Annotated in this window: 57 protein-coding genes, 1 tRNA gene, 1 pseudogene, 1 riboswitch and 1 other annotated feature (2 of these 61 only partly in view); of the genes and pseudogenes, 46 read left to right on the top strand and 13 right to left on the bottom strand. The window is 38.0% G+C overall.

Going from position 1 to position 57,671, the window contains the following annotated elements:
* The 3 genes in view from MY533_RS16345 to MY533_RS16335 are tightly spaced (at most 2 nt apart) and all read left to right on the top strand, a layout consistent with a single transcriptional unit that may run on beyond the window.
* Positions 1 to 184, top strand: partial view of a YolD-like family protein gene (locus MY533_RS16345; RefSeq protein ID WP_248716788.1) — the 3' portion only. It extends 155 nt beyond the left edge of the window; only the last 184 of its 339 coding nucleotides appear in the window; its start codon lies beyond the left edge, outside the window; it ends in the stop codon at positions 182 to 184.
* The gene (locus tag MY533_RS16340) at positions 177 to 521 is read left to right on the top strand and encodes a YhjD family protein (protein ID WP_248716787.1); all 345 of its coding nucleotides are present in this window, start codon (positions 177 to 179) and stop codon (positions 519 to 521) included. Before MY533_RS16345 ends, MY533_RS16340 begins: the two co-directional genes overlap by 8 nt.
* A 2-nt stretch (positions 522 to 523) precedes the next feature.
* Positions 524 to 847 carry a hypothetical protein gene (locus MY533_RS16335; RefSeq protein ID WP_248716786.1) on the top strand — a complete coding sequence of 108 codons (324 nt, stop codon included), beginning with the start codon at positions 524 to 526 and terminating at the stop codon, positions 845 to 847.
* 49 nt (positions 848 to 896) lie between these two features.
* Here MY533_RS16335 and MY533_RS16330 read toward each other — a convergent pair whose 3' ends face one another.
* Positions 897 to 1,577 (bottom strand): LptM family lipoprotein, encoded by a 681-nt coding sequence (locus tag MY533_RS16330; RefSeq protein ID WP_248716785.1) that lies wholly within the window; start codon positions 1,575 to 1,577, stop codon positions 897 to 899.
* A gap of 652 nt (positions 1,578 to 2,229) precedes the next feature.
* Between MY533_RS16330 and MY533_RS16325 the strand changes: the two genes are divergently transcribed.
* The gene (locus MY533_RS16325; protein WP_248716784.1) at positions 2,230 to 2,445 is read left to right on the top strand and encodes a hypothetical protein; all 216 of its coding nucleotides are present in this window, start codon (positions 2,230 to 2,232) and stop codon (positions 2,443 to 2,445) included.
* Positions 2,446 to 2,524: 79 nt separating this feature from the next.
* The gene (locus tag MY533_RS16320; protein ID WP_248716783.1) at positions 2,525 to 3,547 is read left to right on the top strand and encodes a DUF4236 domain-containing protein; all 1,023 of its coding nucleotides are present in this window, start codon (positions 2,525 to 2,527) and stop codon (positions 3,545 to 3,547) included.
* A gap of 202 nt (positions 3,548 to 3,749) precedes the next feature.
* Here MY533_RS16320 and MY533_RS16315 read toward each other — a convergent pair whose 3' ends face one another.
* Both MY533_RS16315 and sspI read right to left on the bottom strand, forming a co-directional pair.
* Positions 3,750 to 5,129 carry an FAD-binding oxidoreductase gene (locus MY533_RS16315; protein ID WP_248716782.1) on the bottom strand — a complete coding sequence of 460 codons (1,380 nt, stop codon included), beginning with the start codon at positions 5,127 to 5,129 and terminating at the stop codon, positions 3,750 to 3,752.
* Positions 5,130 to 5,207: 78 nt separating this feature from the next.
* Positions 5,208 to 5,417: a small acid-soluble spore protein SspI gene (sspI, locus tag MY533_RS16310; RefSeq protein ID WP_132357157.1), complete on the bottom strand. Its 210-nt coding sequence runs from the start codon at positions 5,415 to 5,417 to the stop codon at positions 5,208 to 5,210.
* A gap of 641 nt (positions 5,418 to 6,058) precedes the next feature.
* On the opposite strand from sspI, the gene MY533_RS16305 reads away from it, so the two are divergent.
* Entirely contained in the window at positions 6,059 to 6,574 is a 516-nt protein-coding gene (locus MY533_RS16305; protein ID WP_248716781.1) for a sigma-70 family RNA polymerase sigma factor, read from the top strand.
* Between the two features lie 241 nt (positions 6,575 to 6,815).
* Entirely contained in the window at positions 6,816 to 8,924 is a 2,109-nt protein-coding gene (locus MY533_RS16300) for a bifunctional diguanylate cyclase/phosphodiesterase (RefSeq protein WP_371873363.1), read from the top strand.
* Between the two features lie 83 nt (positions 8,925 to 9,007).
* On the opposite strand, the gene MY533_RS16295 is transcribed toward MY533_RS16300, so the two are convergent.
* The 4 genes from MY533_RS16295 to MY533_RS16280 all read right to left on the bottom strand — a co-directional run bounded on the left by MY533_RS16295 (position 9,008) and on the right by MY533_RS16280 (position 11,422).
* Complete coding sequence (locus MY533_RS16295) at positions 9,008 to 9,256, bottom strand: hypothetical protein (protein ID WP_248716779.1); 249 nt, start codon at positions 9,254 to 9,256, stop codon at positions 9,008 to 9,010.
* Positions 9,257 to 9,421: 165 nt separating this feature from the next.
* Positions 9,422 to 9,613, bottom strand: a complete 192-nt coding sequence (locus MY533_RS16290; protein ID WP_132357154.1) for an H-type small acid-soluble spore protein — start codon at positions 9,611 to 9,613, stop codon at positions 9,422 to 9,424.
* Between the two features lie 12 nt (positions 9,614 to 9,625).
* Positions 9,626 to 9,787: a YfhD family protein gene (locus MY533_RS16285; protein WP_248716778.1), complete on the bottom strand. Its 162-nt coding sequence runs from the start codon at positions 9,785 to 9,787 to the stop codon at positions 9,626 to 9,628.
* A gap of 219 nt (positions 9,788 to 10,006) precedes the next feature.
* Positions 10,007 to 11,422: a LysM peptidoglycan-binding domain-containing protein gene (locus tag MY533_RS16280; protein ID WP_248716777.1), complete on the bottom strand. Its 1,416-nt coding sequence runs from the start codon at positions 11,420 to 11,422 to the stop codon at positions 10,007 to 10,009.
* 168 nt (positions 11,423 to 11,590) lie between these two features.
* Here MY533_RS16280 and MY533_RS16275 point away from each other — a divergent pair, with 168 nt between their 5' ends.
* Complete coding sequence (locus MY533_RS16275; RefSeq protein ID WP_248719227.1) at positions 11,591 to 12,940, top strand: FAD-binding oxidoreductase; 1,350 nt, start codon at positions 11,591 to 11,593, stop codon at positions 12,938 to 12,940.
* Between the two features lie 96 nt (positions 12,941 to 13,036).
* On the opposite strand, the gene MY533_RS16270 is transcribed toward MY533_RS16275, so the two are convergent.
* Entirely contained in the window at positions 13,037 to 13,432 is a 396-nt protein-coding gene (locus tag MY533_RS16270) for a (deoxy)nucleoside triphosphate pyrophosphohydrolase (protein ID WP_248716776.1), read from the bottom strand.
* Between the two features lie 316 nt (positions 13,433 to 13,748).
* Here MY533_RS16270 and MY533_RS16265 point away from each other — a divergent pair, with 316 nt between their 5' ends.
* The 4 genes from MY533_RS16265 to MY533_RS16250 all read left to right on the top strand — a co-directional run bounded on the left by MY533_RS16265 (position 13,749) and on the right by MY533_RS16250 (position 21,035).
* Positions 13,749 to 14,513: a TrmH family RNA methyltransferase gene (locus MY533_RS16265; RefSeq protein WP_248716775.1), complete on the top strand. Its 765-nt coding sequence runs from the start codon at positions 13,749 to 13,751 to the stop codon at positions 14,511 to 14,513.
* 791 nt (positions 14,514 to 15,304) lie between these two features.
* The gene (gene pheS, locus MY533_RS16260; RefSeq protein ID WP_132357149.1) at positions 15,305 to 16,342 is read left to right on the top strand and encodes a phenylalanine--tRNA ligase subunit alpha; all 1,038 of its coding nucleotides are present in this window, start codon (positions 15,305 to 15,307) and stop codon (positions 16,340 to 16,342) included.
* 12 nt (positions 16,343 to 16,354) lie between these two features.
* The gene (gene pheT, locus MY533_RS16255) at positions 16,355 to 18,772 is read left to right on the top strand and encodes a phenylalanine--tRNA ligase subunit beta (protein ID WP_248716774.1); all 2,418 of its coding nucleotides are present in this window, start codon (positions 16,355 to 16,357) and stop codon (positions 18,770 to 18,772) included.
* A 295-nt stretch (positions 18,773 to 19,067) separates the two neighbouring features.
* Positions 19,068 to 21,035: a methyl-accepting chemotaxis protein gene (locus tag MY533_RS16250; protein ID WP_248716773.1), complete on the top strand. Its 1,968-nt coding sequence runs from the start codon at positions 19,068 to 19,070 to the stop codon at positions 21,033 to 21,035.
* 129 nt (positions 21,036 to 21,164) lie between these two features.
* Here the strand turns inward: MY533_RS16250 and rnhC are convergent, their stop codons facing one another.
* Positions 21,165 to 22,091: a ribonuclease HIII gene (rnhC, locus tag MY533_RS16245; RefSeq protein ID WP_248716772.1), complete on the bottom strand. Its 927-nt coding sequence runs from the start codon at positions 22,089 to 22,091 to the stop codon at positions 21,165 to 21,167.
* 134 nt (positions 22,092 to 22,225) lie between these two features.
* Here rnhC and zapA point away from each other — a divergent pair, with 134 nt between their 5' ends.
* The 17 genes and pseudogenes from zapA to MY533_RS22245 all read left to right on the top strand — a co-directional run bounded on the left by zapA (position 22,226) and on the right by MY533_RS22245 (position 42,536).
* Positions 22,226 to 22,486 (top strand): cell division protein ZapA, encoded by a 261-nt coding sequence (gene zapA, locus MY533_RS16240; protein WP_132357145.1) that lies wholly within the window; start codon positions 22,226 to 22,228, stop codon positions 22,484 to 22,486.
* A 5-nt stretch (positions 22,487 to 22,491) separates the two neighbouring features.
* Positions 22,492 to 23,031 (top strand): CvpA family protein, encoded by a 540-nt coding sequence (locus MY533_RS16235; RefSeq protein ID WP_132357144.1) that lies wholly within the window; start codon positions 22,492 to 22,494, stop codon positions 23,029 to 23,031.
* A gap of 59 nt (positions 23,032 to 23,090) precedes the next feature.
* Positions 23,091 to 24,800, top strand: a complete 1,710-nt coding sequence (polX, locus tag MY533_RS16230; protein WP_248716771.1) for a DNA polymerase/3'-5' exonuclease PolX — start codon at positions 23,091 to 23,093, stop codon at positions 24,798 to 24,800.
* 18 nt (positions 24,801 to 24,818) lie between these two features.
* The gene (locus MY533_RS16225) at positions 24,819 to 27,185 is read left to right on the top strand and encodes an endonuclease MutS2 (protein WP_248716770.1); all 2,367 of its coding nucleotides are present in this window, start codon (positions 24,819 to 24,821) and stop codon (positions 27,183 to 27,185) included.
* A gap of 22 nt (positions 27,186 to 27,207) precedes the next feature.
* Positions 27,208 to 27,621 carry a DUF350 domain-containing protein gene (locus MY533_RS16220; RefSeq protein WP_132357141.1) on the top strand — a complete coding sequence of 138 codons (414 nt, stop codon included), beginning with the start codon at positions 27,208 to 27,210 and terminating at the stop codon, positions 27,619 to 27,621.
* A 731-nt stretch (positions 27,622 to 28,352) separates the two neighbouring features.
* Entirely contained in the window at positions 28,353 to 30,044 is a 1,692-nt protein-coding gene (locus MY533_RS16215; protein WP_248716769.1) for an AMP-binding protein, read from the top strand.
* 210 nt (positions 30,045 to 30,254) lie between these two features.
* Positions 30,255 to 30,836 carry a fatty acid metabolism transcriptional regulator FadR gene (locus tag MY533_RS16210; RefSeq protein ID WP_248716768.1) on the top strand — a complete coding sequence of 194 codons (582 nt, stop codon included), beginning with the start codon at positions 30,255 to 30,257 and terminating at the stop codon, positions 30,834 to 30,836.
* Between the two features lie 14 nt (positions 30,837 to 30,850).
* Entirely contained in the window at positions 30,851 to 31,624 is a 774-nt protein-coding gene (locus MY533_RS16205) for an enoyl-CoA hydratase (protein ID WP_132357139.1), read from the top strand.
* Between the two features lie 117 nt (positions 31,625 to 31,741).
* Positions 31,742 to 32,515: an electron transfer flavoprotein subunit beta/FixA family protein gene (locus MY533_RS16200; RefSeq protein ID WP_248716767.1), complete on the top strand. Its 774-nt coding sequence runs from the start codon at positions 31,742 to 31,744 to the stop codon at positions 32,513 to 32,515.
* 51 nt (positions 32,516 to 32,566) lie between these two features.
* Entirely contained in the window at positions 32,567 to 33,544 is a 978-nt protein-coding gene (locus MY533_RS16195) for an electron transfer flavoprotein subunit alpha/FixB family protein (protein WP_248716766.1), read from the top strand.
* Positions 33,545 to 33,769: 225 nt separating this feature from the next.
* Positions 33,770 to 34,003: a binding site (T-box leader), on the top strand.
* A gap of 58 nt (positions 34,004 to 34,061) precedes the next feature.
* Positions 34,062 to 35,411 (top strand): amino acid permease, encoded by a 1,350-nt coding sequence (locus MY533_RS16190; protein WP_248716765.1) that lies wholly within the window; start codon positions 34,062 to 34,064, stop codon positions 35,409 to 35,411.
* Between the two features lie 133 nt (positions 35,412 to 35,544).
* On the top strand, positions 35,545 to 35,856 hold the full coding sequence (gene trxA, locus MY533_RS16185; RefSeq protein WP_004226420.1) for a thioredoxin: 312 nt from the start codon (positions 35,545 to 35,547) through the stop codon (positions 35,854 to 35,856).
* Positions 35,857 to 36,228: 372 nt separating this feature from the next.
* On the top strand, positions 36,229 to 38,019 hold the full coding sequence (uvrC, locus tag MY533_RS16180) for an excinuclease ABC subunit UvrC (RefSeq protein ID WP_248716764.1): 1,791 nt from the start codon (positions 36,229 to 36,231) through the stop codon (positions 38,017 to 38,019).
* Positions 38,020 to 38,358: 339 nt separating this feature from the next.
* Positions 38,359 to 38,537, top strand: a riboswitch (Lysine riboswitch).
* Positions 38,538 to 38,726: 189 nt separating this feature from the next.
* Complete coding sequence (locus MY533_RS16175) at positions 38,727 to 39,965, top strand: aspartate kinase (protein ID WP_248716763.1); 1,239 nt, start codon at positions 38,727 to 38,729, stop codon at positions 39,963 to 39,965.
* Positions 39,966 to 40,378: 413 nt separating this feature from the next.
* Positions 40,379 to 40,591: a transposase gene (locus tag MY533_RS22380; RefSeq protein WP_248718817.1), complete on the top strand. Its 213-nt coding sequence runs from the start codon at positions 40,379 to 40,381 to the stop codon at positions 40,589 to 40,591.
* A gap of 15 nt (positions 40,592 to 40,606) precedes the next feature.
* Positions 40,607 to 41,057: pseudogene (locus MY533_RS16170) on the top strand (transposase); the annotation flags it as partial.
* A gap of 219 nt (positions 41,058 to 41,276) precedes the next feature.
* Positions 41,277 to 42,536, top strand: coding sequence for a methyl-accepting chemotaxis protein (locus MY533_RS22245; RefSeq protein ID WP_305883954.1), 1,260 nt, complete (start codon positions 41,277 to 41,279; stop codon positions 42,534 to 42,536).
* A 188-nt stretch (positions 42,537 to 42,724) separates the two neighbouring features.
* Here the strand turns inward: MY533_RS22245 and MY533_RS16155 are convergent, their stop codons facing one another.
* A complete protein-coding gene (locus MY533_RS16155; protein WP_132357132.1) occupies positions 42,725 to 43,159 on the bottom strand; it encodes a YslB family protein in 435 nt (144 codons plus the stop codon).
* 272 nt (positions 43,160 to 43,431) lie between these two features.
* Here MY533_RS16155 and MY533_RS16150 point away from each other — a divergent pair, with 272 nt between their 5' ends.
* The 13 genes from MY533_RS16150 (at position 43,432) to MY533_RS16090 (ending at position 54,611) form a co-directional block, all read left to right on the top strand.
* Positions 43,432 to 44,040, top strand: coding sequence for a succinate dehydrogenase cytochrome b558 subunit (locus MY533_RS16150; protein ID WP_132357131.1), 609 nt, complete (start codon positions 43,432 to 43,434; stop codon positions 44,038 to 44,040).
* 67 nt (positions 44,041 to 44,107) lie between these two features.
* Positions 44,108 to 45,862, top strand: coding sequence for a succinate dehydrogenase flavoprotein subunit (gene sdhA, locus MY533_RS16145; RefSeq protein ID WP_248716762.1), 1,755 nt, complete (start codon positions 44,108 to 44,110; stop codon positions 45,860 to 45,862).
* A gap of 5 nt (positions 45,863 to 45,867) precedes the next feature.
* Positions 45,868 to 46,647 carry a succinate dehydrogenase iron-sulfur subunit gene (sdhB, locus tag MY533_RS16140; RefSeq protein ID WP_248716761.1) on the top strand — a complete coding sequence of 260 codons (780 nt, stop codon included), beginning with the start codon at positions 45,868 to 45,870 and terminating at the stop codon, positions 46,645 to 46,647.
* A 390-nt stretch (positions 46,648 to 47,037) separates the two neighbouring features.
* A complete protein-coding gene (locus MY533_RS16135; protein ID WP_248716760.1) occupies positions 47,038 to 47,496 on the top strand; it encodes an acyl-CoA thioesterase in 459 nt (152 codons plus the stop codon).
* A 440-nt stretch (positions 47,497 to 47,936) separates the two neighbouring features.
* A complete protein-coding gene (locus tag MY533_RS16130; protein ID WP_004226437.1) occupies positions 47,937 to 48,158 on the top strand; it encodes a helix-turn-helix domain-containing protein in 222 nt (73 codons plus the stop codon).
* Positions 48,159 to 48,233: 75 nt separating this feature from the next.
* Positions 48,234 to 48,686, top strand: a complete 453-nt coding sequence (locus MY533_RS16125) for a MarR family winged helix-turn-helix transcriptional regulator (RefSeq protein ID WP_248716759.1) — start codon at positions 48,234 to 48,236, stop codon at positions 48,684 to 48,686.
* 10 nt (positions 48,687 to 48,696) lie between these two features.
* On the top strand, positions 48,697 to 49,494 hold the full coding sequence (gene racE / locus MY533_RS16120) for a glutamate racemase (protein WP_248716758.1): 798 nt from the start codon (positions 48,697 to 48,699) through the stop codon (positions 49,492 to 49,494).
* Between the two features lie 132 nt (positions 49,495 to 49,626).
* A complete protein-coding gene (gene rph / locus MY533_RS16115) occupies positions 49,627 to 50,376 on the top strand; it encodes a ribonuclease PH (RefSeq protein WP_248716757.1) in 750 nt (249 codons plus the stop codon).
* Position 50,377: 1 nt separating this feature from the next.
* Positions 50,378 to 50,971, top strand: coding sequence for an XTP/dITP diphosphatase (locus MY533_RS16110; RefSeq protein ID WP_132357124.1), 594 nt, complete (start codon positions 50,378 to 50,380; stop codon positions 50,969 to 50,971).
* Positions 50,972 to 50,983: 12 nt separating this feature from the next.
* Positions 50,984 to 51,487, top strand: a complete 504-nt coding sequence (locus MY533_RS16105; protein WP_248716756.1) for a metallophosphoesterase — start codon at positions 50,984 to 50,986, stop codon at positions 51,485 to 51,487.
* Positions 51,488 to 51,889: 402 nt separating this feature from the next.
* Positions 51,890 to 53,350: a protein adenylyltransferase SelO gene (locus tag MY533_RS16100; RefSeq protein WP_248716755.1), complete on the top strand. Its 1,461-nt coding sequence runs from the start codon at positions 51,890 to 51,892 to the stop codon at positions 53,348 to 53,350.
* Positions 53,351 to 53,671: 321 nt separating this feature from the next.
* The gene (locus MY533_RS16095; RefSeq protein WP_256469439.1) at positions 53,672 to 53,845 is read left to right on the top strand and encodes a DUF2639 domain-containing protein; all 174 of its coding nucleotides are present in this window, start codon (positions 53,672 to 53,674) and stop codon (positions 53,843 to 53,845) included.
* A gap of 61 nt (positions 53,846 to 53,906) precedes the next feature.
* On the top strand, positions 53,907 to 54,611 hold the full coding sequence (locus tag MY533_RS16090; RefSeq protein ID WP_248716753.1) for a YqjF family protein: 705 nt from the start codon (positions 53,907 to 53,909) through the stop codon (positions 54,609 to 54,611).
* On the opposite strand, the gene MY533_RS16085 is transcribed toward MY533_RS16090, so the two are convergent.
* Both MY533_RS16085 and MY533_RS22375 read right to left on the bottom strand, forming a co-directional pair.
* Positions 54,608 to 54,775 (bottom strand): hypothetical protein, encoded by a 168-nt coding sequence (locus MY533_RS16085; protein ID WP_248716752.1) that lies wholly within the window; start codon positions 54,773 to 54,775, stop codon positions 54,608 to 54,610. The two genes, MY533_RS16090 and MY533_RS16085, sit on opposite strands and share 4 nt — an antisense overlap.
* Before the next feature lie 68 nt (positions 54,776 to 54,843).
* Positions 54,844 to 55,128 carry an SDR family NAD(P)-dependent oxidoreductase gene (locus MY533_RS22375; protein ID WP_371873362.1) on the bottom strand — a complete coding sequence of 95 codons (285 nt, stop codon included), beginning with the start codon at positions 55,126 to 55,128 and terminating at the stop codon, positions 54,844 to 54,846.
* A 272-nt stretch (positions 55,129 to 55,400) separates the two neighbouring features.
* Between MY533_RS22375 and MY533_RS16080 the strand changes: the two genes are divergently transcribed.
* The 4 genes from MY533_RS16080 (at position 55,401) to MY533_RS16065 (ending at position 57,315) form a co-directional block, all read left to right on the top strand.
* Positions 55,401 to 55,474 (top strand) — tRNA-Arg (locus MY533_RS16080).
* A gap of 357 nt (positions 55,475 to 55,831) precedes the next feature.
* Positions 55,832 to 56,044: a hypothetical protein gene (locus tag MY533_RS16075; protein WP_248716751.1), complete on the top strand. Its 213-nt coding sequence runs from the start codon at positions 55,832 to 55,834 to the stop codon at positions 56,042 to 56,044.
* Between the two features lie 73 nt (positions 56,045 to 56,117).
* Positions 56,118 to 56,510 carry a phage holin family protein gene (locus MY533_RS16070; protein ID WP_248716750.1) on the top strand — a complete coding sequence of 131 codons (393 nt, stop codon included), beginning with the start codon at positions 56,118 to 56,120 and terminating at the stop codon, positions 56,508 to 56,510.
* Positions 56,511 to 56,571: 61 nt separating this feature from the next.
* Positions 56,572 to 57,315 (top strand): N-acetylmuramoyl-L-alanine amidase, encoded by a 744-nt coding sequence (locus MY533_RS16065; RefSeq protein WP_248716749.1) that lies wholly within the window; start codon positions 56,572 to 56,574, stop codon positions 57,313 to 57,315.
* 117 nt (positions 57,316 to 57,432) lie between these two features.
* Here MY533_RS16065 and MY533_RS16060 read toward each other — a convergent pair whose 3' ends face one another.
* Positions 57,433 to 57,671: the 3' portion of a hypothetical protein gene (locus tag MY533_RS16060; protein WP_248716748.1), read on the bottom strand. 202 nt of this gene lie beyond the right edge of the window; only the last 239 of its 441 coding nucleotides appear in the window; the start codon falls outside the window, past its right edge; it ends in the stop codon at positions 57,433 to 57,435.

Genomic DNA, 57,671 nt, shown 5'->3' with positions numbered 1-57,671 from the left:
CTTTAAATCAAAAAAACTAATTACTCTTACGCTGTGGAGCAATAATCATTTACATGACAAAATTGGTTTAGTAACAGGAATGGATCCGTACAAAAAGGAATTGCTACTGGATACAGATATATCAGTAAAACGTATATCATTTAATGATATACAAGACGCAAAACTGGTAGACATTGATGATTAAACCTGAGGAACGCAGCATATTACACCAATATATAATTTTAGATATGGCTATCAGGTCGTTGCAACAGGACTATTCATCGCTCGAAAAATTAAAAATGTCTAAGATATATATTGCGATAGTAGATGATTTATTAAAAACTATTCGAAATGATTTTTACAATAAGAAAAGATGGTTGGCGCAAAAAGGCATCAGTGTCGTGAAATGGGTTAAAACAGATGATTTTTTTAGTGAAGTAACAATCAAAACAACAGGTGAAGATGTAGTACTTCAATATGCCAATCAAGCAATCAAAACACAAGTTGAAAAATTGATATTTAAACATATAGGGAGTGATTGAGAGTGGCAGTTAAATCAGGATTTTTAAATAAAACTTTTCGAAATACTACAAAAGAAAGACCAGATATAGTTAAAGTTGTGGCTAGTTCAGAACCAAAAGATATAGTCGTGACAGTCTATGAACGAAAAAACACCTTGGTTATACATAGCAAAAACGATTCAACGAATCATGCTAGTATTTCTAAAAGTAAAGGTGATGTTGAAAACTGGGAATTAGCATATATAGTAGAACACATTTTAAAAGTTGTTCAAGATGATGTATTTATGTATACAAGAGGAACAGGAGTCATTCATATACGAACTAAAGAAGAAGTTTTAATGAATTAAAGAAAGTCACTCATTTGAAAAATAATGAGTGGCTTTCTTCTATTGTATATTAAAACGAAATTTCGATTTTTTGACTTTCACTTAGTTTATTTGGCTTGTCATTTTCCCATACATCACCTGTAATGATATTTACTATGTTGATGTCGTCTAAATCACCATTGAAATACGGCAAAATAGCAAGACCTTCAACTTCAACTTTTCCCATGTAAGTTCCGTTGTCAGTGTTTTGACCAATATTATTTATACCTTTAATTTGAGCTTTCGTGTCCGTTGTCAAAGTATCTACAGTATGGAACATAACATTTGTATCAATAGTATTTTCTACTTTATATTTAATTTGAATAGCATTCAGTTCACCATTAATATCTTTACCAAATGTATTTTTAATTGTTTCTGAAACTTCATTCGAAACATTTGAATGTTTTAATAACTTAACAGAATCAATAGTTAATTTTACAGGTCCAATATCGTAAGTCTGCTTAGGGTCAGTAATTTTAACTAGAGTGACCTTAGATTCTCCATCCATTGTCCATTGCCCTGGTTTTGTTAGAGGACCATTTTTCACTTCGTTATCGTCAACCTTCTTTTCTTCTTTCTGTGCATTTTCTTTCTCAGCAACAGGTTGTTGTGTTACTTCTTTTTTCGGCTCTTCTTTCGCCTTATCTTCTCCGCATCCAGCTAGCCCAAGTGATAGTACTAATGCTGCACTGAAAATCAATTTTTTCTTCATTTGTAAAGTAGTCTCCTTTATTTGTATATGTTCACATTAAATTGTATCAATATTGGCAAGTATTTGTCAGTATGTAATTGGAATAGGTAGATATAAATACAGAAATACTAAAGTATGGACATCGAGACATTACACAATATAGCTATCTACTACTTCGAACGGATCCGATCTAATTGTGAGTTTTTAAAAATTTATTCTTTTGCAGAAGAAGATGAAAATTATGCCTTTTATGGATTATTTAAATGTAAACGTAGAGTTATGGTAAAAAAAGTTATTCTCGCTCCTGATGGAGATGTTATCGACATAATTTCGCTCTAATGATGGAGAGTTTTGTCGAATGTTGTAATAACCTTGCATTTATTTTTGAATTGGGCTTGAAACCCATTTAAAAATAATGTTGACAGTGCTACCATTAAAATAACAAGTGTTAAAGAACGCTTGTTCCTGATTTCTATGCAAAGGCGGTGTTTAGTAAATCGCTAGTTTTTATAAATTGACAATAAAAAACCACATCTCAAGTTGCACCTTGAAATGTGGTATTAATCCGAGTGACATTCACCCAATTAAACTAACTTTCATTATAAATCAAAACAATTATAATTAAAAGTGACAATTGTTATTAAGTGAATGTTCTCGTCTTAAGGGGGAGCATATGAACGAAATACATCAAGAAACACATCTAACATCTTACGTATCAATGTTTGAAGAAATTAAAAATAACTATGGTATTGATATTTTAAAATGCGATTCGTTTGAAAAGTTTATGTTTGAATTCTTTTCATCACTTCTAACTGCAGAAGAATTAGAAGCTGTTCCTAGTGAGTTAGTAATTTTGAATAAAGTAATAGAAAAAGTGAAAATAGCTTAAAAGAATATATTAAACGATCTCAAATAACTTGTTCAAAAGAGTATATTGATAGAATATTATTGTAGTAGGAGTGATAAAAATGGGATTTCGAATAAGGAAAAGTATCAATTTAGGTGGTGGATTTCGCATTAATGTCAGTAAAACAGGAATTGGATATAGTTGGGGTGTTCCAGGGTATCGCGTGACAAGAACCGCAAAAGGCACGACTAGGAAAACGTATTCACTTCCTGGTACAGGAATTTCCTATGTAGATGAAACTAAGAGACATAATCGAACGCCAGTGAGTTTGGAGAATAGACCAGTAGATCAACCAAGCCTAGAAGAAATCGAAAGTGCTTCAATCCAACAGTTTCAAAACGTTGAAGCTCAACAAATGACAAGGGCAATCGAAAGATCTTTAGCGATAAATCGACTCGCAAACATGTTTCTGTGGGCAATTATTTTCACTATTTTTTCGCCGTTGTTTCTTGGCCTTTTTTTCATAGGTGTTTTGTTGAAAATTTATGTGGGGACATTCGGTAAGGTCAAGCTTTTCTATGAATGTGATGAGAAGTATATGCAAGCGCATCAACGAAGAATAAACGCGTGGAAAACATTGCAAGCTTCTAAAATGATTTGGCAAGTAACGCAAAAAGGTAAAACGCTTCAGGTAAAAACCAATGCAGGTGCACAAACTATTGTCAATAGAATTGCCTGTCGAATTAATCAAAAACCACCTTTGTATATGCGATCCAATGTGGAGATTATTCGTGTTCCATTGCAAAAAGAAGAACTGATTTTTTTGCCAGATCAAGTATTAATCCGCAGAAATAATAAACTAGGTTCGATAGATTATGATCAATTGCAAATCACTGTTTCATCAGTGCAATTTGTTGAAGATCAAACAGTTCCAGGTGATGCTACAATAATCGGATATACATGGAAATATGTTAATAAGAACAATACTCCAGACAAACGTTTCAAAGATAACAGGCAGTTACCTATCTGCTTGTATGAACAAATTCATCTAACTTCGCCGAGTGGGTTAAACGTGGTATTACAATGTTCTAATCAAAACAATGCAACGGGTTTTGAGATCGATATGACAAAAGAAATACATTAAAAAAGACACTCTCGTTAGAGAGTGTCTTTGGGTTTGAGGATAATAAAAATCACGCCCCCAAATTTGCCCCCTATACTAAATCTAAATAAATGTAATAATACATTTAAAATAAATTGTTGGATTGTTTTTTCTACACAAATGCAATAAAAAACACATACAATTTTCGCCCTATAAAATTGGACTTCAACGGGTTTTATATGTTTTACATGTTGAAAATTTTCCCTGGATTCATAATATTATGAGGATCAAGTGTTGCCTTGATGCTTTTCATCACTAATAGAGATGTTCCGTGCTCTGTAGATTGATATTTCATTTTTCCAATACCAACCCCATGTTCACCGGTACATGTGCCATCACGCAGTAAAGCAAATTGGACAATATGTTCATTGAAGCGGTCTGCTTTTGCCTGCTCCTCAGCATCGTTTGGATCTAACATTAACAAGGCATGGAAGTTACCGTCTCCAACATGACCTACAATTCCACCTGCAAGACCAACTTCCTCAAGCTGTTCACGAGCATATAAAACGGATTCAGCAAGCATAGATATTGGCACACATACATCAGTCGACATAAGCTTTTTCCCTGGATATGCATGGATATATGCATAGGCCAATGAATGGCGCGCCTCCCAGAGCTTATTCCGTGCTGAATTGTCTTGTTCGAATTCAACAGAAAGACAACCAAAGTCCTCAAAAATTTCACTAGCAAAATCTATATCGGCATGCATACCTTCTTTATTTCCGTGAAATTCTAGAAATAGTGTCGGTTTTTCTTCATAGGATGTTTCATTATAAATATTTGCTTGTTTGATAGAGGCTTCATCGACCAGTTCAACACGGCCAATTGAAATGCCCGCTTGCAACAATGCGGTTACTGCACTGACAGCATCGCCAACTGTCATAAAAACTGCACGTCCCGCCGTTACAAATTCGGGTATTCCATAGACTTGTAAAGTTAATTCTGTAAAGCAACCTAGCGTACCCTCAGAGCCTATAAAAAGGCCATTCAAGTGATAACCGGAAGAGGATTTTGCTGCTAAGCTACCGGTATGAATGACTGAACCGTCTGCGAGTACAACCTCTAAATCTCGTACTTGATCGCGCATAACACCATACCGCACTGCTGTTGTCCCGCTGGCATTCGTTGCTGCCATTCCACCAAGTGTAGCATCAGCACCAGGGTCAACTGTGAAGTGAAGTCCATGTTTTTTTAATTCTTTATTCAATTGAGCACGTGTTACACCCGGTTGTACTTTCACAAGCAGGTCATCTGGTCGAATTTCTAAAATAGCATTCATTTCAGAGAAATCGATAGAAATGCCATTTGCAATGGGAATTGCATTACCTTCCAAGCTTGAGCCAACACCAAAAGGTACGACTGGTACACGTTCCGCATGCGCAATTTTTAAGATGGCACTAACATCGGCCGTGGAACGAGGAAAGACAACGATATCTGGTAAACTAATTGCATGATGAGATTCGTCCCTTCCATGTAGCTGTCGCACCGTTTCGTTTGTTGACACCTGTTCTTCAGATAAAATCTTTTTTAGTTGATTTACTATTAATTCTACAGCAACAGTCATTCCAATTCCCCCTAATTTTCTGATAAGTTAAACTTTATCATGCATTTATTGGAAATGGAATGAACTGTCTATAAAAAGTTAGTGAGCAAAGGCTTTTTCAAGTTTTTGAACAAATGCATCCTGCTCAGTGGGACTAGATTGCTGCCACCATTTTTCAAAAAACACACCAAGCCCTGGAAGTAAATGCTCTTCACCACGGCTAATTGCATCTTCGACAATATCCTTAAATTCGGCCGCTGATTGACCATGTACATTTGTCGTAATCGCATCTCTTATTTGAAAATTCATCTATTTCGCCTCCTTAGTAGTAATTTTGTCCAACCTTTTAAGAAATATGTATAGTGTGACAAATCAATTATGCCTCGGCATAATTCCGCTGTCGCTACAGAAAACATTTGTAGCTATCACTATGCTTTCGTGTAGATAAACAATACGTCCGGAATCAGCTTTGTCCTTGCACCGCAGATTTCCTTTCCGATGCTGTGTCATCCGCCGGAGCTGTAGGCCAACAGATGTTTTATTGCGCGAAAGCGTAGTGCTAACGCATGATGATGAGCACTCAGTTGTTGTTGTTGTTGCTGACGCTCCGCTTTCGCCCAGATAAAACCGTGTTGCTGACGCTCCGCTTTCGCACAGATAAATTGTCACAGTATGTGGTGCTTTTAGACTGAGTTCCTCTCTCGGATGTCAGTAAGGAACTTAAACCAGCATTCATTTCACCACTTATAGAGGTAGGAGATGAATGCTGAAAGAAGTTAAAACATATGATTTTTAAAATTTCATACGTTTATTATGTATAAATATTAAAAAGGACTTATAAAAACTCTGTGGTCATATTAACAAAGGAGCTGTTCGACACCTCCTTGTATAGTAACTAAGATGAAGGTACCTAGGAATAATGGACTGTGCACAGTCGACAGGATAATAGGATGACAACACAGCATAATAAACAAAAGTTATCACCTGAACAATCATTTGAGGAAGTATTAGAGTTAGTCCAACCAATGATAACGTCGATTTTGTTAAGGTGCCGTATTTATAAGGATTTTGAGTATTATCGTCATATAGCATCCATAGCCGTGTGGGATGCTTGGCGTAAAGCGGATCAATCAAAAGGGCTGTTTTCTGCTTATATTTATACAACCGTAAAAGGAGAAATTTTAAAAGAGCTTTCAAAGGAAAAGCGTTTTGAAAATATTCATACACCTATGGATAATGACACGATAAATTATATTCGAGATCATGAAATGAATGAAAGCAGTCCAGTTTTTATAGAAAGCATTATGTCTCATTTAAAATTTGATGAAAGAAAAATATTACTACTTTTTTATGTAGAAGGTTTTAGTTACTTTGAAATAGGAAAAGAACTAGGTATATCTGTGGACGCTGTTAAAAAACGACGTACAAGAATAATGATTAAGCTTCGTGAGTTATTAAAGGAATAGTACTTTAAGCATCAAAGGTATGCTAATATCATAACTGAATATTGGCATACTTTTTATATTTGCATACAAATTCTAATAAAAATGCTATGATTTGTAAGAAGTCAAAGAAAAATACAATTTTTAATTTTATATTTCTTTCGGGTAGATCATATTGCCTATCTAATTTAATTATTGGTATGGAGGGTTTCTGTTGGAGAATTGGTTGAAACAATTAGAGATAGAAAAGAAAGAGATTTGGTATATAGTATTGCCACTATTAATAGTGTTGCCACTACTAGGTTTAAGTAATCAAATATTTGGCTTTAAGGAAGAACATTATATTTGTTTGAATTTGATTATACAAATACTAATTATTGTTTTTACAATGGCAATCGCTATTCAATCTTGGCTTGTTTTTTCACATTTATTATCGAGTCAAACATTATACATAGGTAATTTATTTTTTATCATCGCCTTGTTTGAATTAGTAAGCGTGGTTATCGCTCAATATCCAATGGCTGATACACTATATTTTGAAATATGGTTGGATTTAATCATGCGTTTATGCTTATCAATCGGTTTTGTTTTTATTATTTTAAAGCCAAAAAAACGCTTAACGATGAATGATCGTAATTATACATATGGCAGTTCCTTATTATTTGTACTACTGAGCCTTTTTCTAGTGTATCTCTCTTCAAAATATTTTTTACTTGAAGAACAATTGTTGCTGAAAGCAAGCGCTATTGCTCATTTAATGTCTGCTATCTTACAAGGTGTAACGATAGTAATTTTGAGTAAATATATAAAAAAGTTGCCAAAACGAGTTATGTGGCTTATTAGCGCAGCGCTTTATTTAATTATTAGTGATATTTTCTTTGCGTTCATCAAAGACTTGAAATCAATTTGGGGCTTTCCAGCATTAATTTATCAATTTTTTGGCTTCTTCTTTTTCCTAAAAGCTATTTATTATACAACTGTTGAAAAACCATATACGCAACTTTTAAAAATAAAGCGAGATCTTGAGCATTCGCAACAGGAGCTTCATTTTCAAGCTTATCATGATGATATTACTAAGCTTCCAAATGAACATTTATTATTGAAAACCTTAAAAGAGGAATCACATGACAATAGTCGTCAAAAAGCAATCATTGCAATCGAAATTGATCGCCTTGCTGCTATTCGTTCATCTATAGGTATTAGCTATTCTAATACAATGATGAAGCTCGTAGCTGAGAGAATTCAAGCTATATTACCCCCTCATTATTTTGCTACAAAGCTTCGTGAGGGACAGTTTATTATTTATATTAATCATGTGAAGACAAGAGAAGAGTTGCTACAATTTTGCTTGAACCTGAAGAGTACGATGAAAAAACCATTACAAGTACAACTTTTTCCACTTAACGGAAATCTTAATATTGGCATTGCCCTGAATGAAGAAGACTGCTCAGGTGAAGATCTTTTAATGCATGCACAGTTAGCGATGAGAGAAGCGGGTCAAATACCTCAAAGAGTTCTTTTTTATAAGCCGTGTATGTCAAATGGCATTGCTGATCGTATATTGATTGAGCAAGAGCTGCATAAAGCATTGGCTAATGAAGAATTTTACTTGGATTTTCAGCCTCAAGTAAATTTAAAAACGGGTAAAATCGAATCGGTGGAAGCGCTAGTACGTTGGCGTCATCCAACCCGCGGATTTGTTTCGCCTGAGTTGTTTATCCCAATTGCAGAAGAATCGGGTCTAATTATTCCCTTAGGAAAATGGATTTTAGAAATGGCGTGCACTCAAGCGAAGACATGGAAGGAGCAAGGCTTACCACCAATGAAGGTTGCTGTGAATTTATCCATTGGACAGTTATTCCAGCAAGATTTAGTGCATATGGTGCAAGAAATCTTACAACGTACAAATTTAGAACCGCAATATTTACAATTGGAAATTACAGAAAGTATGACAATGAACATTGATCAAATAACTCAGCTACTTCATGAGTTAAAGGCAATTGGTATACAAATTGCAGTTGACGACTTTGGGACAGGGTATTCGTCGCTTTCGTATTTAAAAGATTTTCCAATCGATTGTTTAAAAATTGATCGGGCGTTCGTTCGAAATATACAGCATAATTCAAATGATAAAGCGCTCGTTTCGATGATTTTATCAATGGCAAAGCATTTAAGATTAAAGGTTGTTGCTGAAGGAATTGAAGAAGTGGAGCAACTTGCTTTCCTGATTGACGGTGATTGTGATTATATTCAGGGTTATTTATTTAGTAAGCCGATTTCAGCAGAACAGATTTCCCAAAACTTTACCGAGATAAACAGTCGAGCGAAAGATATTTTAACAGAGTTAAAATATGAAGAGGATTTCGTCATTTAAAGTTGAGATTTTTAGTGGTGAAAAATAGAGCGATGGATAGAGCAGCGAAAGTGATGGGGAGAAGAGCTGAAATGACGGATAGATCAGTCAACAATTGATAGAGCAGTCAAAGCGACGGAAAGAGCAGTCAGCGATGGAAAGAACCGCCGAAGCGACGGAAAGAAGAGTTGAAGCGATGGATAGAACGGCCAAAGCGACGGATGAGCGCGGATAGAGAAGCCAAAACCGTGGATAGAACCGTCAAAATGATGGAAAGAGCAGCCAAAATCGTGGATAGAACCATCAAGGCGACGGATAGAAGTCAAAATAATGAAGTGGTTCATTGGAATCAAGACTGTCGACTCCTTGCGGCTTATCAGACGCCCCCAGAAATTGCCCAGCCGGAACGGAAATTAAACACTCGATTTGACGGTAATAGGAATTTTATTGACATAATAAATAGGAAAACTGCTTACTTCATCACAGGAAGTAAGCAGTTTTATATTTGATGATAAAGTTTAATGTACGAGGTACTCTTCTTTTAATTCTCCTATGTCCACTTCGGAGCGTTCCTCTAAAGACCGACGTAAATGGACAGTTGCAGTTTTACCATCATCATGAAGTTTGTCAATCCAAATCGATACGCCATTATAGCTTACTTCATATTCTTTTGGTGAGGCGACAATTTCTTGTGCACGTGTATATTCCACTTGAAGGCCCCCTTATTTTTTTGTTTTGCCTTCTTTAGTGACTGAATTTATCATGTTCATAAACTCTTGAGAAAACTCTTCACTAACTTTGTTAGGCGCTATTTTTTGGTTTTTTGGCGTTTGAGGTAATGACCCTTTATTGGCACTTTGACCTTGCTTATTGTCTCTTCCCATGTTCAGTTTCTCCTTTCTTTTTGATATTTCTTAATATGGCTTTGAATTGATTTTTTTATCATGGGAAAAACTAGGGAAAGGTAAGAATTTATTGTATATATGTTTAGTGCTTTTTATGATAATAGATCGTTTTAAATGAGCATACTAAGCGTAAAACGTTTTGGCCAAATGAAAATCCTTTAGGACCGAAATCACCCTCACCATCACGATGTTCTTTATTTATAATGAAACCTTTTTAATAGAAAAATCATTATTTAATAACGCCCAGTTTTGCGGGAATGGGAAACCTAACGCCCAATAGCTAATACCTCGAAGATCATATTCTTTCGTCATGTCAAACTTAGCTTGTGCACTTCTAGCATCTTCAAACCATACCTCATGATTTCTACCTTGTTTATCAACATAACGGAAATACGGTGACTGAGCAGTTCTATCATATTGAATGGTTGCGCCATGTTTTATTGCTCTGTTAAGGGCTTCTTGAGAGCTGAATGTTTCTGCTTCTTGGCCTTTAACATGTGGTAGAAGCCAATCGCGAGCATAAATTTGAAAGCCTAAAAATATTTTGTTAGCAGGTATAACGGATAAAGCATACTCCACAACTTTTCTCATCTCGTTAATGGGTGAAATGGCTTGTGGTGGACCAAGTCGGTATCCCCACTCATATGTCATCAAAATGACAAAGTCTGCAATTCTTCCGTGTGCTTCATAATCATGTGCCTCATATAAAGTTCCTGCCTGCGCTGCGCTCGTTTTTGGCGCAAGTGCCGTTGATACTAGGAATCCTTTTGGATGAAGACGATCAACAGCTAATTGGAGGAAAGTGTTGTAATTCTCTCGATCTGCTGGAAGAACGTTTTCGAAATCAACGTTTAGGACTTTATAGCCCTTTTCCTGCATCACTTGCAAAGTATTGTGGATAACCTTTTCCCGTAAATCTGCACTAGATAAAATAACATGTGATAAGTTGGAACCGGCTTCTGTGGAAGAGAAATTCGTAAGGGTCAACATAGGTGTAATGTTCTTAGCAATAGCTGCATCGATCATTTCTTTATCCTTTATAGGCTGTAATGTCCCATCCTCCTTTACCATATAAGCAAAGGGGCTAAAATAAGTTAGTAGATGACCGATTGCGTTAATCGACTGTACGGCTTCTTTAGGCTCTTGATACGTATAAGCATTTACTTCAATGGTAGGCTTTGCTCTCGGAATAATTAAATGCGCACCAGCATAAATCATATTTGGATTAGAAATTCCATTTTCTGCAACGATTGCTTGAACAGTCGTTCCAAATTGTGTAGCAATTTGCGATAAAGTTTCTCCTGGCAGCACAATATGTGTAGTAGGTGGAATAATTAGTCTAGTTCCAGGTGTTAAAACATCTGGATTTGTTAAATGATTTTCTGTGATAATCGATTGCATAGTCACCCCGTAATGTTGAGAGATCGACCATAAGGTGTCACCCTTTTTTACAATATGGGTTGTGTAAGGGGAAGGGATAACGAGTGCTTGCCCGATTACTAATTGATCTGGAGTAGATAAAGCGTTTAATTGGATAATGGAATTGGTAGGTACAGAATAGCTGTTTGCAATTTGCCAAAGTGTTTCACCAGCACTCACAACATGAATAATCATAAGGACACCTCCTTAGTGGTTTCAATATAGCATCATATGTATGAATAAAGAGAATGAGCATTTATCTTTCATTTTTAAGCGATAAAAATTCCGATTTTCATATTCTTTCCAAGTGATAAGCATAGGATAAAACATATGTATTGCATCATTTGAGAGAGGAGCTGCATGTTGAAGAAAGTAAAGCTCACAGGAAGAATTGTTACTCCTGAAGATCCGGACTATGAGCAAGCAAGAACAAATAATAACTTAAACGATCCCAAATTTCCCGGTATCATTGTATTTTGTCGACATACGAAAGATGTTATCAATGCATTAAGATGGGCAAGAGAAAATAATGAATTATTTCGAATCAGAAGTGGGAGACATAACTATGAAAATTATTCATTATTAAATGAAGGTCTCGTTATAGATGTTAGTGATATGAATGACATAACTATTAACCGGCAAGATATGACAGCAAGAATTGAAGCGGGCGCTAATTTAGGAAAAGTGTATCGGATATTATGGGAAAATGGTTTTACAATCCCGGCAGGAACTGAAGGTAGTGTAGGGGTTGTTGGTTTGACACTTGGTGGCGGAATTGGCATGCTATCACGTCCGTTTGGGCTAACATGTGACAATTTACTTGAACTTGAAATGGTTGTTGCAAATGGTCATGAAGGGGCTGAAGTAATCCAAGCTGACAAGGAGAAAAATAGTGATTTATTTTGGGCAAGTTGTGGCGGGGGCGGTGGGAATTTCGGCATCGTTACAGCTCTTACATTTAAACTGCATCCTATTTCTAACGTATCGATTTTCTCCATTACATGGGGATGGGAAGATTTTGAACGAGCCTTTGACACATGGCAAAAATGGGCGCCATATACAGATGAACGTTTGACTTCACAGATTGAGCTTAAATCTAAGGAAGTGGGCGAAATTGTTGCTCAAGGTGAGTTTATAGGTACGGCATCTGAGTTAAAGAAACTACTCCGTCCATTAAGGAAAACCGGTTCACCAGTGAATATATGGATAAAGGAAGTACCGTATATTAAAGCTGTAGAATTTTTTGACTTACCAAGCGGCAACAAACCAGCCTTCCGTAAAAGGTCAGGATCCTTTATTGAAAGGCCATTCCCTTATGCTGCTATTGTAAAAATGAAAGAATTTTTAACGAATGCTCCAAATAGAGACACGACTATTTGGCAGCAATCTCTTAGAGGTACGATCAGTCAAATTGGGTCAAATCGAACAGCTTATTACTATAGGAATGCTTTAATTGCTCAGGAGTATAATACTTCATGGAAAAAAGCTAAAGAAGAAGAAAAAAATATTCAGTGGGTGGAGAATTTAAGAAGGGCTTTGTCACCTTACACTGCAGGTGATTATGTGAATTTCCCGGATCGTTTTATCAAAGATTGGCCAACTGCCTATTATGGTCGTAATCTTAGAATGCTTAGAGAGGTAAAGGGAAAATACGATCCGTTTAATGTATTTCATTTTCCTCAAAGTATTCCGCCAAATAAAAAATGGCTTTAATTGAGGAAGATGAACTGCCCGTAAAAGTCTGTTGTGAAGACTAATAATCAGTGGGGAGGAAAAAACCCCCACTGATTAAATTTCACTTTCGCTCTACTATTTTTCTGCAAGTATTTTATTGATCGCTGGAATATCAGCGGGAGCAAAATTAAGATTTAGCAGCTCAGTTCGAGGAACCCATCTAATTTCAGTATGTTCTAACAGGAGAGGCTCTCCTTTTGTAATTGTTGCTTTAAATGTTTCTAAGCGTACGATAAATTCTTCATATTCATAAATGGTATCCTCAACCTTTTCACCGACTTGTATAGAGCAATTAAATTCCTCTAATATTTCACGAGTCAAAGCCTGATCAGGAGATTCGCCCTCTTCAATTTTACCACCAGGAAATTCCCAATAATTTGCTAGTACCATATTAGAATTTCTTAACGCACAAAAAATTTCTTGCTTATCATTTTCTATAATTGCACCAACTACATGTACATTTTTTTTCATTTGTTTTCACCCCTTATTGTGCATTTTAAAATATTGAAAATTATAACATATATCACTGAAATCCCCTATTGTCTAGTAGGGAATAACTTTGCTCATTTCCATAGCGTGTGGTTGATTTCAGTTACGGTTGGGCGCTTTGTTACTGTCGCTTCGCTTTCGCACAGAAAAAATTTGTAGCTGCCGCTTCGCTTTCGCTACAGAAAACATTTGTAATAGAAAAATAACAATTAAACTGTTTTTTTGCATGACTATGTAATTGTCGTTTTCTACTGTATAATAATGAACAATATATAGGAAAAAGGCGGTACGAGGTACGATGAAAAGAATTGAATCTACGCAAAATGCGTTAGTGAAATATTGGAAGAAGCTTGCTACAACACGTAAAGAGCGTGAAAGATCAGGAGAATTCCTAGTAGAGGGATTCCACTTGGTGGAGGAAGCATTGAAAAATACTGAACAGGTGATGCAACTAATTGTACGTGAAGGTGTAGAATTACCAATGCTTTGGCCGATTGATAATGTAGCCATCGTTGAGGTAACGGCTGCTGTTGCCAAGGAGTTTGCTGAAACGGAGACTTCACAAGGTGTATTTGCGGTTTGTAAGCAGCCTTTATTAGCAGAAGATGTAATGGCTACGTGGCGCAAGGTGCTGCTAATTGATGCCGTGCAAGATCCAGGAAATATTGGAACGATGATTCGTACTGCAGATGCAGCTGGTTTGGATGCAGTCATACTCGGTAAGGGCTGTGCGGATTTATATAATCCTAAAACGCTTCGTTCTGCACAAGGCTCACATTTCCATATCCCGGTCATTCGAGGCGATTTAGAGGAATGGATTGAGCAGCTACAAAATAATGGTGTACCAGTATTTGGGACTGCTTTAGATGAGGATGCAGTTGTCTATAGCGATGTTGAACATACTGGTGCATTCGCGATCATGATGGGGAATGAAGGTAGTGGTATTCATCCACAACTACTTTCGATGACAGATCAAAATATTATTATTCCAATTTTGGGACAAGCGGAGTCTCTAAACGTAGCAGTAGCAACAGGAATCGTTTTATATGGATTTGTTAAGTAGGTAATAAAAGCAATGACAACTGTAATTGCAAGAATATGGTGAAATCGTTAAAATTGTTGGTCATCACCATAAAGTGTGGTCGATTTCCGTTCCGACTGGGTGCTTTGTAGCTGCCGCTTCGCTTTCGCTACAGAAAACATTTGTAGCTGCCGCTTCGCTTTCGCTACAGAAAACATTTGTAGCTGCCGCTTCGCTTTCGCACAGAAAAAATATTTGTAGCTGCCGCTTCGCTGTAGGGTCTCGGGCCAACACGATGTTGGTCACGAAGGCGTTATCACAGGATGTGATGCTTTTAGCCTTCGTTCCTGCCCAATCTCCACTCCAATCAACTAATATATGGAATGTAGTTTAACAAATGTCATCTGCAACTTTTGGCGATGAGCCTAAAAATTGCCGATAGAACCATTATTATCGATGGCAATAGGCACATGGCTCTTGATTTGAATTGGTATAGTATTGTATAATCACTGTTAAAATGTAAACGAAAATGCTTTGACCGGGAAGTAGTAAAGATTGTGAATGGACGACAGGGAGTGCAGGCCGAAGATTGAGAGCCAGTGCCGTACCAATGCAGTTTTGAATTCATCCCGCGAGCAGCTACCGGGACCAGCGAAACGCTGTAAAGGTATGCCGGCTTTAATCTAGTCGTTATGTCAATGAAGTGATTGTTAGGAATTTTCCTGCAATAACTAGGGTGGTACCGCGAATATGTCCTCGTCCCTTTTTTAGGGGCGAGTTTTTTTATGCCATCAACAAAATTGGCATGGATTTGAACAAGGAGGGTTTATTACATGGAAGAGCAATTAAAGCAATTAGAGCAAGAAGCACTTGCTAAAATTGAAGCGGCAGCAAATTTAAAGGAATTAAATGATGTGCGAGTAGCATATCTAGGGAAAAAAGGACCTATCACTGATTTATTAAAAGGTATGGGGAAATTATCCGCTGAGGAACGCCCAAAAATGGGTGCTTTAGTTAATACAGTTCGTGAAAAGGTAACGGCTGTATTAGAGGAAAAGGTAACTGTGCTGGAGGAAGCAGCCATTGCTGAAAAATTAGCAAGTGAGTCGATTGATGTCACTTTACCTGGCCGTGAAATTAAAGTTGGCAATCGTCATCCATTAACACGTGTTATTGAAGAAATTGAAGATTTATTTATCGGTATGGGCTATGAAATTGCTGAAGGGCCGGAAGTAGAAAAGGATTATTACAACTTCGAGGCATTAAACTTACCGAAGGGACATCCTGCTCGTGATATGCAAGATTCGTTCTATATTTCCGAGGAAATATTATTACGTACGCATACTTCTCCTGTGCAAGCTCGCACGATGGAAGAGAAGAAGGGTGAATCAATTCGCATTATTTGTCCAGGGAAAGTATTCCGTCGTGACAACGATGATGCTACACACTCTCACCAATTCATGCAAATTGAAGGGTTAGTGATCGGTGAAAATATTCGCATGAGTGACCTTAAAGGTACACTTGATACATTAGCGAAAAAAATGTTTGGTGCGGACCGCGAAATTCGACTTCGACCAAGCTTCTTCCCATTCACAGAGCCATCTGTTGAAATGGATATTTCTTGCTTCAAATGTGGTGGTTCTGGCTGTAACGTATGTAAAGGTACAGGCTGGATTGAAATTTTAGGAGCTGGTATGGTGCATCCAAATGTACTTGAAATGGCTGGCTATGATCCGAAGAAAGTATCAGGCTTTGCATTCGGTATTGGTGCTGAACGTATCGCAATGTTGAAATATGGTGTCGACGATATTCGTCATTTCTATACAAGTGACACACGTTTCTTATCACAATTCGAGCGAACAGAAGCGTAAGGGGGATAACAAATGTTAGTATCATTAGATTGGTTAAAAGATTATATAAATACACAGGATTTAACACCTGAGGAGTTAGCTGAAAAAATTACGCGCTCTGGAATTGAAGTAGATGCAGTAATTGACCGTGCTAACGCAATGGATAAAATTGTTGTCGGCTATGTCGTATCAAAGGAGAAACACCCTGAAGCAGATAAATTAAATATTTGCCAAGTGGATGTTGGTGAAGCTGAACCACAACAAATTATTTGTGGTGCTCCAAACGTGGATGCTGGTCAAAAAGTTATTGTCGCTCGTCCTGGCGCACATTTACCAGGCGGCATTAAAATAAAAAAAGCGAAACTTCGTGGACATGAATCAAACGGTATGATTTGTTCATTACAAGAGTTAGGAATCGAAGGGAAACTAGTTCCTAAAGCATATTCTGAAGGTATTTATGTGCTTCCTGAGGGAGCTGAGGTCGGTTCAGATGCCCTTGCTATTTTAGGTTTACGTGACACAGTATTAGAGCTTGGTTTAACACCAAACCGCTCAGATGCACTGTCAATGCTAGGTGTGGCGTATGAAGTTGGCGCAATTCTATCTGAAGAAGTGAAGTATCCAGAAATCGCTTACAGCACATCTTCTGAAAAAGCAGCAGACATGTTAAAGCTTCGAGTAGAAGATTTACAAGCAAACCCAATGTATGTAGCAAAAGTTGTGAAAAACGTAAAAATTGCGGAATCACCGATGTGGTTACAAAATCGCTTAATGGCAGCAGGCGTACGCCCTCATAATAATGTGGTCGATGTAACGAACTACATTTTAATGGAATACGGTCAACCGCTTCATGCCTTTGACTACGATAGTCTTGCAACAGGTGAAATCGTAGTGCGTAAAGCAACAGATGGCGAAAAAATTACTACTTTAGATGACCAAGAGCGTACATTAAAAGCAACAGATTTAGTCATTACAAATGGCAAAGAGCCAGTAGCTATCGCAGGTGTAATGGGTGGTGCTAACTCTGAAGTAAATGATTCTACAACAACGGTTGTGATCGAATCTGCTTACTTCGATGGTTTAACTGTACGTCAAACATCACGTCATCTTGGACTTCGTTCAGATGCTTCTGCTCGCTTTGAAAAGGGTGTTGACCCTAACCGTGTATTACCAGCTGCAGAACGTGCTGCTGCACTACTAGCTGAACTAGCTGGTGGTGAAGTGTTAGAGGGAACATGCATCGTAGATGAGCTAGATAAATCACCGGCACGTGTTGTCGTTTCTCCAGATTTTATTAATGAACGTTTAGGTATGAAAATTTCATTAGAAGAAATGTTGACTATTTTAGAGCGTCTTAAATTTGGCGTAGAAGCAGCAAATGGTTTACTAATCGTTGATGCACCAACACGTCGTCAAGATATTAAAATTGAAGAAGATATTGTAGAAGAAATTGCTCGTTTATATGGCTATGATGAAATCCCGATGACGTTACCAGAGGGAGCAAACCAAGTAGGTCGTCTAACACCATATCAAGCAAATCGTCGTGTTGTTCGTAACTATATGGAGGGGGCAGGCCTTTACCAAGCTGTCACTTACTCATTAACTTCAGATGCATTGTCACAACGCTTTGCATTGAAAGCCGAGCCAGTAACACGTTTACTAATGCCGATGAGTGAGGACCGTTCAACACTACGTCAAAGTCTTATCCCACATTTAATTGAAGCGGCTGCATATAATGTTGCACGTAAAGCTGACAATGTGGCATTGTATGAAATCGGTTCAGTATTCCTTGGTCAATCAGAAGAGGGGCTACCATACGAGGAAGAGCATGTGGCGGCAGTAGTAACAGGAAAATGGCTTGACCATGCTTGGCAAGGGGAGAAAAAAGCAGTAGACTTCTTCGTCTTAAAAGGCATTGTAGAAGGTGTTATCGGTAAGCTCGGTTTAGAGGACCGTATTTCATTTGTGAAAGCTGAAGTAGATGGATTACATCCAGGACGTACTGCTAGCATTCTTTTAGACGGTGAACAAGTGGGTATTATCGGTGGATTACATCCAGCAGAGCAAAAAGCATGGGGTGTCAAAGACACATATGTAATGGAAATGGATCTAGTAACATTATTAAATGCTAATGCAAAAGAAGCACCTCTTGGTTATACACCAGTGCCTCGCTTCCCAGCAATGTCTCGTGATATTGCACTTATTATGGACCGTACAACAACAGCTGGAGAGGTTATTGCTGCGATTCGCTCAGCAAACGTGAAATTATTGAAAGACGTTCGTGTATTCGACGTATATGAAGGTGAAAAAATGGAGGCTGGTAAAAAATCTGTTGCATTCTCCCTAACATACTTCGATCCAGAACGTACTTTAACAGATGAAGAGGTTGTTGCAGCACATAACAAAGTGTTAAAAGCTATTGCAACAATTGAAGGTACAGAAGTACGCTAATTTTTAACTTCTTTCAGCATATAAGTTTTGTACTGAACGCGTAGCGACCAGTACAGATGTACCTAACGCTGAAAGAAGTTAAGCCTCCGGAGCTATTATGCCGAGGTATTATTGATGATGTTTTTGTGAGCTGTCTCTTAATGAGGCAGCTTTTTGTTTTATTCACATGGAGAAAATAAAGCGCTGAAGAGAATATTTTTTGCAATATTTAGAAATAACAAAAAATAAATTTTTGATTTATATTTGTGTATAGTATAATTTGGATTGAAAATTTTACTATTGGGTGGTAGTTATTATGAAAAATCATCGAAAAAGAAGAGGCTTTTCCATGCGAGCCCGATTAATATGGGCGTTTACTTTGACACTTTTAATTCCCAGTATTGCCATTGGTACGTTTTCATATTTGAAGGCTTCTGATCAATATGACAAGGAATTAAGTAATAGCTCGCGCGAAAATGTCGATTTATTAAATACACTAATTTCAAATGAGATATCACCTATTCAAAGTGATGCGGAGTATTTAGCTGCTTCTTTTAATAAAAATGTGCAAGATGCAGATGCTTTAAAGGAATTAGAAAAATATAATGCTTTACATAGCAATGTCTCTGTTGTCAATTTAGCAATTGAGGGACACAAATTTATGCGTGAACCATATGCTAAATCCTCAGCCGATTATGATCCATTTACGCGACCATGGTACTTAAAGGCTATTGAATCACCAGATAAAGGCGTTATGGTTGATCCATATAAATCAACGATTACAGGTGAATTAATATTAGCAGTATCAGCTGGTTTACAGGATCGTTCAGGGGTTATTTCGATTGGTCTAAATTTAGACGGAATTTCCGAGCTAGTGAAATCAGTGGAGATTGGTGATAAGGGCTATGCTACATTAGTAAATGCCAATAATCTTATTATTGCTGATCCACAATTAGAGGCAGGATCGGAGCTCAAAAAGTCGTATATAGAAAAGATACAAGGAAAAGAAGAAGGTAGTTTTACCATTGAAGAAGATGGGAAAAAGCATCGAGTGTTTTTTACTACTAATAAACTAACTGGGTGGAAAATTATTGGGACTATGGATTTGGCAGACGTAGCAGCTGTCACAAAACCAATATTAATAAACACGATGACCGTTATTGTCATTGCACTAATCGTATTTGGAATCATTGGTGCTTTTATTATAAGAACAATCACTCAGCCATTAAATAAGTTGTCAACAGTAGCTGAGCAGGTTGGAGATGGTGATTTACGTAATTTAATTGATATTAAAAGACATGATGAGATAGGTAAATTGGCAGATATATTCAATAAAATGATTCTATCTTTACGTAGTGTAGTTGGTAACATTGGTGAGGAATCCAATCAGTTAGCTGCATCATCGGAGGAACTTACAGCAAGTACATCTGAAAATAAACGAGCTACATCGCAAATTGTTGATTCCATTCAAACATTTGCTGAAACGGTTGATTTGCAAGCCGAAACAATTAATGATAGCACTAACGCTGTACTTGAAATGTCTTCATCCATTCAACAAATTGCCGTTAAGTCCGATACCGTTAATGAGATGTCCCATAAAGCAATGGAGGCTGTTGTAATAGGAGATGAAACTATTCAAACAGCAATAGGCCAAATGAAAATGATTCAAAGTACTGTCCAAGCACTTGAAAACACCGTACAAACACTAAGTGATCGTTCAAATGAAATCGGACGTATTGTAGAGGCTATTACGCAAATTGCTGATCAAACGAATCTTTTAGCTCTAAATGCTGCAATTGAAGCTGCTCGTGCAGGTGAGCATGGAAAAGGTTTTGCAGTTGTTGCTGATGAGGTGCGAAAGCTTGCTGAGCAATCCGCACAATCAACCATGCAAATAAAAGATATCATTGATTATATTCAAGCCGATACAAAACTAGCGGTTGAATCAATGGCTGCTGGTTCAGCTGAGGTAATAAAGGGAATTGATGTAACAAATATGGCAGGAAAGTCATTCAAAGAAATTAGTGATAATGTGCAAAGCGTAACCTATGAAATAGGACAAATTTCAGAGACAGCAAAAGTTATTTCTGAACACTCCAATCAAGTGGCACTAGGAATTGAAAGTGTGCTTCAGCGAACAAATGACAATACAGCAAGTGCACAAAATATATCCGCCGCAACAGAGGAACAGCTTGCTTCTATGGAAGAAATCGCTGCATCGGCAGAAGCCCTTGCTAAAATGTCTGAAAATCTACAACAAACCATTAAACAGTTTAAATATTAGGCTAAACAAAAATCTGATCATAATACGTTTTTGATAGAAAGAATTTCGCTAACTACAATAGAGAACAAGTTGTGTATAACTTGTAATCTGCTGGAGTATAGCGAAATTTTTTTGTCAAAAAGACCAATATTATTTCATCTTTTTAGCTTTCTCAGTATTCGCAAAATGCCATTTCGTAATGGAACGTAAAAATTCCTCACCTTGTTTCCGCCAAATGCGTGCTGCTAACGCATCTACTTTCGCTGAAGCTCCCTTCAACAACTCTATCCCAGCAATCTCGCTCAGACGGTCCATTTCTTTTAAAAATGCAGCACGAGCTAATATCGATGCAGTTGCTACGGAAAGATGTAGTTGCTCGGCCTTCGTAGAAAATAGCACATTCTCCCGAACAATATCTCGTTCATTTTTTAAGTAATTGTAATAAACGCCGCGTTCCGCAAACTGATCTATCAAAATATGTTCTGGTTTTTCGGGCGCCATTTTCGCCAGTGCATTTTTAAGTGCTCGATTGTGCATCATAGCTTTCATTTTACCTTGAGAGTAGCCTCGTGATTGTAATTCGTTATATTTTTCATTGCGTAGCACAAGTACACTATGGACACAAGCTGCACGTAAATCAGGGGCTATTTTACGCATGTAATCATCCGTTAGCATTTTTGAGTCTTTGACACCAAGTTCGTTTATAAGCGCAATTTTTGATGATGGGACATATACGGCTGCAACTGTTATTGGACCGAAATAATCACCAGTACCAGTTTCGTCTGAGCCTAGCACGGACATCGTAGCAAAACCTTCTGGAAGAACGTCGCCCTTTACTCCTATCGACGATGATTTTTGTGTATTTTGTTCTTCTATGTTTCCCCAGCGCGCAGCTTCTCGCTCAGCTCCTCCCCCTTGGAACATTAATTTACCTGATTTGTACATCGTAATTGCTGTATCCGGGAGCTTCGCGGCAAAGATTACACCTGGAGCTTTACGCTCTATAAAATGGTTGGCATAGTATGACATTACCTCTTTTTGTCTATTTGTTGATATGGAAAGTACAATATTTGACATTTACTCGTTCCTTTCTGTCCTCGTTGTTCACAATTTTATACCTTTCATGTTATGATAATAAATAGCTTTTTTGTGTAAGCAGCTCACAATAAAAAAATTCGTGAGCACAAAAATTTTTAAAGGAGGGTGCGACTATGGAAAATCAAGAAAAGAATAAAATTTCTGTGGAAATCTACGGTCATACATATAAAATGGTCGGCTCTGAATCCATGGGACATATGCGACTTGTCGCTTCAATTGTTGATGACCGTATGCGCGAAATGAATGTACATAATCCCTCTCTTGATAGCACAAAGCTCGCCGTTCTTACAGCAGTAAATACCGTTCATGATTATTTACTATTAAAAGAACAAATGGAAAAACTAGAAGAAGAATTGAAAAAATTAAAGGGTTGAAGTGAATGTTAGATTTAATCATATTAGTGGTGCTATTAGCCGGGCTCATCGTTGGTGCAAAACGTGGTTTCATTGTTCAGATGATGCATATCGTTAGCTTTATAGTTGCCCTAATAGTTGCGTATATCTATTATAAACCATTAGCACAAAAATTTGTGTTTTGGGTTCCGTATCCAGGTGTAACGGATTCAGGTAGTCTTGGAGTAGTTATAGATAGCCTGGATTTAGACCGCACTTTTTACCGTGTCATTGCATTTGCAGTTATTTTCTTTGCGGTGAAAATTACATTGCAAATTGTGGCATCGATTTTTGATTTTATAGCGTATTTACCTGTGTTAGGTACAGTGAATCGCTGGCTTGGAGCATTGTTTGGCATGATTGAAAACTATTTAATTATGTTTATTTTGCTGTACATTCTTGCTTTATTGCCAGTTGCTTCTATTCAAAGTTTAATGTCGAAGTCGTTGTTAAGTGGTCTCATTTTGGAACACACCCCAATTATTACAAGTATGTTCCAAAATTGGTGGTATATTTATATGCAATAGCAAACTGTGCACTTCTCTCGGTTTTGAGGGAAGTGTTTTTACGATAGGAGGAATTCCCAATGAACAAAAAAACAATTATTCGCACATTTGAAAAAATTGCATTGTATATGGAATTACAAGGGGAAAATCCATTCAAAGTGTCTGCCTTTCGAAAAGCTGCTGCCGCACTTGAGGGGGACGAGCGCTCGTTAAGTGAGATGGAAGATGTCACAAAGCTTAAGGGTATAGGTAAAGGTACAGCTGCGGTTATTGAGGATTTAATGACGAATGGTGAATCAAGTTTATTAAAAGAATTAGAAGAAATTGTACCAAAAGGATTGCTCCCGCTATTAAAACTTCCAGGCTTAGGTGGTAAAAAAATTGCTAAGCTTCATCAAGAGTTAGGGGTTGATTCTGCGGACAGTTTAAAGGCTGCTTGTGAGGAAGGTAAAGTTCGTGAGCTAGCAGGCTTTGCGGCTAAGACTGAAGAAAAAATTTTAAAGGAACTTGCAAATTTAGCAAATCGATCAGAACGTTTACCGATTTGGCAGCTGGAGCCAGTTGTTTTACAAATTGAAGCTCTTCTAGGTAGTATGGAAGAAGTAGAACGTTTTTCTGTTGCAGGAAGCTTCCGTCGTGCAGCTGAAACAAGTAAAGATATTGATTTTATTGTTGTAACTGAAGCAGTTGAAACTGTACGTGAAAAGTTACTGAATAAGCTTTCTGTACAAGAAGTCATAGCAGCTGGTGATACAAAAATTTCAGTTATTTTAGATCTAGATGAGCCTGTAAGTGTAGATTTCCGATTAGTAAGAGATGTAGAATATGCAACAGCTTTACATCATTTCACAGGCTCGAAAGATCACAATGTACGCATGCGTCAAATTGCTAAAGCACGTGGTGAAAAAATTAGTGAATATGGTGTAGAGCAGGCTAATGGCACCGTATTAACGTTTAAGGATGAAGAAGCATTTTTTGCGCATTTTGATTTACCATTTATCCCACCGAGTTTGCGTACAGGAACATCGGAATTTGACAAAACGAATGACATTAAAAGTCTAGTGAAAATAGAAGATATTAAAGCAGATTTGCATATGCATACGACTTGGTCTGATGGTGCATACTCTATTGCTGAAATGGGCGAAGCATTGATTGCGCGTGGCTATCAGTATAGTGTTATTACTGACCATTCACAATTTTTAAAAGTAGCGAATGGTCTAACGCCAGAGCGTTTAACAAAGCAACGTGCTGAAATTGAGGCGTTTAATGAAGCACATCCTGATTTCCATTTATATGCGGGGACAGAAATGGATATTTTGCCGGATGGTTCCCTAGATTTTGAGGATGATGTGCTAAAAGAATTAGACTTTGTCATTGCCTCTATTCACTCTAGCTTTACACAATCGCAGGACAAAATTATGGCACGTTTACTTACGGCGATGCAAAATCCGTACGTTCATATGATTGCACATCCAACTGGTCGCATTATTGAGGATCGTAATGGCTATAATCCTGATATGGGACAATTAATTTCGTGGGCAAAGGAATATGGTAAAATTTTAGAGTTAAATGCAAATCCATATCGTCTTGATTTATGTGTAGAGCATTTAGAAATGGCTTTGGCAGCTGGTGTGCCCGTAGCAATCAATACGGATGCCCATGATATTGCTCATTTACGCTTTATGGATATTGGGGTGCGCTATGCAAACAGAGCATGGTTAAAAAAGGATATGATTGTGAATACATGGACGCGAGAACAATTTGAAGCGTTTATTCGACGAAATAAATAGATTGAGGAGGTGTTCTCAGTGATCGCAGAACGCGCATTGAAAACACTAGAATATGATAAAGTACGTCAGCAAGTGGCTACATACTGTACTTCTTCAATCGGTAAATCAGCGGTTGATGAACTTGTACCACAGACAGACTATGAAAAAGTTGTACAATTATTAGAAGAAATGGATGAAGGACTATCCATATTACGTGTTAAAGGCAATGTGCCGATGGGTGGGATTTTTGATGTGCGACCAGCTGCAAGGCGTGCACAAATCGGTGGCATGCTTTCAGCGATGGAACTAATGGAAGTTTCAAGTACAATTCGAGCTAGTAGAATTCTTCGCAATTTTATCGAAGATATACAATCAGAAGAAGTGATTGAGATTCCTCATTTCATCGCAAAAAAAGAAGCGATGCCTGTTTTGACAGGCTTGCAACATGAAATTAATAACTGTATTGATGACAACGGTTCTGTGCTAGACTCTGCAAGCCAAACTTTGCGTTCAATTCGCCAGTCTTTGCGCGCAGAGGAGGCTAAAGTACGTTCTAAGCTGGAAAGCCTTATACGTGGGAGCAATGCTTCAAAAATGCTGTCAGATACACTTGTAACGATTCGTAATGATCGCTTTGTTATTCCCGTTAAGCAAGAGTATCGTCACCATTATGGTGGAATTGTGCATGACCAATCCTCTTCTGGCCAAACATTATTTATCGAGCCAGATTCGATTGTACAAGCGAATAATGAGATTCATCGATTAAAAATGAAAGAGCAAGCTGAAATTGAACGCATCTTACTTGCCTTAAGTGCAATGGTAGAGGAAGTAGCTCCAGATTTATTTAATTTAGTAAAAGTACTAGGTGAGATTGACGTTATTTTAGCTAAAGGCAAATATGGGCAAGCGAACAAATGTACAATGCCTAAAATGAATAACGATGGCTATATTCGACTTGTTCGTGCACGTCATCCGCTTTTACCAATTGAAACCGCGGTTCCTAACGATATTGAATTTGGGAAAGACATTACGGCAATTGTGATTACAGGGCCAAACACGGGTGGTAAAACCGTCACTTTAAAAACAGTTGGACTATGTACATTAATGGCACAGGCTGGGTTACCAGTGCCTGCACTTGATGGTTCAGAGCTGGCTGTTTTCAAGCAGCTTTTTGCAGATATTGGAGATGAACAGTCAATTGAACAATCACTGTCCACATTCTCCTCCCATATGGTTAATATAGTAGATATCTTACAAAAGTTTGATTGCGAATCACTCGTTCTATTTGATGAATTAGGTGCCGGGACAGATCCTCAGGAAGGGGCAGCTCTGGCCATCTCTATTTTAGATGAAGTACATGGTCGTGGCGCCCGCGTTATGGCAACAACGCACTATCCTGAGCTAAAAGCATATGGCTATAATCGTCCAGGAGTTGCCAATGCAAGTGTAGAGTTTGATATTGAGACATTGAGTCCAACATATCGTCTACTTATTGGTGTACCAGGCCGCTCCAATGCATTTGAAATTTCAAGTCGTCTGGGCTTACCAGAATCCATTATTGAGCGTGCGAAAAGCTTTACAGGTACAGATCGCCATGAGGTAGAGTCAATGATTGCTTCACTAGAAGAGACTCGTCGCCAATCTGAAGATGATGCAGAACGCTCTCATGAATTACTTATGGAGTCTGAAGAACTTCGTAAAGAGCTACAAGGAAAACTACAAGCTTACGAGGAACGCAAAGAAGCACTCGATAAAAAAGCGAAAGAAAAAGCTCGTAAAATTGTTGATGAAGCAAAAAGAGAAGCAGAATCAATTATTGCTGAGCTTCGAGAAATGCGCAAAAATGCAAACCAAGTTGTTAAAGAGCATGAACTCATCGAAGCACGTAAACGATTGGAAGAAGCTACCCCGCTTGAAAACAATAAAGTGTTGAAAAAAGCAGCACAAGTAAAGGCTCGTGCACAAAACTTAGTTGTCGGAGACGAGGTAAAGGTGTTAAGCTATGGACAACGGGGTACATTGCTCGAAAAAGTATCGGATACCGAATGGGTTGTGCAAATGGGTATTCTGAAAATGAAAATCTCGGATAGTGATCTAGAGTACATTAAACCCGAAAAAGAACCTGTTCAACGTATGGCTGGTGTAAAAAATCGCAATAGTCATGTAAAATTAGAATTAGACTTACGCGGCGAACGGTATGAAGATGCTATCATACGTACGGAAAAATATATTGATGATGCCTTGCTTGCTAACTATGGGCGTGTATCAATTATTCATGGTGTCGGTACAGGTGCATTACGTCAGGGAATTCAAAGTTATTTGAAAAAGCATAAGCGTGTAAAATCCTTCCGTTTTGGTGAAGCGGGTGAGGGAGGATTAGGTGTCACGGTTGTGGAATTGAAATAAGCAGTAAAGGGGACGGAGAAAAATGCTAAATTCTAGCTTTTGGCGATATCCAATTATCGAAACGGCAGGATATTTTAGTGTTGTTGTATTATGTTTAGTCGTCTCGATGGCATTGTTCGAAGTCGTTACGAAATATAAAAACTGGGAAGAAATTAAAAATGGTAATATCGCTGTGGCACTTGCAACAGGCGGGAAAATACTGGGGATTTGTAATATTTTTCGCTTTTCCATTGCGCGCCACAGCACTTTAAGTGAAATGATTGGCTGGGGCCTTTTTGGTTTTACATTACTAATTGTGGCGTATTTCTTATTCGAATTTATGACACCCCGTTTTAATGTTGATCAAGAAATTGCTAACGATAATCGCTCAGTCGGCTTCATTTCCTTTACCATTTCACTCGGTCTATCGTTTGTGATTGGGGCAAGTATTGCATAGGAGTGTAATGACATGGAAAAATTAGCAAAAGTACTAATCGTTGTCTGCATCGCATTTTTGGCAGTCGGTGTCTATTATATGATGACTCTTTAAGCAAAAAACGCATCCTTTTTTGAGGATGCGTTTTTATATATATTGATAGGTAAAGGGAAGGAACGCTAAGGGAGCTAGCGACGGAAAGAATAGTCGAAGCGACGGAAAGAATAGTCGAAGTGACGGAAAGAGGCTGGGGCGACGGAAAGAATAGCCGAAGCGACGGAAAGAATAGTCGAAGTGACGGAAAGAGGCTGGGTTGACGGAAAGAATAGCCGAAGTGATGGAAAGAAGAGTCGGGGCGACGGAAGAAGCCGAGGCGACAGAAAGGAAAGTCAAAGTGAAATAAAAAAATCTAAAATACCCTCGAAAGTTACATCATCCCCGTTTCAAACCATCATAAAAAACTACTAACACCTATTAATATTCCTTCAACTACCTAAAAAGCCATCATAAAAAATTGTTTTTGGAATATAGAAATATTAACGCAGTCTTGTGCATAAAAAAGATAGAATGAATGAGTATTCATACGCTCTATCGATCTAAAATCATAAGGAATACAGTTATATAAATGTTGTCAAATGCATAATAATTAATCGAAAATGCATTTATTTTCTATTTTGTGTTTGAAAGAGTATTTCATTTTCATTATAATAAAAATAAGAGTTTACAAGTTTGGGGCAAAGGGGAGAGGACGTATGACAACAAAACCATGGCTAAAAAATTATCCTGAAGAAGTACCATCGTCTTTAACGTTTGAGGAAATTCCTGTGCAAGAGTTTTTGACACGTGCCTATAAAAAGAATCCATCTAAAGTTGCGATTCATTTTATGGGAAAGGATTTGACGTACACGGAGCTATATGAGTCAGCGCTAAGGTTCGCAAACTATTTACAAGCTCTTGGAATAGAGAAGGGAGATCGGGTAGCTATTATGCTGCCGAACTCACCGCAAAGTGTAATCGCTTACTACGGGGCAATGTATGCTGGGGCGATTGTCGTACAAACAAATCCACTCTATACTGAGCGTGAGCTTCAATATCAAATGGCTGATTCAGGTGCGAAAGTTATTTTATTGATGGATATTTTGTATCCACGTGTTATGAAAATCATAAAAGAAACTGCACTTGAAAATGTCATTGTCACGGCTATTAAAGATTATTTACCATTTCCTAAAAATTTGGTTTATCCTTATATTCAAAAAAAGCAGTTTGGTTTTAGTGTGAAGGTTGAACATAGTGGTCAAAATCATTTATTTACAGAAATTATGCGCTCAGCGCCCATCAAAATGATTGATATTCCCGTTGATTTTGAAGAGGACGTAGCATTGCTTCAATACACAGGTGGAACGACTGGCTTCCCTAAGGGTGTAATGTTGACCCATAAAAACTTAATTGCAAATACAACAATGTGTGATGCATGGATGTATAAATGCGTACATGGTGAGGAAACGATTATGGGTATACTGCCATTCTTCCATGTTTATGGTATGACTGCTGTTATTTTATTATCCGTATTCACGCAAAATAAGATGGTGTTATTACCAAAGTTTGATGCAGAAACAGCGTTGAAAACGATTGATAAGCAAAAACCAACACTATTCCCAGGCGCACCGACTTTATATATTGGTTTATTAAATCACCCGGATATTGCAAAGTACGACTTATCGTCCATTAAAGCATGTATAAGTGGATCCGCTTCATTGCCAGTAGAGGTGCAGGAGAAATTTGAAGCGGTAACAGGGGGAAAACTTGTAGAAGGCTATGGATTAACAGAAACTTCTCCTGTTACACATTCAAATCCAATTTGGGGTAAGCGTGTCATGGGCTCGATTGGTTTACCTTGGCCAAATACGGATTCAATAATTTTACGTGCAGGGGATGCTGAGGCGCTTCCAGTTGGTGAGATTGGTGAAATAGCTGTAAAGGGCCCTCAGGTTATGAAAGGCTATTGGAATCGCCCTGAGGATACTGCAGCGGCGTTCGTAGATGGCTGGTTTTTAACAGGTGATCTTGGCTATATGGACGAGGAAGGCTATTTCTATGTAGTTGACCGTAAAAAAGATATAATTATTGCAGGTGGCTTTAATATTTACCCTCGTGAGGTAGAGGAAGTTCTATATGAGCGTGAGGAAATCCAAGAATGTGTAGTTGCAGGCATTCCTGACCCGTATCGTGGAGAAACCGTTAAAGCTTATATTGTTTTAAAAGAAGGATATTCGATTACGGAAGACGAATTAAATAAATATTGCCGTCAAAACTTAGCTGCTTTCAAAGTTCCACGCTATTATGAGTTTAGAGATGAGCTACCGAAAACAGCAGTTGGGAAAATTTTGCGTCGTTCATTAGTTGACGAAGAGAAAACAAAATTGGTGAATAAAGAAGCAAAATAAATACGTGGTAAAGTATTGACAAGCAAAGATGTAAATTATAATATGAAAATATGAATGAATGACCATTCATATTTTCATATTTTTTTAGGTGACCACGTCATATCCTTACCAATAAATCAGTTTGAGATGGCTGATATTGAAGGATGACATTCGTGTATTGAGCATGAATTTAGACGTGTGCATGCAAGTTTTTTAGGTGGTGATATAGAAGTGAAACGTGATAAGCCAAAATATAAGCAAATTATTGATGCAGCTGTCATCGTTATTGCAGAAAATGGGTATCACCAAGCACAGGTATCGAAGATTGCAAAACAGGCAGGGGTGGCCGACGGAACAATCTATTTATATTTTAAAAATAAAGAAGATATATTAATTTCTGTCTTTAATGAAAAAATGGCTGTTTTTGTAGAGTCATTACAATATATAATAGAAAATGGAAGTACGTCTAAGGACAAACTTTCACGAATGATTGAAAATCATTTTAATGTTCTAGCGACAGATCGATACCTAGCAACCGTTACACAATTGGAACTACGACAATCGAATAAAGATTTACGACTGAAGATTAATGCGGTGTTAAGAGAGTATTTACAATTACTTGATCAAATTTTAATCGAAGGTATGCTATCAGGTGAGTTCAGTCAAACGATGGATGTACGCTTGGCACGCCAAATGGTATTTGGAACAATTGACGAAACCATTACGTCGTGGGTTATGAATGATTATCGATATGATTTGATAGAACAGGTTCCAAAAGTTCAGGCATTAATCTTGAACGGCATTAAAGCTTAAAAGGATGTGGAGAAATGGAATTTCTAAGTTGGAAAGCAGAGGATGGAGTAGCGATTATTACAATTGCACGCCCACCAGCCAATGCATTATCTCGCGGAATCATTGCCGAAGTAAATGCTGTGCTAGATGAAGTAGAAAATGATGACACTGTACGTGTCCTTGTACTTCATGGCGAAGGTCGTTTCTTCTCAGCTGGTGCAGACATTAAAGAATTTACAGAGGTTGGATCTGGTGATGAATTTTCAAAGCTAGCGAACAATGGTCAACAAGTTTTTGAACGAGTTGAATCGTTCTCTAAACCTATTATTGCTGCAATTCATGGTGCCGCACTAGGTGGGGGCCTTGAATTAGCGATGAGTTGTCATCTACGCTTTGTGACAGAATCTGCAAAATTAGGATTACCTGAATTACAATTAGGTCTTATTCCAGGTTTTGGGGGTACACAACGCCTACCTCGATATGTAGGGGTTGCAAAAGCTGCAGAAATGATGTTTACGAGTGAGCCGATTTCTGGAACAGAAGCTGTACAATGGGGTTTAGCGAATCGTGCATTTACAGATGAAGCATTATTGGAAGAAACGCTAAAGGTAGCGAAGAAAATTGCGAAGAAGAGCCCGGTTGCTTTAAAAGCAGCTATTCAAACATTGCAATATGCAAAGCATGCTTCGTTTTATGAAGGTATTGAGGCAGAAGCAAAATCCTTTGGCACAGTATTCGTTTCGGAAGATGCAAAAGAGGGAATTCAAGCATTTATTGAAAAACGCGAGCCTGTGTTTACTGGTAAATAATATTCCATCAGTGTCGATAGCGACTTGAAAGAGTGTTATCGACGTTATCGACACTGAAAATATATAATATTTATAAGTTTACTTAGAAATAAAAAACGTTGTAGGAGGTATGGATATATGAATATTTTTGCATTAATTAAACGTACGTTTGATACAGAAGAAAAAATTGTTGTGTCGGGTGGTAAAATCCAAGAGGATGGCGCAGAGTTCATCATCAATCCTTACGATGAATATGCCATTGAAGAGGCAATCCAAGTACGTGACGCTGCAGGCGGTAAAGTAACAGTTGTGTCAATTGGTGGCGAAGATACAGAGAAGCAATTGCGTACAGCTCTTGCGATGGGAGCAGATGAAGCAGTTCTTATTAATACGGAAGACGATCTAGATGAACTAGATCAAAATGCAGCAGCATTTATTTTAGCTGAATATTTAAAAGATAAAGATGCTGATTTAATTTTAACAGGAAACGTTGCAATTGACGGAGGCTCTGGTCAAGTTGGACCTCGTGTTGCAGATTTACTAGGTATTAACTGCGTAACAACAATTACAAAGCTTGAGATTGACGGAACATCTGCGAAAATTGTACGCGATATTGAAGGTGACTCAGAAGTTATTGAGACATCTTTACCACTTTTAATAACAGCTCAGCAAGGTTTAAATGAGCCACGTTACCCATCTTTACCAGGGATCATGAAAGCGAAGAAGAAACCGCTTGCAGAACTTGAGTTAGACGATTTAGATATCGATGAAGATGATGTAGAGGTTAAGGTAGAAACAGTTGATATTTTCTTACCAGCTCAAAAGGCAGCGGGCCGTATTCTAGAAGGCGATCTTTCTGCACAAGTAAAAGAGCTTGTAAACCTACTTCATACAGAGGCGAAAGTAGTTTAAGTCATCTGATGACACAAATCGAATCTTAAAGGGTAACGGAGGGAATATACTATGACAAAAAAAGTATTAGTATTAGGTGAAGTTCGTGAAGGAAGCTTACGTAATGTTTCTTTCGAAGCAATTGCGGCTGCAAAGCAAATCGCAGATGGTGGTGAGGTTGTTGGTGTTCTTTTAGGGGATGCTGTGGCAAACTTAACAGGTCCATTATTTGAATATGGGGCGGATCGTGTTGTAACAGTGGAGCATCCACATTTAAAACAATATACATCTGATGGCTATGGTCAAGCTTTATTAGCGGTAATTGAGGAAGAAAAGCCAACTGGTATCGTATTTGGTCATACTGCAAACGGTAAAGATTTATCACCAAAAATTGCAAGTAAATTACAAGCAGGTCTTGTATCCGATGTAACGTCAATTGAGGGTGCTGGCGATGATGTTGTATTCATCCGTCCAATTTACTCTGGTAAGGCTTTTGAAAAAGTTAAAGTAAAAGACGGTATGGTTTTAGCTTCAGTTCGTCCAAATAATATTGCACCATTAGAAAAAGTAGCCGGTAAATCAGGTGACATCACTTCTATTACTGTAGATATTACAAACCTTCGTACAATCATTAAAGAGGTAGTACGTAAATCTTCAGAGGGTGTTGATCTTTCTGAGGCAAAAGTAGTTGTAGCAGGTGGTCGTGGCGTAAAATCTGAGGAAGGCTTTGAACCATTAAAAGCTCTAGCGGATTTACTTGGTGGTGCAGTTGGTGCTTCACGTGGTGCGTGTGATGCTGAATATTGCGACTATTCACTTCAAATCGGTCAAACGGGTAAGGTAGTAACACCAGACCTTTACATTGCAGCTGGTATTTCAGGAGCAATTCAACACTTAGCTGGTATGTCAAACTCAAAAGTAATCGTTGCGATTAATAAAGATCCAGAAGCAAATATTTTCAAAGTTGCGGACTACGGTATCGTAGGTGATTTATTTGAGGTAGTGCCTCTGCTAATCGAAGAGTTTAAAGCGTTAAAAGTGAATGCCTAATAAATGCGCGGGGAAGATGTGTCTTCCCCGCTTTTTTGCGTTCAAATTTTTTGACTTTTTGAAGTTATTGCAAAATAAAATGTTGACATAATTAATTTTAGAACGTATAGTGATGAATATTAATTTAACTTTTTTCAGTGGATCAACCATCTGTACCTGTCGCTACGCTTTCGGTACAAAAGAAATCCGCTGAAATAGAGGAACTCAGTCAATGATTTTTATCAAAGAAACGCAAAGATTAGGAGTAGTAAAAGCTCATTATTTGGTGAAGAGAGCTGCGGGTTGGTGCAACGCAGTCCAATAAGACTTTGAACTTGCCTAGGAGCGGTAAGATAGATGGAATTTACGAAATATTCTATTTGTTGAACGGTTAACCTTCGTTACTAGGTTTTTAAGCAGGGTTCTTAAAGAACCAATTAGAGTGGTACCGCGGTTTGCTTATGGCATATCGTCTCTTCTTTCATTTGATAATGAAGGAACTGACGATATGCCTTTTTTGATTTTAGGAGGTAAGGATATGGAAAATGACAATCAGAGATTAAAAAGAACGATGACATCACGGCATATTACGATGATGGCTTTAGGTGGTGCCATTGGTGCAGGGTTATTTAAAGGAAGTAGTGCAGCTATCGATATGGCAGGGCCATCAGTACTTATTGCGTACTTAATTGGCGGAATTATCTTGCTATTTGTTATGCAAGGTTTAGCAGAAATGGCAGTCCGAAATAGCGAAGCCAGAACATTTAGAGATTTAGTGCAAGCTGTTTTAGGGAAGTATCCAGCTTATTTCCTAGATTGGATCTATTGGAAAATGTGGGTATTAAATATTGCTGCAGAATCTATAGTTGCGGCCATTTTTATTCAATATTGGTTGCCAGATTACCCGATCTGGATACTTGCATTATCTGTTTCGGTGTTAGTTACAGCTATTAATTTATTATCTGTAAAAGTTTTTGCTGAAACTGAATATTGGCTGGCATTAATTAAAATTACTGTCATTGTGGTATTCATCATAGCCGGTTTAATTTTATTGCTTGTTACTTTTGGTAATCATACAGCTGTTGGTTTCTCCAATTTAACGGAGCATGGCGGTTTCTTCCCGAACGGATCAATGGGATTGATTGCTGCAATGCTTGTAGTTATTTACTCTTATGGTGGTACTGAAATTATTGGTATTACATTAGCTGAAACGAAAAATCCTGAGAAAGTAGTGCCAAAAGCTGTTCGCAGTACTTTAGTACGTATTGTGACTTTTTATTTAGTTCCTTTCTTTATTATCGTTAGCTTGATTCCATGGAATGAAGTAAACGGGGTGCCGGAAAGTCCGTTTGTAATGGTCTTTAAAATGATTGGGATTCCTGGTGCTGACCATATTATGAATGCTGTTGTTTTACTAGCAATTATTTCATCAATGAACTCCGGGCTTTATGGTTCATCACGAGTTCTGTATACACAAGCTGTAGACGGACGTGTTCCTAAAATCTTTGCACATTTATCAAAAAGGAAAGTTCCGGTATATGCCATATTAATGTGTACTTTTGCTTTATATATAGCTGTAATCTTTTCTTTATTTGCGGGAAGCAAAACATTTGATTTCCTAATGGGTTCGCTTGGATATACCGTGTTATTTATTTGGTTAATTATTGCGATTGCGCATCTGAAATCGCGTAAAATACAGCCGGAAAAAACAAGTTCCTATGCAGTGAAATGGTTCCCTTACACAACTTGGATCGCTATTATTGCGTTAAGTGCAATTCTAATTGGAATTATTTTTACAACATCGATTATCGTAACAGTTATTACATTAGTTATTTATCTTTTTATTACGTTAACGTATGTCTATAAAGGTCGTTTTCATGAAAATTAAGCTAAAAAACAAAACAACTTTTTGCTTTTTTCGACCTTATTTTTCATAAATTTCGCATACTAGGCAGATTGTTCGCTCAAGAGAATTTATCCATGCTATACTACAAACATAGTAAGCTTAAGGAGGATTTCAAATGGCAATTGTACATGCAACAGATGCAACTTTCCAAGATGATATTAAAGAAGGGTTAGTACTAGTAGACTTTTGGGCTGCTTGGTGCGGACCTTGTAAAATGATTGGACCAGTTCTTGAAGAAATGGATGCTGCAGGTAGTGCGGCTAAAATTGTAAAAGTAGATGTAGATAATAACCAAGGTACTGCAGCACAATACCAAATTATGTCTATCCCATCATTACTATTATTTAAAGACGGTGAATTAGTAGATAAAACAGTTGGTTTCCAACCAAAAGAAGCATTAGAAGCGTTTATCGCAAAACATGCTTAACTTCTTGCAGCAAATGTCTCTTGTACCGAAAGCGTAGCGACGGGTACAGAAGTCTCCCACCTCTACAGATGGTGAGATGAATGCGAATTTAAGCTCTTTTCAGGGGTGTCCAAACACCCGCTGAAAGAAGTTAAAGCCTCCGGCGGATGTCACGGAATCGGAAAGGAGTTCTTTGTGCAAGCACAAAGCCGATTCCGGACGCAATTATGCCGAGGCATAATTGATTCTATAAGAAAAAAAGAGTCAAGCCATCAATAAGATGTGCTTGGCTTTTTTTCGTTATATAATATAGAGAAAAAGCGGAAGTTATCCTTAGAAATAGGAGAAAATAAAGGGACAAACGCTACTTTAAGAAAAAGGGGCAGGTAGGCGATGAATGATTTAATAAAACGAAAACTTGAAATTTTACCAGATCAGCCTGGCTGCTATTTGATGAAAGATCGACAAGGAACCATAATTTATGTCGGGAAAGCTAAAGTGCTGAAAAATCGAGTACGCTCGTATTTTACTGGTTCGCATGAAGGAAAAACACAGAGGCTTGTAGGTGAAATAGAAGATTTTGAGTACATTGTGACATCCTCTAATATTGAAGCTTTAATTTTAGAGCTTAATCTTATAAAACTACATGATCCGAAGTACAATGTTATGCTGACGGATGATAAAACGTATCCGTATTTAAAAATTACAAATGAAAAACACCCGCGCCTTATTACAACGCGAAAAGTGAAAAAGGATAAGGCAAAATATTTTGGCCCATATCCGAATGCGTATGCAGCAAGTGAGACGAAAAAGCTGTTAGATCGTTTATATCCTCTTCGAAAATGTGTACAACTCCCTACCAAGGTTTGTTTGTATTATCATATGGGGCAATGCTTAGCACCTTGTGTGAAAGATATAGATGCAGAAATTTACCACAATATGATTGAGGATATGACAAAGTTTTTAAATGGTGGGGTTGAGGAAGTCAAAAAGGAGCTAGAGGTAAAAATGCTAGCAGCCGCAGAAAATTTAGAGTTTGAGCGTGCAAAGGAATTTCGTGATCAAATTGCACATATTGATACAGTCATGCAAAAGCAAAAAATCGTATCGAGTGATACAACGAATCGCGATGTATTTGGCTATGCCGTCGAGAAGGGCTGGATGTGTGTTCAAGTTTTCTTTGTTCGTCAAGGGAAGCTCATTGAGCGAGATGTCTCGATTTTCCCGATCTATCAAGAGGCAGAAGAGGAATTTTTGACATTCGTTGGACGATTTTACGACAAGCTAGAGCACATTAAACCTAAGGAGATTTTTATCCCACAAACCATTGATGCAGAAATTTTAACGGAATTACTAGAAGTTAAGGTACTAACACCAAAACGAGGGCAAAAAAAAGAGCTAGTTGAGTTAGCGACAAAAAATGCTGAAATTGCGGTAGCGGCGAAGTTCCAGCTTATTGAACGTCAAGAAGAACGCACAATAGGAGCATGTGAGGCGCTCGGTGAAGCTATGGGCATTTCTGCACCTTTACGGATTGAGGCTTTCGATAATAGTCATATGCATGGGACAGATGCTGTATCTGCAATGGTTGTCTTTATCGATGGAAAACCTGCAAAGAAGGAGTATCGAAAATACAAAACACGGACAGCAGCCAAGCATGATGATTACGGGGCGATGCAAGAAGTAATTCGCCGTCGATACACACGCGTATTAAAAGAGGGTCTACCTTTACCGGATTTAGTACTAATAGATGGCGGCAAGGGGCAAATGGAAGTCGCGCGAGAAGTATTAGAGGATGAACTCGGCCTTGTTATTCCAATTGCCGGATTAGCAAAAGATGAAAAGCATAATACGTCACAGCTTCTATTTGGTGATCCAGCTGAAGTAATTGCGTTAAAGCGAACAAGCGATGGATTCTACTTACTACAGCGAATCCAGGACGAAGTACACCGTTTTGCTATTACCTTCTTACGACAACAGCATGAGAAACATGCAATACAATCTGTCCTCGATAATATAGAGGGCATTGGTCCGAAGCGAAAACAACAATTACTCAAGCATTTTGGCTCTGTCAAAAAGATTCGCGAGGCAAATGTGCAAGCCTTACAGGAAGCAGGGATGCCTGCTAATCTGGCTAGCAATATTTATGATTATTTTCATCCAGTAGAAGACTCTCACCTCTAAAGGTGGTGGGATGAATGTAGATAGAATTCCTTTTCAATGGGTGTATAAACATCTACAGTCTAAAAACTCCACGTACTGTGGCAACGACTGAGTGACCAACATCTTGCTGTTGCGCTGCCGCTGCGCTTTCGTGCAAAAAATAGCTATTGGCCAAAAGCCTCCGAACTTAATTACGCCAAGGCAAAATTGATATTCAATAAGATCCATTGTCAAAGGATTAGGCGTATGCTAAGGTTGTATATAACATAGCTTTTTAATATAGCAATGTTTTTTAGTAGTTTCTATTTATTAAAATGGGAATTTCTTCACTAAGGTTCAAATTAAATACGATCACTATTTAGTGATGATAGAGGTGCAAGGTTCAAGAGTAGTACATTCGAGGACGAACAAGTCCGGTGAAAATGTATGAAAGGGGAACTTGCCGAAGTGGAGCATCGTTGTTTCCGATGCTGCGCTGGTTTTACATTTAAGAGATGTAAGACTGTCGATTCTAAACGTTTCGGAGGGCTATCACACATGCGCAAGTTACTTTATTGTACATGTTATAGGCAGCTTTCACGTTATGTGAGAAGCTGCCTTTTTAGATTTTCTCGAAACAACATTTTTTCAAGGCTGTTAGGCGTTTGCTTTTGTCATGTTATTAAAATTGCAAAAGTATCGCTGCTTTTAATCAGCGAAATGATTGAATACGAAGGAGAATGATAAAAATGGCGAGAGTTGTGATGAAATTTGGTGGTGCTGCATTCGCATCAACAGAGTGCATTCAAAATGTTGCGAAAAAGGTGATTGCAGAAAGGGAAAGAGGTTTTGATGTTGTCGTTGTCACTTCAGCTATGAGGGGAATGGCTAAAGAATTAGCAAAGATGGCTCGTGATTTGTCAGACCATGCATCTAAGCGTGAACTAGACGCACTATTTTCAACAAGCTCACAACTTACAAGTACATTAGTGGCAATTGCTATACAGGAGAAAGGATATGATGCCGTGTCATTAACGGGCTGGCAGGCAGGCATTGAAACCGATGCTATGTATAGCAATGCCCGTATTGAGGAAATGAATGTTAGTCGAATTGAAGAGCATTTTGCACAGGGGAAAATCGTTATCGTTGCTGGGGAACAAGGTATCGATAATTCACGGAATATTACGACGTTAGGTAAAGGTGGTGCGGAAACGTCGGCTGTAGCAATTGCAGCAAAATTGAAGGCGGAGCGGGTAGATATTTACACGAATGTGGACGGCATCTATACAGCTGATCCAAATCATGTTGCTGGGGCACAAAAACTAAAAGAAATTTCCTATGATGAAATGCTAGAGCTATCAAACTTAGGGTCACAAGTTTTACACCCGCGAGCTGTAGAGTTAGCAAAGAAATTTCAAATCCCAGTTATCATTCGCTCGGGAGAAATAGATACTGTAGGTACTGTATTGAAGGAGGAAGTTGAAATGGAAAAAAATTTAATTGTACGAGGTGTTGCCTACGAGTCAGACGTTATTCGCTTAACAGTTGGTTATGATGCTTATTCTAATGCTTCGTTAGCAAATATGTTCACAATACTTGCAGAAAATCGCATAAACGTCGATATAATCGTACAAGCAATAATTGATGGTTTAAAGCCGATGGTATCTTTTACTATTTTAAAAGAGGAGTTCGCTGAAGCATTACGTGTTCTAGAAGATAGTAAATTATCACTAGGGTTTAGTTTTGCTGATTTTGAAATTGGCTTAGCAAAGGTTTCTATTATTGGCTCGGGGATGGCATCTAACCCAGGGGTGGCTGCAAGGATGTTTGATCGTCTACGTCGTGAAAATATCCCTGTAAAAATGGTAAGTACTTCTGAAATAAAAGTGTCTGTTGTTGTACCTCAGGACGAAATGATTCGTGCAGCAAATGCATTACATGATGAATTTAATTTATTTCAGGAAGTGTCTTTTGTACCGAAAGCGTAGCGACAGGTACAGAAATCTCTCAGGGGAGCTAGTCACTTTTAAGCGGCGTGGATAGAGCAGCCAAAGCGACGGATAGAGATTGTAGAACAAGCGCTTTACATATAATGTTGAAAAAGATGTGCCAGTAAAATGAGGGCACTGAAAAAGTCTATATCTTCTCACATCGCGAGGTATTTAACGAGTAAATCGTTGAATACCTCGCTTTTTTCATTTGGCAGTTGTTTTCCGAAGCATTCCGCTCGCTTTCCGCGGGCGAGCGCCGAGCCTCCTCTTACGCTTCGCTTCGTGCGGGGTCTCGTCTGTGTCGCTTTCCCGCAGGAGTCGAGCGATGCTTCTCCAAACAACGCAATGTATCACACTATTATTTTAGTCACGCTTTCCTTTATAATAAAAATGTGCAGGTGGTGCCCCCGATGATTTCAAATCAAGAAACCCTTCATTTAAGTCCATATATGGCGATCTACGATATTGTTGTGCCAAAAGATAATATACTTCATCAAATCAATGAACTTGTTGATTTTTCATTCATTTTAGAAGAGTTAAAAACAAAATATTGTTTAGACAATGGACGTAATGCCATTCCTCCAATTCGTATGTTTAAGTACATCTTTTTTCTTCGGGTATAAGACACATATCGCGTGCTTGTGGCAAAGTTGAATCCTATTCTTACACAAGGACCACGAAAAGAAGAAGACAAGTTTGAGTTTAATAAAGACGCTGTAATGTTTGTTTGTAAGGCCGGTCATCTCGCGACAAGAAAAGCACGTACGGGTAAAAAAGGAACGAGTATGAGTCAAAGTCAGACATTTTATTTTGACATTGAAAAATGCAAAGTATGTCCAATGAGAGATGGCTGTTATAAAGAAGGCGTAAAAAGTAAAACATATTCTGTCACAATGAAGTCGGATACACATGCCGAACAAGAGGCATTTCAAAATACGGAAGCATTTAAGCAATTAGCCGCAAATCGCTACAAAGTAGAAGCGAAGAATAGCGACTGCGGGTCTATTTGGCATGGAAATTCAAGGTGCTACAACGATATTCGCTGTCAATTTAAAACGGATATTAAAGCTATTAAACGAAAATAAATAAGGAATAGAGACAGAAATAAGGCACTTCCTGTTCAAAATTGAACAAGAAATGCCTTATTTTTATCTGAGAAAGGTTCGCTTTTATGAAAACGTAAGTTTTTCAGTGCCCTCCAGTAAAATGCACATCTTTTTTTGTTCACATCAATTTAATATTTTATCCAATTCTATTGTTATATAATAAAATGTGACATGTTTTACCAAGGGGAAGGTGGAAGTTTGTATGGGGTTATTCGGTTTATTTCAAAAGCCAATGGATGAAAGTGTTGAGATGCACAACGATTTAGAAATACAAATATTAAAAAAGCGAATTCTGGAATTGGAACTTGAGCAGGAAAGCATTGATGTGAAAAATGCGGTTTTAGATTTTGTACTAGCGCATATGGAGTTAATTAATTTTCAAACGGCTTTAAAGGTTCAAAATGTCTCTACGAGTGTAGGGGATATTTCAGCAATGAGTGAAGAAATGTCGTCAAATACAGAGGAGATGCTTGCGGTTGAGCAAAATGTTAATGCAAACATTCAAGAAATAAAACAACATTCATTACTACTTGTAGAGGAAATGGAATCATCCATTGCAAAAGGTGAAATGGTTCAGGAGTTGTTGGCCAAAGGAGCTCATTCAACAGAGCAACTGAAGAATGAAATGACCAAAATGGATGATATTAGTACTGGTGTAACCGGGATTGCCGACCAAACACAATTACTATCTTTAAATGCGTCTATTGAAGCTGCACGTGCTGGTGAGCATGGAAAAGGCTTTAATGTTGTCGCGATGGAGGTAGGGAAATTAGCCAACAGTTCGAAAGGTTCATTGCAAGAAATGACAAAGATTCGATCAGTCATTGATAAGAAATTACATAATACAATAACAAATATTAATCAAGTCGAACATTATTTAACTGACTTTTTAAGGATTATGAAGGACAATATTGCTAATCTGACTGTAACAAGTAGAAATATTGAAGAAGCAGCACATGGTATTCATCAAATAACAGCTGCATCAGAAGAAAATGTAATAGCTGTAGGTCGTTTAGCGGAAACAACGACGGAATTATCACGTACTAGTGACTTCTCGGATCTAATACAAAATCAAGTATCTGAAATGTTAAAAGCTATTGCACCGACAATCAGAAAGCCATCAGAGCAAACGGTAGTTAGCCAATTAGCAGCAAGGTTAATGGATCATGCTAGCTTTTTAAGAAATGCTATTCACAAGGCTGGTCAAAAAGAAACGATAAAAACGCATCATCAATGTATGTTTGGAAAATGGTATTACGGACATTTTGAGGAATATCAAAACTTACCAGAATATCGTTATATTGAACAACCACATAAATTAGTCCATATGGCCGCCCAAAAGTTAGTGAATGAACTGTCAATTCATAACATAGAAGAAATGATTCAACACTCACTTAATATTTTGGAGGCATTTATTTCGTTCATAGATGTACTTTTAAAAAAAAGACATGCTCAATTATAAATAAAGTTTAACGAGAGGTTGATTTCTGTTCCGACAGTGCACATTCCTAGGAGCGTCCGATAAGCTGCTTTGCTGTCGCGTCTATAACGATAATCCAAGGAGTTGCTCAGTCTCTGCAGTGAATAACTTCTATATTATATATAAAAAGGATTGCCATCCATAAATTAGGGATGACAATCCTTTTCGTTTTATTCAGTCGGAACGGTGTTCATGATTCTTTCTTTCACGTCCCATTTTACAGTGAACGTAACATTTTGTTGCTTTTCACGTTTTTCATCATAGCATTCTGTTAAATAACCTTTTGCTTGCTGGATTTGCTCAGCTATAAATCCTGCTTCAAGTCTAAAGCTACGAAGACCGATTTGTAACAGTTCTGGATCATTTGTCAACTGGAATATGCGTCCATCCTTCGACTCTTTGATAAGCTCTAAATTACCCCAACAGGCATCTGCGAAAAATGCGATAAGTTCATCTTGACTTGTACATGGGAACTTCCGAGCTAGATCTTTTCCTGCCCAGTAAAGGACATCACCTTCGTGTTTACCAAGAATGGAAGATAAAATATAATCGCGAATTATCTCATACCCAAAAGCTGAGATTGTAGGAGATGAAGTGTTTAACATTGAAAGCCTTCTTTCTTAGAATTTTCTTAAAATTTGACACTGATAAAGTAAAGATAGATTTTTCGAGAAAAAACGATGCATCATGTACTAGATTACTTCTTTAATAAGGAGTGTGAAAAACTTTAAGTTGCCTTGACGCTCGTAGCTCTTGAGAGTACAATAAACATGTCATAATATTGTACCATGATGAAATACACAGTCAATGAAGTATCAGTTACAAAATGATGACTTCTTTAGTTGTGCTATTTTAAGTACTAAGGGGGGTAACAGTCTTGTCGAAAGATCGAGAGTTTTTATGGCGTCGCTTACATTCTCTACTTGGTATCATTCCAGTAGGTCTGTTTTTAACGATGCACCTGTTCATTAACTTTACAGCAACAGGCGGAGCAGAAAGTTACAACGCAGCTACCGCTAATATGGAAAAGATTCCATTCCTTATCTTAGTTGAATGGATTGTCATCTATATTCCATTAATGTTCCACGCATTTTATGGTGTCTACATTGCATTCACTGCTACACCAAATACAGGACGTTTCAGCACATACCGTAACTGGATGTTCTCATTACAACGTTTCACGGGTGTATTCTTAGTGATCTTCATTGCATGGCATATTTTCCAAACTCGTATTCAAAAAGCACTTGGTACAGAAGTTGATTACGACATGATGGCAAATATCGTTTCAAATCCATTCATGCTTGGATTCTACATTGTTGGTATTATATCAGCAACTTTCCACTTATCTAACGGTTTATGGGCATTCCTAGTAAGCTGGGGTATTACACAATCTCCTCAGTCTCAAAAGATTGCTACTTATGTAACAAACATTATTTTCGTAATTCTAAGTGTAGTTGGTGTGGCTGCTATTTTAGCTTTTGCTTAATGTAATAGAAGCTACTATAGAGCATATGGCAATCATTGCAATTTTTTAAGAGGAGTGAGAAATAATCATGGCGAAAAGCAAAATAATTGTTGTCGGCGGCGGTCTAGCTGGTCTGATGGCAACGATTAAAGCAGCTGAAGTTGGTACTGAAGTTGATTTATTCTCATTAGTTCCTGTAAAACGCTCACACTCTGTATGTGCGCAGGGCGGAATTAATGGTGCGGTAAATACAAAAGGTGAAGGGGATTCTCCTTGGATTCACTTCGATGATACAGTATACGGTGGGGACTTCTTAGCGAACCAACCACCAGTTAAGGGTATGTGTGATGCAGCCCCTGGTATTATTCATTTAATGGACCGTATGGGTGTAATGTTCAACCGTACACCAGAAGGTCTTCTTGATTTCCGTCGTTTTGGTGGTACATTACACCACCGTACAGCATTCTCAGGTGCGACGACTGGTCAACAATTACTATACGCGCTAGACGAGCAAGTTCGTTCTCACGAAGTAGCTGGTTTAGTTAACAAATATGAGCACTGGGAATTTCTTGGTGCAGTAGTCGATCCTGACGGCGTTTGTCGTGGTATCGTAGCGCAAGATATGCGTACAGAAGAAATTAAATCATTCCGTGCAGATGCTGTTATTATGGCGACTGGTGGCCCTGGTATTATCTTCGGTAAAACAACAAACTCTGTTATCAATACAGGTTCTGCTGCTTCTATCGTTTACCAACAAGGTGCTTCTTACGCGAATGGTGAGTTCATTCAAATTCACCCAACAGCTATTCCTGGAGATGACAAAAACCGTCTAATGTCAGAATCAGCTCGTGGTGAAGGTGGCCGTATTTGGACTTATAAAGACGGTAAACCTTGGTACTTCTTAGAAGAGAAATACCCAGCATATGGTAACTTAGTACCACGTGATATTGCTACACGTGAAATCTTCGATGTTTGTGTGAACCAAAAACTAGGTATTAACGGTGAAAACATGGTATACCTAGATCTTTCTCATAAAGATCCACATGAATTAGATGTAAAACTTGGTGGTATTATTGAAATCTACGAAAAATTCGTAGGTGATGATCCACGTAAATTACCAATGAAAATTTTCCCAGCAGTTCACTACTCAATGGGTGGATTATGGGTTGACTACAACCAAATGACTGAAATTCCTGGTTTATTTGCAGCAGGTGAATGTGATTACTCTCAACATGGTGCAAACCGTCTTGGTGCAAACTCATTATTATCCGCTATTTATGGTGGTATGGTTGCTGGTCCAAACGCAGTAGACTATGTTAAACATCTTAAAAAGCATGCGGAAGATCTTCCACAAGAAATCTATGATGCACGCGTTCAAGAAGAACAAGCTAAGTGGGAAGCTATCATGAAAATGGATGGCACAGAAAACGCTTACTTACTTCATAAAGAGCTTGGTGAAATGATGACAGCTACTATGACAGTAGTACGTTATAACGATCAACTTGAAGATACATTGAACAAACTTGATGAATTCCAAAAACGTTGGGAAAACATTAACATCAACGATACACAAAAATGGAGTAACCAAGGTGCTCACTTTACGCGTCAGTTGAAAAATATGATTTACCTTGCGAAAGTAATGACAAAGGGTGCATTATTACGTAACGAATCACGTGGTGCACACTATAAGCCAGATTTCCCGAACCGTGATGATGAGCAGTTCTTAAAAACTACAATGGCGAAATTTGACCCAACTACTGGTGATCCAATTATCACGTACCAAGAAGTCGACGTTTCATTAATTCCACCACGTAAACGTGATTACTCTGCGAAAGGAGACTAAGAATTATGAATATCGCAGCTAATACTGGAAGAATGGTCAAAGTTGAAATTTTACGTCAAGATACAAAAGGTGGCAATGGCTACTGGCAGAAATTCGAAATTCCTTACCGTCATGGTATGAACGTTATTTCTGTATTAATGGAAATTCAAAAGAATCCAGTTATGTCAAATGGTGAAAAAACAACACCAGTTGCATGGGATATGAACTGTCTTGAAGAAGTTTGTGGTGCATGTTCAATGGTTATCAATGGCCGCCCACGTCAATCTTGTTCAACGCTTGTTGACCAATTGACTGAGCCAATTAAACTTGAGCCTATGAAAACTTTCCCAGTTATTCGTGACTTACAAGTTGACCGTGAACGTATGTTCAATGCACTTAAAAAAGTTAAAGCATGGGTTCCGATCGATGGTACTTATGATTTAGGTGAAGGTCCACGTATGCCTGAAGGTAAACGTCAATGGGCTTATGAATTATCTAAATGTATGACTTGTGGTGTATGTATGGAAGCATGTCCAAACGTGTCTGAAAAAGCTTCATTCATCGGACCAGCACCATTATCACAAGTACGTTTATTCAACACTCACCCAACTGGTGCAATGATTAAAGACGAACGTTTAAATGCAATCATGGGTGATGGAGGCCTTGCAAACTGCGGTAACTCACAAAACTGTGTGGCTGCTTGTCCAAAAGGTATTCCTTTAACAACATCTATCGCATCATTAAACCGTGCAACTACAGTGCAAATGTTCCGTAACTTCTTCGGTTCTGACCACTACGTTGACTAATAGTACAAGCTTTACTCCCAAACTCCCTTACACTGCATGTGTGAGGGAGTTTTTTCTATGAAAAATAAAAAATAATTTTGTAGAATAAAACTTGTAAATGCTTGATTAATCCAATTCGCCATTAAAGTTTCGTACAATAGGGAGTTCAGATAGGGGCATTTTCAAGAAAGAGTAATAAACTAAATATGATGTCTTCAATAAAAAGATCGGATTAAGGAATAAAATAGCAATCATTAGGATGTACAGAAAGTGAGTTTTAACGAGTAAAAATGTGAATTTTCTATGATAATATAGTGTTTTCCTTTATAATGAATGTATATTCATTTATAACTTGCTAATTCCGTTTGTTGTTTTGGGAAGAAGCGAGTGAAAACTAGGGGGATGGCTAAGATGAAAGCAAATTATATCGGAGATTTTCAGGAATGGGCAAAGGAATTTGCGTTTTTTATTGAGGTTCGTGTACGTTTTTCAGAAACGGATATGTACGGTCATATGAACAATACAGTTAGCTTTACATATTTTGAACAAGCACGAATTGATTATTTTCGTCATTTAGGTGTTCTCATGCCATCAGCAATTGATGAACATGTAGAGGGTATTCCAATTGTAGCCGACTTACAGTGTGATTACGTGAAACAAGTTTTCTTTGATGATGTACTAAAAATCTATACGAAAGTAGCGACAGTAGGCAACTCATCATTGGATATCCATTACTTAGCGAAAAACCAGCATGATAAAGTTTGCTTTACGGGTCGTGGTACGGTAGTGCAAATGGACCCTCGAACTGGCAAGAGTGTACCATTATCTGAAGAAGAAAAAAATCACTTAGCAAGTTTGGTGTTCCTATAGTATTGGAAATGGATGGCGAAAGTTAATTGTCCAAAGACAGAAATTTTGAGCGTTATATTTTTCAACAGTATTGCAATTCGAGGAAATAAATATAAACAATGATTTCGACGATTGAAATTGCACATTTACGGCTCATTACAAAAAGTTGTAGATGAACATTTGGTAAAGCGTATGCCATATATAGAAGTTGATTGAAGTGGAAACTGGGCAATTCCTTGGGGATCAGCGCTTATCGGACGCCCCCGGGAAAGCGCCTAAGCGAAACAAAAAATCAACCACTCGTTATGGTGATGATGCATTTTTACATAAAATCATTAATTGGTGGAAGTAATTTCCGAATTTTTTTAGGAAACACGAGATATTCATGAAAATAGCCGTCACCGCTCCTCATTCCTTAACATAAGTTACAATACGTGCGGGGGAGGAGGGTGTAACTGAAAATGAATGGCTCTCATCATCGTTCTCTTTTAACGAACCGAGAACGTGAAATATTTGCGCTTTTATTAGCTGAAAAAACAACGAGGGATATTGCAGAGCAACTTGGTATTAGTGAAAAAACAGTGCGAAATCACATTTCCAATACAATTCAAAAGTTAGGTGTAACGAATCGATCTCAGGCGTTAATTGAGCTGTTACGCTTAGAAGAATTCAAATTAGACTAATTGGACACTTGCTATTTCAGAAAAAAAACGACAAAATAGAACTATTCAACGTATTTTTAGGAGTGAAATAGTTATATGTCGGATAAAGTAACAAAGCACTCACCTGAAACCGTTGCAACGGTTGAAAAGGAATTACGCTATATAGCGGCGATTGTGAAGCAAAAAGGAAGAGAGATTGTTTCACAGTATGCGATTACGCCGCCACAATTTGTTGCATTACAGTGGTTAGAAGAGCTTGGAGATATAACAATTGGTGACTTGTCAAATCGATTATACTTAGCTTTTAGTACAACAACAGATCTAGTGGACCGAATGGAGAAAAATGAATTAGTCAAGCGAATGCGTGACGAAAATGACCGTCGTGTCGTTGTTGTTCATCTTCTCGAGAAGGGCGAACGCATTATTCAAGAGGTTATTGAAAAAAGACAGCAATATTTGCAAGAGAAGCTTGTTGGTTTTAACGAACAAGAAGTCGCGCAATTATCAAGCTATTTAGAAAAACTACATGTACACATGAAACAGGATTGAGGCGGAAAGTATGAATGCCCCGATAGGCGTTATTGATTCAGGAGTAGGCGGTTTAACCGTAGCAAAAGAAATAATGAAGCTATTACCAAACGAAACAATCTATTATATTGGTGATACAGCAAGATGTCCGTATGGTCCAAGAAGTCGTCAGGAAGTACGAAATTTCACTTGGCAAATGGCAAAAGCACTAGAGAAAATGAATATCAAAATGCTCGTCATTGCTTGTAATACAGCGACTGCAGTAGCACTCGAAAGTTTACAAAGAAATATGCCTTTTCCGGTACTAGGCGTTATTAATGCTGGCGCACGTGCAGCTGTAAAGAAAACGAAGCGACATGAAGTCGTTGTGCTTGCAACAGAAGGAACAATTAAAAGCGGGGCGTATGAGGAAGCCTTATTATCATTGAATACGTCGGCTCATATTATTCCGCTTGCTTGTCCAACATTCGTACCACTTGTAGAAAGTGGCGAATATAAAGGTGAATTTGCAAATAAATTAATTGCGGAAGGCTTAAAGCCGTTGAAAAATGAACAATTTGATACGGTCATACTAGGATGCACGCACTATCCTATTCTGCAAAAACAAATTGAAGCTGTTGTAGGAGAAGAAGTTTTTGTGCTTTCTTCTGCAGAGGAAACAGCAAAGGATGTTCAAGAAATGCTTGAATATAATGGCACATTGGCTGACCCAGACGCTGTGCCTGCCCATAAATTTTATGCAACTGGTTCAGTGCCTATTTTCCGTTCAATTGCTGAAAGTTGGCTTGAGCAAGGTACTCTCCAAATAAAACGTTTGACATTAAAATAAAAAATCAGCTTAGCTATGGGCTAGGCTGATTTTTGCCGTTTTTAGCATTGTACATAAGGGCCCGAGCACTTTTTTGAAGGTGAAAATTATGTTAAGATGAGTGCGCGAAAGATTTTAGGAGGAACGAAAATTATGACAAGATTTGATGGAAGAAATGTAGATGCGCTGCGTCCCGTGAAAATTGATAGTGAGTATTTATTGCACCCAGAAGGCTCAGTGTTAATTCAAGTAGGCAATACAAAAGTAATTTGCACAGCAACGATTGAGGATAAGGTTCCTGGCTTTTTACGTGGACAGGGCAAAGGGTGGATCACTGCAGAATACTCGATGCTACCTCGTGCAACAGCACAGCGTACAGCACGTGAGTCATCTCGCGGCAAAGTTAATGGCCGCACAATGGAGATTCAACGATTAATCGGTCGTGCATTACGTGCTGTCGTTGATTTAGAAGCACTTGGTGAGCGTACTGTATGGATTGACTGTGACGTGATTCAAGCAGACGGAGGAACACGTACAGCCTCAATAACAGGAGCATTTGTAGCAATGACACAAGCAGTTGCAAAGCTCGCTGAAGAAAAACAATTAACAAAGTTCCCAATCACAGACTATTTAGCTGCAACAAGTGTTGGTATTGTAGAGGATCACGGAGCAATTTTAGATTTAAACTACGTTGAAGATGTCGCTGCTGCGGTAGATATGAATATCGTCATGACAGGAGCAGGACGCTTTGTTGAGCTACAAGGAACAGGTGAAGAAGCAACCTTTTCTCGTGAAGAGTTAAATGAACTGCTGGCGTTAGGTGAGGCAGGCATTCAACAATTGATCGCACTTCAAAAAGAAACACTAGGTGAATTGGCTAACAAAGTGGGAGGAAATGAATAACATGAAACAAGTAGTCATTGCAACTAAAAATAAAGGAAAAGCAAAAGATTTCGAAGCGTTATTTGGTCCACTTGGTTATGAAGTAGTAACGATGTTTGATGTTGCCCCGGATATGGAAATAGAAGAGACAGGTACTACTTTTGAGGAAAATGCAATTTTAAAGGCAGAAGCATTAGCAAAAGAGCTTGGTACAATTGTTATCGCTGATGATAGTGGCTTAGCTGTTGATGCATTAAATGGTGAACCAGGTGTGTATTCTGCACGTTATGCTGGCGATCATGATGATGAAGCAAACATGGTTAAACTACTAGAAAACTTAAAAAATGTCGAGGATGAAAAGCGTACAGCACGCTTCTGCTGCTGCATCGCTATTGCAGGTCCTGATTTTGAAACGACAACAGTTTTTGGTACTTGTGAAGGTGTTATCGCACACGAAAAACGTGGTACAAACGGATTTGGTTATGATCCAGTCTTCTTTGTCCCAAGCTTAAATCGTATGATGGCAGAGCTAACAGCCGATGAAAAAGGAGCGATTTCCCACCGTGGAAATGCGATTCGTAAGTTAAAGGAACAATTACCTAATCTTATAAAATAAGAGGTGATATCCATGCAAATACTGGTCATGAGTGATACACATGGCGATAGTAATGTAATTGAAAAAGTTCGTGGCTTTTACCCACATGTCGATGCTGTCATTCATTGTGGAGATAGTGAGCTTCCTTTCTCCCATAAAGCATTGGCCGGCATGAAGAAAGTACGCGGAAATTGTGACATCGATAAAGCCTTTCCGGATGAAGTGGTATTCGATTTAGCGGACGTCACAGCCTTCGTAACACATGGCCATTTATTCAATGTAAAAACTTCGATTTTGTCATTATCCTATCGTGCCAAAGAGGTAGGCGCACAAATTGCTTGCTTTGGTCACTCCCATATTCTTGGAGCGGAAATGATTGATGATGTGTTATTTTTAAATCCCGGGAGCTTATTAAAACCACGTGGTCGTAAAGAAAAAAGCTTTGCCCTTGTAAAGGTTGAAGACACGTATTTTGAAGTAAAGTTCTTTACGGATGATAATAGCTGTATTTCCACCCACAAGTTTATGCGAAAATGAAGAAACAAAAACGCTTAAGTTTTAGAAACTCTAAGCGTTTTTTGTTTTATCCCACAATCAATTATGCCTCGGCATAATTGCGTCTGGAATCGGCTTTGTACTTTGGCCAACAAATGTTTTTTGCGCGAAAGCGTAGTGCTAACGTAGCGTCAGCAACGTGTTTTTTGCCTGTACGAAAGCGAAGCGTCAGCGGCAACAGCACCGATGTTGGTCACTCAGTCGTTGTTGCTGTATCTGTTTCCACAGGACGTGGCGTATTTCAGCGGATACGGTATAACTACCGTTTCACTTACGTTATAAAAAACATTTGCTAAAAGAAGATAATTGCAAATGGTAAAAATGGCTATGAATTGTTTATGATGAAGTAGCAAAAATAAAGATAAACGTAACGAAGGAGAAAACATGGAAAATACACTAAAATGGAATTTTGATAACAGCTATGCCCGTTTACCAAATATTTTTTATACATCAATCAATTTAAATCCAGTTCGTTCACCAAAGTTAATAATGGTAAATGAATCAGTTGCCTATTCACTTGGATTAAACGTCGATGCGTTGCAAAGCAAAGAAGCGGTAGCGATTTTTGCAGGTAACGACAATCCGACAGGTGGCATGCCCATTGCACAAGCATACGCAGGACATCAATTTGGTCACTTTAATATGCTCGGAGACGGAAGGGCACTGTTATTAGGTGAACAACTTACACCAACTCATGAACGCTTGGATATCGCCCTAAAAGGCTCAGGAAGAACGCCTTATTCCAGGGGCGGAGATGGCAGGGCAGCACTTGGTCCAATGCTTCGTGAATATATTATTAGTGAAGCCATGTATGCACTTGGCATTCCAACCTCCCGAAGTCTAGCCCTTGTAACGACAGGCGAAATGATCCTTCGTGAAACAGAGCTTCCGGGGGCAGTTCTAACCCGTATTGCAAGCAGTCATTTGCGAGTGGGGACCTTCCAATATGCAGCGAACTTTGGAACGGAAGATGAGCTAAAAGCTTTAGCGGATTATGCTTTGGATCGTCATTTTCCTAATGCTGAAGTAACCCAAAATCGTTATCTGACCCTTCTACAAGAAGTTATAAAGAAACAAGCATCGCTCATCGCAAAATGGCAGTTAGTTGGTTTTATTCATGGCGTCATGAATACAGATAATATGACCATTAGTGGTGAGACGATTGATTATGGTCCTTGCGCATTCATGGATACTTATGATCCAGCGACAGTATTTAGCTCTATTGATCGACAAGGTCGCTATGCTTATGGAAACCAGCCTAATATCGGAGGGTGGAATTTAACACGACTGGCTGAATCATTAATACCGTTAATTCATGAAAATCAAGAAGCTGCCATACATTTAGCTCAGGAAACTTTAAAGCAATATCCTCAGCTGTATTATGCAAACTGGCTAACAGGTATGCGGGCAAAACTTGGGATATTTAACGAAGAAGATCAGGACGGTCCACTCATTGAAGAGCTTCTGAAGTTGCTGCATCAACATCAAGCAGACTATACGAATACATTTATCGCATTAACCTTCAATAAATTTGGTGACTCACCGTTATTTAATACAAATGAATTTAAAGAATGGCATAAGAATTGGCTCGCACGGCTAGAAAGACAGCAAGAAACAAAAGACATGTCTCAACAATTAATGCGCGATCATAATCCAGCAGTTATTCCACGAAATCACCGTGTAGAAGAAGCATTAGAGGCTGCTGTTGAGCAGGGGGACTATAGCGTAATGGAGCGATTAATGGATGCTCTTGCTCAACCTTTTGCACATTGTGTGGAGCAGCAGGAATATGCAACATTACCAACGCCTTCTAACCAACCATATCGAACGTTTTGTGGCACATAAGTTGAAAATTATTGTGTCAATGAAATTAATGCAAAAATATAACCCTTCGGCAAAACGAAGGGTTGATTTTCGTTCCGATTGAACGCTTTCCTAAGAGCGCCCGATGAGCCGTTTGGGGCAACAGATGTTTTTTGTGCGAAAGCGTAGTGTAACGTAGCGGCAGCAACAGATGTTTTTTGTGCGAAAGCGTAGTGTAACGTAGCGACAGCAACAGATGTTTTTTGTTTGAAAACAAAGGATAAATTCTTCGTTTTTATTTTGAAAAAATGTCACTACACAAATTCCTGAGCATACGCTATGTTATGAATAGTAGTGAAGGGAATGTGTAAAGTGCATAAGTATTCAAAAGGTTGGTTTGTGAAACAACTTCGAGATCATGGTATTTTGGTGCATCCACAATATAAAAGTCATTTAGGCAGTTATAAAGAATCTGAACTACGCAATTTATACTACCGATATGTTGCAATAGAATCATTAAATTCAGAACTAAAATAATCATTTTCGTTTGAATAACTCCTTTGTAGGAAAGAATTTAACTACAGAAAGGAGTTATTTTATGTGGAGTAAACCGTGGATTTTAACGCAAATATGGCAAGATGTGTTGTTTCTGCATTGGCCAGTACCACCTAAGGGTTTAGAGCAGTACATTCCGCAGGAGTTGCAACTGGATCTCTATGAAAATAACGCTTGGCTAAGTGTTGTCCTTTTTCAAGTAAAAGGACAACGACTAAAATTTCTACCGCCATTACCAGGAGTAGGTTCCCACTTGCAGCTTAATGTCCGGACTTATGTTACATATAACGGCATGAAAGGAGTCTATTTCTTTAATTCAGATGTTACGAATCGTTTTATTGTTCAAATAGCTACAATGGGTAGTCTATCATATCGTCATTCAAAAATAGCTTTACAACAAAAGGAGAATAATTTTTCTTTTACAAGTTTATATCACGGTGCACAAGATGAAAGGTTGAAAATTTCGTATCAACCGATTGCCGGTGAAATAAGTAGTTCTACCTTTGACAAATGGTTAGTGGAACGATATCATTCTTGGTCGAAATGTAAAAGTTCTCTAGTTCGCATAGATATAAATCATAAGCCATGGCAGCTGCAGCAGGTTCATTTTCACATTGAAAGCAACACAGTAGCTCCATTTGTAAAGGAATCTATACAAGGCATTCAACCGATTGCTCATTATTCGAAAAGGAAACAGGCTAAAATTTTTCCACCAATTTTGGAAAACAAAAAGATTTATTCATGTTAATAAATGAGGTAACAAAATTGCATTACAATGGCGCTTGCAATCATATCCGACATAGCAAGTGCCTCAGCTTCAATGTCATCAAAAACTTGAATATCCTCTTGATCGTTTTTCTGAATCATAGTTACGGCTTCCTTTTTTGTTAAAGCTAAATGTGTGTAGAACATTTTTTGTACTTCCTCCTCCCACCATCTACTGAGATAAATATCTGTAACGAAATTATTTGTTGGGCCGATTAATTATGCACTGGCAAAATTCCATGACATCTACTGAAAGAAGTTGAATTTGTTTGAATCAAATCATCCCATTCATCCAATATTACGTCATAAAAAGATTTATGTTGAAATTTCCCTGCATTATTAATTAAAATATGGATAGTACCAAAAATGATCAACCACTTTTTGCAATAAAAAATGTCCTGTTCTTTCGCAACATCGGTTTTGAACAAAAAAGAATAGAATAACCTAGCAAAAGTAAATCTTTTCCCACGAAGCCCTAATTCTTTATTTACATCAGCAATAACAATATAGGCACTATTCGTAAATACGTAAGTACAATGCCTTTACCTATGCCTTGCGCACCACCAGTTACGATGACTACTAAATCTTTAAACATGCAGTAATATTTAGGCAAAAGTAGAGATGAAGAGGGCATAATGGTGGATAGGAAAACATATAATATTAATATTGAGGCAAACCTTGCCTTCATAGTTAAATTAATGTTGACATTATGATAAAAAGCACATATAATAAGTATTGTCCTTGATATGGACTACATATAAAATAACATTATGTCTCAGTAGCTCAGCAGGATAGAGCAACGGCCTTCTAAGCCGTCGGTCGGGGGTTCGAATCCCTCCTGGGACGTCATTATTGCGGTATAAACCGCGTCAAATCAACCTTCTAGCGTAGTTTTATAGCGGTCAATGAAGCGGTCTAACTGCGGAAATTGAAACGCCTTATAACTAAACGTTAGGAGGTTTTTTTGCGTTGTCTAAAAGAAACGGTTTAAATGTAGGTGCGCGGAGGATAGCAAGAACCCGATCGTTGTTAATCCGAAGTCTGAGCTATCTATCGAAAAAGCGTTAGAAATTATCGTAAGACAGATGCGAGCGAGCGATTGCGTGAGCGTACTGTTCACGATTATGAAACGTACGTAAACGATTTTGTTCGTAAGACAGACGTTGAATACTTGCTTGCTATAGATGCTGACGCCATTTACGGATGGTTAGGGCATATGAAAGTAAAGGATACGACAAAGCGCGTTCGTTTGAAGTGCTTCTGCGCGTTTCTCGGCAAGTGTTTAATAATGGTTGGCTTAACGATATAGCGGCAGGTACGCAAATACGGCGAGATAGTTGGGTACCACAATTAAACACATATGTGTCGGACTGTGCATTGTATTCAACAGTGCAAGTGCCAGAGGAAAATGAATAATCTCAAGCGCGAATTTGCCTTCCACAACTATTCTGTGGAGGGCTTTTATTATGCAGAAATAAGGAGTGACATTATGGAAGGAATGGATTTGGATTATTTAGATATAGCGCATTTATATTTATTTGGTGGAGTGAAATTTTTACACCTATTACTTTTGTTAATGGGATTAGATATTATAACTGGAATCATTAAAGCGATTAAAAATGGAAACCTGTGGAGTCGTAAATCATTATTCGGATATGCTCGAAAGTTATTGATTCTAATAGTTATCATCACAGCAAATATAATCGATCAAGTACTGTCGTTAAATGGGACACTCACATTTGCAACAGTACTTTTTTATATCGCAAATGAAGCTTTAATTATCACAGAAAACATGGCGCAATTAGAGGTACTTATACCAAAGCAATTAGCAGAAAGGTTACTGAGTCTCAGTCAGAAGAACGTTATACAAACGAAGTATTAAATGAATTAGTTGGTAAAGACGTTGACAAGGAATTGAAAAATAAAAAGGATGGTGGACAATAATGGTTGTAACTCGTAAAAAACTTGTTCCTGATGTACAAGCGAACAAAGTCTCATATGGCAAAGGTAATGCTAAAAAATTTATCGTTGTACATGAAACAGATAATACACGTTCCGGAGCCGATGCAGACGCGCACGCACGTTTACAATATAACGGTAATAGCCGTTCAGCTTCTTGGCATTACACGGTGGACGACAAAGAAGCCGTACAATCTTTTGAACATACTTGGAGATGTTGGGCTGCAGGAAGCTCAACAGGCAACAACCAAGGGATACAGGTAGAGGTTTGTGTTAATAGTGATGGTAACTATCAAAAAGCAATGCTGAACGCTGCGGAATTAGTAGCTAAAATCATGAAGGATGAAGATATTCCAATTAGTAATGTAGTTCAGCACAATCATTTTAGTGGTAAGAACTGTCCTAGTCAAATGCGTGCTGGAAAAGTAAGTTGGTCACAATTTATCACGATGATCAAGAACGCTAGTGGTAATACAACACAACAGAAGCCCTCCACAGATACTAATAGGTATCGTGTCTTAACAGGTACTTATGGTACAAAACAAGCTGCTGAAAATGTCTTAGATGTATTAAAACATCGTTTTGGATGGGTGGCATATATCGAGCCAGATGAAGCTAAATGGCGTGTTAAAACGGGTACATTTACAGGAGCCGAGGCAGCAAAAGCAGGAGCAAATAAAATTAAAACAGCTAAATTAGCACAAGTAACAAATATAGTAGCTGAATAATAATTAAAGACCAAGATAGCTTAAATTGCCGTCTTGGTCCTTTTGTTACGAGTGTGTTGAAGAATTAATTATATATTTAAGAAGTAATTTTTGTTCTAATTATGAAATATCAACAAATTAACGCCAAGTTACTTTTAAATCAAAGTATGAAGAATATTTGGTACTTGGCATTGTATCAACTATTTCAATATAATTCCAGCCTTTAGTTAAATCACTAGAAGAAACTATATCATGATATTCATCTCCTATTTTAATAAAGTCTCCATTTAAAATGGTCATTTTATGATTAGCCTTACTAGTGAAATTCACATATGCAAGATCATAACCATCGAAATAAAATTTATAATATTTAATAG

This window comes from Lysinibacillus sp. Ag94 (genome assembly GCF_023242215.1).
Lineage (GTDB): Bacteria > Bacillota > Bacilli > Bacillales_A > Planococcaceae > Lysinibacillus.
The sequence above is the reverse complement of the archived record's forward strand: the minus strand, read 5'-3'. Positions and strand labels throughout refer to the sequence as shown.

Excerpts from the sequence above, each read along its gene's own strand:
- zapA (WP_132357145.1), top strand. The coding sequence starts at position 22,226 with ATGGAAAATCAAGAAAAGAATAAAATTTCTGTGGAAATCTACGGTCAT.
- MY533_RS16205 (WP_132357139.1), top strand. The coding sequence starts at position 30,851 with ATGGAATTTCTAAGTTGGAAAGCAGAGGATGGAGTAGCGATTATTACA.
- MY533_RS16095 (WP_256469439.1), top strand. The coding sequence starts at position 53,672 with ATGTGTAAAGTGCATAAGTATTCAAAAGGTTGGTTTGTGAAACAACTT.
- MY533_RS16215 (WP_248716769.1), top strand. The coding sequence starts at position 28,353 with ATGACAACAAAACCATGGCTAAAAAATTATCCTGAAGAAGTACCATCG.
- MY533_RS16110 (WP_132357124.1), top strand. The coding sequence starts at position 50,378 with ATGAAACAAGTAGTCATTGCAACTAAAAATAAAGGAAAAGCAAAAGAT.
- racE (WP_248716758.1), top strand. The coding sequence starts at position 48,697 with ATGAATGCCCCGATAGGCGTTATTGATTCAGGAGTAGGCGGTTTAACC.
- MY533_RS16105 (WP_248716756.1), top strand. The coding sequence starts at position 50,984 with ATGCAAATACTGGTCATGAGTGATACACATGGCGATAGTAATGTAATT.
- MY533_RS16330 (WP_248716785.1), bottom strand. The coding sequence starts at position 1,577 with ATGAAGAAAAAATTGATTTTCAGTGCAGCATTAGTACTATCACTTGGG.
- MY533_RS16235 (WP_132357144.1), top strand. The coding sequence starts at position 22,492 with ATGTTAGATTTAATCATATTAGTGGTGCTATTAGCCGGGCTCATCGTT.
- MY533_RS22380 (WP_248718817.1), top strand. The coding sequence starts at position 40,379 with ATGATTTCAAATCAAGAAACCCTTCATTTAAGTCCATATATGGCGATC.
- MY533_RS16175 (WP_248716763.1), top strand. The coding sequence starts at position 38,727 with ATGGCGAGAGTTGTGATGAAATTTGGTGGTGCTGCATTCGCATCAACA.
- pheS (WP_132357149.1), top strand. The coding sequence starts at position 15,305 with ATGGAAGAGCAATTAAAGCAATTAGAGCAAGAAGCACTTGCTAAAATT.
- MY533_RS16155 (WP_132357132.1), bottom strand. The coding sequence starts at position 43,159 with ATGTTAAACACTTCATCTCCTACAATCTCAGCTTTTGGGTATGAGATA.
- MY533_RS16285 (WP_248716778.1), bottom strand. The coding sequence starts at position 9,787 with ATGGGAAGAGACAATAAGCAAGGTCAAAGTGCCAATAAAGGGTCATTA.
- MY533_RS16305 (WP_248716781.1), top strand. The coding sequence starts at position 6,059 with ATGACAACACAGCATAATAAACAAAAGTTATCACCTGAACAATCATTT.
- MY533_RS16190 (WP_248716765.1), top strand. The coding sequence starts at position 34,062 with ATGGAAAATGACAATCAGAGATTAAAAAGAACGATGACATCACGGCAT.
- MY533_RS16220 (WP_132357141.1), top strand. The coding sequence starts at position 27,208 with ATGCTAAATTCTAGCTTTTGGCGATATCCAATTATCGAAACGGCAGGA.
- MY533_RS16065 (WP_248716749.1), top strand. The coding sequence starts at position 56,572 with ATGGTTGTAACTCGTAAAAAACTTGTTCCTGATGTACAAGCGAACAAA.
- sdhA (WP_248716762.1), top strand. The coding sequence starts at position 44,108 with ATGGCGAAAAGCAAAATAATTGTTGTCGGCGGCGGTCTAGCTGGTCTG.
- pheT (WP_248716774.1), top strand. The coding sequence starts at position 16,355 with ATGTTAGTATCATTAGATTGGTTAAAAGATTATATAAATACACAGGAT.
- MY533_RS16090 (WP_248716753.1), top strand. The coding sequence starts at position 53,907 with ATGTGGAGTAAACCGTGGATTTTAACGCAAATATGGCAAGATGTGTTG.
- MY533_RS16325 (WP_248716784.1), top strand. The coding sequence starts at position 2,230 with ATGAACGAAATACATCAAGAAACACATCTAACATCTTACGTATCAATG.
- sspI (WP_132357157.1), bottom strand. The coding sequence starts at position 5,417 with ATGAATTTTCAAATAAGAGATGCGATTACGACAAATGTACATGGTCAA.
- MY533_RS16130 (WP_004226437.1), top strand. The coding sequence starts at position 47,937 with ATGAATGGCTCTCATCATCGTTCTCTTTTAACGAACCGAGAACGTGAA.
- MY533_RS16270 (WP_248716776.1), bottom strand. The coding sequence starts at position 13,432 with ATGAAAAAAAATGTACATGTAGTTGGTGCAATTATAGAAAATGATAAG.
- polX (WP_248716771.1), top strand. The coding sequence starts at position 23,091 with ATGAACAAAAAAACAATTATTCGCACATTTGAAAAAATTGCATTGTAT.
- MY533_RS16315 (WP_248716782.1), bottom strand. The coding sequence starts at position 5,129 with ATGACTGTTGCTGTAGAATTAATAGTAAATCAACTAAAAAAGATTTTA.
- rph (WP_248716757.1), top strand. The coding sequence starts at position 49,627 with ATGACAAGATTTGATGGAAGAAATGTAGATGCGCTGCGTCCCGTGAAA.
- MY533_RS16250 (WP_248716773.1), top strand. The coding sequence starts at position 19,068 with ATGAAAAATCATCGAAAAAGAAGAGGCTTTTCCATGCGAGCCCGATTA.
- trxA (WP_004226420.1), top strand. The coding sequence starts at position 35,545 with ATGGCAATTGTACATGCAACAGATGCAACTTTCCAAGATGATATTAAA.
- sdhB (WP_248716761.1), top strand. The coding sequence starts at position 45,868 with ATGAATATCGCAGCTAATACTGGAAGAATGGTCAAAGTTGAAATTTTA.
- uvrC (WP_248716764.1), top strand. The coding sequence starts at position 36,229 with ATGAATGATTTAATAAAACGAAAACTTGAAATTTTACCAGATCAGCCT.
- MY533_RS16075 (WP_248716751.1), top strand. The coding sequence starts at position 55,832 with ATGGTTAGGGCATATGAAAGTAAAGGATACGACAAAGCGCGTTCGTTT.
- MY533_RS16320 (WP_248716783.1), top strand. The coding sequence starts at position 2,525 with ATGGGATTTCGAATAAGGAAAAGTATCAATTTAGGTGGTGGATTTCGC.
- MY533_RS16070 (WP_248716750.1), top strand. The coding sequence starts at position 56,118 with ATGGAAGGAATGGATTTGGATTATTTAGATATAGCGCATTTATATTTA.
- MY533_RS16195 (WP_248716766.1), top strand. The coding sequence starts at position 32,567 with ATGACAAAAAAAGTATTAGTATTAGGTGAAGTTCGTGAAGGAAGCTTA.
- MY533_RS22245 (WP_305883954.1), top strand. The coding sequence starts at position 41,277 with ATGGGGTTATTCGGTTTATTTCAAAAGCCAATGGATGAAAGTGTTGAG.
- MY533_RS16125 (WP_248716759.1), top strand. The coding sequence starts at position 48,234 with ATGTCGGATAAAGTAACAAAGCACTCACCTGAAACCGTTGCAACGGTT.
- rnhC (WP_248716772.1), bottom strand. The coding sequence starts at position 22,091 with ATGTCAAATATTGTACTTTCCATATCAACAAATAGACAAAAAGAGGTA.
- MY533_RS16265 (WP_248716775.1), top strand. The coding sequence starts at position 13,749 with ATGAAAAGAATTGAATCTACGCAAAATGCGTTAGTGAAATATTGGAAG.
- MY533_RS16100 (WP_248716755.1), top strand. The coding sequence starts at position 51,890 with ATGGAAAATACACTAAAATGGAATTTTGATAACAGCTATGCCCGTTTA.
- MY533_RS16340 (WP_248716787.1), top strand. The coding sequence starts at position 177 with ATGATTAAACCTGAGGAACGCAGCATATTACACCAATATATAATTTTA.
- MY533_RS16085 (WP_248716752.1), bottom strand. The coding sequence starts at position 54,775 with ATGTTCTACACACATTTAGCTTTAACAAAAAAGGAAGCCGTAACTATG.
- MY533_RS16280 (WP_248716777.1), bottom strand. The coding sequence starts at position 11,422 with ATGATTATTCATGTTGTGAGTGCTGGTGAAACACTTTGGCAAATTGCA.
- MY533_RS16135 (WP_248716760.1), top strand. The coding sequence starts at position 47,038 with ATGAAAGCAAATTATATCGGAGATTTTCAGGAATGGGCAAAGGAATTT.
- MY533_RS16200 (WP_248716767.1), top strand. The coding sequence starts at position 31,742 with ATGAATATTTTTGCATTAATTAAACGTACGTTTGATACAGAAGAAAAA.